Source organism: Azospirillum himalayense, from assembly GCF_042657465.1.
GTDB lineage: Bacteria > Pseudomonadota > Alphaproteobacteria > Azospirillales > Azospirillaceae > Azospirillum > Azospirillum himalayense.
On the sequence record NZ_JBHSLC010000041.1, the window covers coordinates 1 to 56,001 of the forward strand.

Annotated in this window: 54 protein-coding genes and 1 pseudogene (1 of these 55 only partly in view); 39 read left to right on the forward strand and 16 right to left on the reverse strand. The window is 67.8% G+C overall.

Annotated elements, in window-relative coordinates:
• Positions 1-37 precede the first annotated feature (37 nt).
• Positions 38-214, forward strand: a complete 177-nt coding sequence (locus ACFPMG_RS19490) for a hypothetical protein (RefSeq protein ID WP_376996841.1) — start codon at positions 38-40, stop codon at positions 212-214.
• A gap of 97 nt (positions 215-311) precedes the next feature.
• Here ACFPMG_RS19490 and cysE read toward each other — a convergent pair whose 3' ends face one another.
• From cysE to ACFPMG_RS19505, 3 genes are read right to left on the reverse strand one after another with little or no spacing between them, the layout of a single operon-like run.
• On the reverse strand, positions 312-1,184 hold the full coding sequence (gene cysE / locus ACFPMG_RS19495) for a serine O-acetyltransferase (protein WP_376996723.1): 873 nt from the start codon (positions 1,182-1,184) through the stop codon (positions 312-314).
• A 17-nt stretch (positions 1,185-1,201) separates the two neighbouring features.
• Positions 1,202-3,085: a family 2A encapsulin nanocompartment cargo protein cysteine desulfurase gene (locus ACFPMG_RS19500; RefSeq protein WP_376996724.1), complete on the reverse strand. Its 1,884-nt coding sequence runs from the start codon at positions 3,083-3,085 to the stop codon at positions 1,202-1,204.
• Entirely contained in the window at positions 3,072-4,001 is a 930-nt protein-coding gene (locus ACFPMG_RS19505; RefSeq protein ID WP_014242416.1) for a family 2A encapsulin nanocompartment shell protein, read from the reverse strand. The genes ACFPMG_RS19500 and ACFPMG_RS19505 overlap by 14 nt, the downstream gene beginning before the upstream one ends.
• A 635-nt stretch (positions 4,002-4,636) precedes the next feature.
• Here ACFPMG_RS19505 and ACFPMG_RS19510 point away from each other — a divergent pair.
• The 7 genes from ACFPMG_RS19510 to ACFPMG_RS19540 all read left to right on the forward strand — a co-directional run bounded on the left by ACFPMG_RS19510 (position 4,637) and on the right by ACFPMG_RS19540 (position 11,081).
• A complete protein-coding gene (locus ACFPMG_RS19510) occupies positions 4,637-5,236 on the forward strand; it encodes a helix-turn-helix domain-containing protein (protein WP_376996725.1) in 600 nt (199 codons plus the stop codon).
• Positions 5,237-5,396: 160 nt separating this feature from the next.
• On the forward strand, positions 5,397-6,401 hold the full coding sequence (locus tag ACFPMG_RS19515) for a thiamine pyrophosphate-dependent dehydrogenase E1 component subunit alpha (RefSeq protein ID WP_376996726.1): 1,005 nt from the start codon (positions 5,397-5,399) through the stop codon (positions 6,399-6,401).
• Entirely contained in the window at positions 6,398-7,381 is a 984-nt protein-coding gene (locus ACFPMG_RS19520) for an alpha-ketoacid dehydrogenase subunit beta (protein ID WP_200475728.1), read from the forward strand. The genes ACFPMG_RS19515 and ACFPMG_RS19520 overlap by 4 nt, the downstream gene beginning before the upstream one ends.
• 29 nt (positions 7,382-7,410) lie before the next feature.
• The gene (locus ACFPMG_RS19525) at positions 7,411-8,448 is read left to right on the forward strand and encodes a DctP family TRAP transporter solute-binding subunit (RefSeq protein WP_376996727.1); all 1,038 of its coding nucleotides are present in this window, start codon (positions 7,411-7,413) and stop codon (positions 8,446-8,448) included.
• Positions 8,449-8,456: 8 nt separating this feature from the next.
• Positions 8,457-8,981 (forward strand): TRAP transporter small permease, encoded by a 525-nt coding sequence (locus ACFPMG_RS19530; protein ID WP_376996728.1) that lies wholly within the window; start codon positions 8,457-8,459, stop codon positions 8,979-8,981.
• The gene (locus ACFPMG_RS19535; protein ID WP_376996730.1) at positions 8,978-10,267 is read left to right on the forward strand and encodes a TRAP transporter large permease; all 1,290 of its coding nucleotides are present in this window, start codon (positions 8,978-8,980) and stop codon (positions 10,265-10,267) included. Before ACFPMG_RS19530 ends, ACFPMG_RS19535 begins: the two co-directional genes overlap by 4 nt.
• 10 nt (positions 10,268-10,277) lie before the next feature.
• Positions 10,278-11,081, forward strand: a complete 804-nt coding sequence (locus ACFPMG_RS19540) for an SDR family NAD(P)-dependent oxidoreductase (RefSeq protein ID WP_376996731.1) — start codon at positions 10,278-10,280, stop codon at positions 11,079-11,081.
• Positions 11,082-11,095: 14 nt separating this feature from the next.
• On the opposite strand, the gene ACFPMG_RS19545 is transcribed toward ACFPMG_RS19540, so the two are convergent.
• Positions 11,096-11,302 carry a MetQ/NlpA family ABC transporter substrate-binding protein gene (locus tag ACFPMG_RS19545; RefSeq protein ID WP_376996732.1) on the reverse strand — a complete coding sequence of 69 codons (207 nt, stop codon included), beginning with the start codon at positions 11,300-11,302 and terminating at the stop codon, positions 11,096-11,098.
• Positions 11,303-11,453: 151 nt separating this feature from the next.
• Entirely contained in the window at positions 11,454-11,831 is a 378-nt protein-coding gene (locus ACFPMG_RS19550) for a hypothetical protein (RefSeq protein WP_376996733.1), read from the reverse strand.
• Positions 11,832-12,030: 199 nt separating this feature from the next.
• On the opposite strand from ACFPMG_RS19550, the gene ACFPMG_RS19555 reads away from it, so the two are divergent.
• The 3 genes from ACFPMG_RS19555 to ACFPMG_RS19565 all read left to right on the forward strand — a co-directional run bounded on the left by ACFPMG_RS19555 (position 12,031) and on the right by ACFPMG_RS19565 (position 13,485).
• Positions 12,031-12,399, forward strand: coding sequence for a hypothetical protein (locus tag ACFPMG_RS19555; protein WP_376996734.1), 369 nt, complete (start codon positions 12,031-12,033; stop codon positions 12,397-12,399).
• A 103-nt stretch (positions 12,400-12,502) separates the two neighbouring features.
• Complete coding sequence (gene parS / locus ACFPMG_RS19560) at positions 12,503-12,982, forward strand: type II RES/Xre toxin-antitoxin system antitoxin (protein ID WP_376996735.1); 480 nt, start codon at positions 12,503-12,505, stop codon at positions 12,980-12,982.
• On the forward strand, positions 12,979-13,485 hold the full coding sequence (locus tag ACFPMG_RS19565; RefSeq protein WP_376996737.1) for an RES family NAD+ phosphorylase: 507 nt from the start codon (positions 12,979-12,981) through the stop codon (positions 13,483-13,485). The genes parS and ACFPMG_RS19565 overlap by 4 nt, the downstream gene beginning before the upstream one ends.
• 44 nt (positions 13,486-13,529) lie before the next feature.
• Here ACFPMG_RS19565 and ACFPMG_RS19570 read toward each other — a convergent pair whose 3' ends face one another.
• Positions 13,530-13,694, reverse strand: a complete 165-nt coding sequence (locus ACFPMG_RS19570) for an SDR family oxidoreductase (protein WP_376996739.1) — start codon at positions 13,692-13,694, stop codon at positions 13,530-13,532.
• Positions 13,695-13,983: 289 nt separating this feature from the next.
• Between ACFPMG_RS19570 and ACFPMG_RS19575 the strand changes: the two genes are divergently transcribed.
• The 9 genes from ACFPMG_RS19575 to ACFPMG_RS19615 all read left to right on the forward strand — a co-directional run bounded on the left by ACFPMG_RS19575 (position 13,984) and on the right by ACFPMG_RS19615 (position 26,014).
• Positions 13,984-15,105: an efflux RND transporter periplasmic adaptor subunit gene (locus ACFPMG_RS19575; protein WP_465252028.1), complete on the forward strand. Its 1,122-nt coding sequence runs from the start codon at positions 13,984-13,986 to the stop codon at positions 15,103-15,105.
• Between the two features lie 14 nt (positions 15,106-15,119).
• Positions 15,120-18,380, forward strand: a complete 3,261-nt coding sequence (locus ACFPMG_RS19580) for an efflux RND transporter permease subunit (protein WP_376996742.1) — start codon at positions 15,120-15,122, stop codon at positions 18,378-18,380.
• A 381-nt stretch (positions 18,381-18,761) separates the two neighbouring features.
• Positions 18,762-19,238 (forward strand): (2Fe-2S)-binding protein, encoded by a 477-nt coding sequence (locus ACFPMG_RS19585; protein ID WP_376996744.1) that lies wholly within the window; start codon positions 18,762-18,764, stop codon positions 19,236-19,238.
• 1 nt (position 19,239) lies between these two features.
• Positions 19,240-21,396 (forward strand): xanthine dehydrogenase family protein molybdopterin-binding subunit, encoded by a 2,157-nt coding sequence (locus ACFPMG_RS19590; RefSeq protein ID WP_376996746.1) that lies wholly within the window; start codon positions 19,240-19,242, stop codon positions 21,394-21,396.
• Entirely contained in the window at positions 21,396-22,025 is a 630-nt protein-coding gene (locus tag ACFPMG_RS19595) for a hypothetical protein (RefSeq protein WP_376996747.1), read from the forward strand. Before ACFPMG_RS19590 ends, ACFPMG_RS19595 begins: the two co-directional genes overlap by 1 nt.
• Positions 22,026-22,060: 35 nt before the next feature.
• On the forward strand, positions 22,061-22,369 hold the full coding sequence (locus ACFPMG_RS19600) for a putative quinol monooxygenase (RefSeq protein WP_376996749.1): 309 nt from the start codon (positions 22,061-22,063) through the stop codon (positions 22,367-22,369).
• An 80-nt stretch (positions 22,370-22,449) separates the two neighbouring features.
• Positions 22,450-24,108 (forward strand): FAD-dependent oxidoreductase, encoded by a 1,659-nt coding sequence (locus tag ACFPMG_RS19605; protein WP_376996751.1) that lies wholly within the window; start codon positions 22,450-22,452, stop codon positions 24,106-24,108.
• A gap of 344 nt (positions 24,109-24,452) precedes the next feature.
• A complete protein-coding gene (locus ACFPMG_RS19610; protein WP_376996752.1) occupies positions 24,453-25,256 on the forward strand; it encodes a type 1 glutamine amidotransferase domain-containing protein in 804 nt (267 codons plus the stop codon).
• Positions 25,253-26,014, forward strand: coding sequence for an alpha/beta fold hydrolase (locus ACFPMG_RS19615; RefSeq protein WP_376996754.1), 762 nt, complete (start codon positions 25,253-25,255; stop codon positions 26,012-26,014). The genes ACFPMG_RS19610 and ACFPMG_RS19615 overlap by 4 nt, the downstream gene beginning before the upstream one ends.
• A 143-nt stretch (positions 26,015-26,157) precedes the next feature.
• Here the strand turns inward: ACFPMG_RS19615 and ACFPMG_RS19620 are convergent, their stop codons facing one another.
• Positions 26,158-29,037 carry an ATP-binding protein gene (locus ACFPMG_RS19620; protein WP_376996755.1) on the reverse strand — a complete coding sequence of 960 codons (2,880 nt, stop codon included), beginning with the start codon at positions 29,035-29,037 and terminating at the stop codon, positions 26,158-26,160.
• A 307-nt stretch (positions 29,038-29,344) separates the two neighbouring features.
• On the opposite strand from ACFPMG_RS19620, the gene ACFPMG_RS19625 reads away from it, so the two are divergent.
• The 5 genes from ACFPMG_RS19625 to ACFPMG_RS19645 are packed head-to-tail and all read left to right on the forward strand — an operon-like array spanning position 29,345 to position 34,821.
• Positions 29,345-30,889 (forward strand): ABC transporter substrate-binding protein, encoded by a 1,545-nt coding sequence (locus tag ACFPMG_RS19625; RefSeq protein WP_376996757.1) that lies wholly within the window; start codon positions 29,345-29,347, stop codon positions 30,887-30,889.
• Between the two features lie 28 nt (positions 30,890-30,917).
• A complete protein-coding gene (locus tag ACFPMG_RS19630; RefSeq protein WP_376996759.1) occupies positions 30,918-31,922 on the forward strand; it encodes an ABC transporter permease in 1,005 nt (334 codons plus the stop codon).
• A complete protein-coding gene (locus ACFPMG_RS19635) occupies positions 31,919-32,761 on the forward strand; it encodes an ABC transporter permease (protein WP_376996760.1) in 843 nt (280 codons plus the stop codon). The genes ACFPMG_RS19630 and ACFPMG_RS19635 overlap by 4 nt, the downstream gene beginning before the upstream one ends.
• A gap of 4 nt (positions 32,762-32,765) precedes the next feature.
• The gene (locus ACFPMG_RS19640) at positions 32,766-33,764 is read left to right on the forward strand and encodes an ABC transporter ATP-binding protein (protein ID WP_376996762.1); all 999 of its coding nucleotides are present in this window, start codon (positions 32,766-32,768) and stop codon (positions 33,762-33,764) included.
• Complete coding sequence (locus tag ACFPMG_RS19645) at positions 33,757-34,821, forward strand: oligopeptide/dipeptide ABC transporter ATP-binding protein (RefSeq protein ID WP_376996763.1); 1,065 nt, start codon at positions 33,757-33,759, stop codon at positions 34,819-34,821. Before ACFPMG_RS19640 ends, ACFPMG_RS19645 begins: the two co-directional genes overlap by 8 nt.
• Here the strand turns inward: ACFPMG_RS19645 and ACFPMG_RS19650 are convergent.
• On the reverse strand, positions 34,787-35,800 hold the full coding sequence (locus ACFPMG_RS19650; protein ID WP_376996765.1) for an aldo/keto reductase: 1,014 nt from the start codon (positions 35,798-35,800) through the stop codon (positions 34,787-34,789). The genes ACFPMG_RS19645 and ACFPMG_RS19650 overlap by 35 nt on opposite strands.
• Positions 35,801-36,108: 308 nt before the next feature.
• Between ACFPMG_RS19650 and ACFPMG_RS19655 the strand changes: the two genes are divergently transcribed.
• The 4 genes and pseudogenes from ACFPMG_RS19655 to ACFPMG_RS19670 all read left to right on the forward strand — a co-directional run bounded on the left by ACFPMG_RS19655 (position 36,109) and on the right by ACFPMG_RS19670 (position 38,707).
• The gene (locus ACFPMG_RS19655) at positions 36,109-36,963 is read left to right on the forward strand and encodes a VOC family protein (protein ID WP_376996766.1); all 855 of its coding nucleotides are present in this window, start codon (positions 36,109-36,111) and stop codon (positions 36,961-36,963) included.
• A gap of 25 nt (positions 36,964-36,988) precedes the next feature.
• Entirely contained in the window at positions 36,989-37,414 is a 426-nt protein-coding gene (locus ACFPMG_RS19660) for a putative quinol monooxygenase (RefSeq protein WP_376996768.1), read from the forward strand.
• 67 nt (positions 37,415-37,481) lie between these two features.
• Positions 37,482-37,714: pseudogene (locus ACFPMG_RS19665) on the forward strand (IS6 family transposase); the annotation flags it as partial.
• 168 nt (positions 37,715-37,882) lie between these two features.
• Positions 37,883-38,707: a 3'-5' exonuclease gene (locus ACFPMG_RS19670; RefSeq protein WP_376996842.1), complete on the forward strand. Its 825-nt coding sequence runs from the start codon at positions 37,883-37,885 to the stop codon at positions 38,705-38,707.
• 69 nt (positions 38,708-38,776) lie between these two features.
• Here ACFPMG_RS19670 and ACFPMG_RS19675 read toward each other — a convergent pair whose 3' ends face one another.
• On the reverse strand, positions 38,777-39,427 hold the full coding sequence (locus tag ACFPMG_RS19675) for a dioxygenase family protein (RefSeq protein ID WP_376996769.1): 651 nt from the start codon (positions 39,425-39,427) through the stop codon (positions 38,777-38,779).
• Between the two features lie 261 nt (positions 39,428-39,688).
• Here ACFPMG_RS19675 and ACFPMG_RS19680 point away from each other — a divergent pair, with 261 nt between their 5' ends.
• The 3 genes from ACFPMG_RS19680 (at position 39,689) to ACFPMG_RS19690 (ending at position 42,427) form a co-directional block, all read left to right on the forward strand.
• Positions 39,689-40,339, forward strand: coding sequence for a hypothetical protein (locus ACFPMG_RS19680; protein ID WP_376996771.1), 651 nt, complete (start codon positions 39,689-39,691; stop codon positions 40,337-40,339).
• A 251-nt stretch (positions 40,340-40,590) separates the two neighbouring features.
• On the forward strand, positions 40,591-41,028 hold the full coding sequence (locus ACFPMG_RS19685) for a hypothetical protein (protein ID WP_376996773.1): 438 nt from the start codon (positions 40,591-40,593) through the stop codon (positions 41,026-41,028).
• A 601-nt stretch (positions 41,029-41,629) separates the two neighbouring features.
• Positions 41,630-42,427: a DUF3891 family protein gene (locus ACFPMG_RS19690; protein WP_376996775.1), complete on the forward strand. Its 798-nt coding sequence runs from the start codon at positions 41,630-41,632 to the stop codon at positions 42,425-42,427.
• 350 nt (positions 42,428-42,777) lie between these two features.
• On the opposite strand, the gene ACFPMG_RS19695 is transcribed toward ACFPMG_RS19690, so the two are convergent.
• A complete protein-coding gene (locus ACFPMG_RS19695; protein ID WP_376996776.1) occupies positions 42,778-42,933 on the reverse strand; it encodes a hypothetical protein in 156 nt (51 codons plus the stop codon).
• A 56-nt stretch (positions 42,934-42,989) separates the two neighbouring features.
• Here ACFPMG_RS19695 and ACFPMG_RS19700 point away from each other — a divergent pair, with 56 nt between their 5' ends.
• The 7 genes from ACFPMG_RS19700 to ACFPMG_RS19730 all read left to right on the forward strand — a co-directional run bounded on the left by ACFPMG_RS19700 (position 42,990) and on the right by ACFPMG_RS19730 (position 50,274).
• Positions 42,990-43,280, forward strand: coding sequence for a hypothetical protein (locus tag ACFPMG_RS19700; protein ID WP_376996778.1), 291 nt, complete (start codon positions 42,990-42,992; stop codon positions 43,278-43,280).
• Between the two features lie 179 nt (positions 43,281-43,459).
• Complete coding sequence (locus ACFPMG_RS19705) at positions 43,460-44,434, forward strand: alpha/beta hydrolase (RefSeq protein WP_376996780.1); 975 nt, start codon at positions 43,460-43,462, stop codon at positions 44,432-44,434.
• A 521-nt stretch (positions 44,435-44,955) separates the two neighbouring features.
• Positions 44,956-45,903 carry a TauD/TfdA dioxygenase family protein gene (locus ACFPMG_RS19710; protein WP_376996781.1) on the forward strand — a complete coding sequence of 316 codons (948 nt, stop codon included), beginning with the start codon at positions 44,956-44,958 and terminating at the stop codon, positions 45,901-45,903.
• A 92-nt stretch (positions 45,904-45,995) separates the two neighbouring features.
• Entirely contained in the window at positions 45,996-47,342 is a 1,347-nt protein-coding gene (locus ACFPMG_RS19715; protein ID WP_376996783.1) for an ABC transporter substrate-binding protein, read from the forward strand.
• 28 nt (positions 47,343-47,370) lie between these two features.
• Entirely contained in the window at positions 47,371-48,303 is a 933-nt protein-coding gene (locus tag ACFPMG_RS19720; protein WP_376996785.1) for a carbohydrate ABC transporter permease, read from the forward strand.
• On the forward strand, positions 48,296-49,183 hold the full coding sequence (locus ACFPMG_RS19725) for a carbohydrate ABC transporter permease (RefSeq protein WP_237906851.1): 888 nt from the start codon (positions 48,296-48,298) through the stop codon (positions 49,181-49,183). The genes ACFPMG_RS19720 and ACFPMG_RS19725 overlap by 8 nt, the downstream gene beginning before the upstream one ends.
• A 14-nt stretch (positions 49,184-49,197) precedes the next feature.
• Positions 49,198-50,274, forward strand: a complete 1,077-nt coding sequence (locus tag ACFPMG_RS19730) for an ABC transporter ATP-binding protein (protein WP_376996787.1) — start codon at positions 49,198-49,200, stop codon at positions 50,272-50,274.
• A gap of 21 nt (positions 50,275-50,295) precedes the next feature.
• Here ACFPMG_RS19730 and ACFPMG_RS19735 read toward each other — a convergent pair whose 3' ends face one another.
• The 6 genes in view from ACFPMG_RS19735 to ACFPMG_RS19760 are tightly spaced (at most 46 nt apart) and all read right to left on the reverse strand, a layout consistent with a single transcriptional unit that may run on beyond the window.
• Complete coding sequence (locus ACFPMG_RS19735; RefSeq protein WP_376996788.1) at positions 50,296-51,069, reverse strand: ABC transporter ATP-binding protein; 774 nt, start codon at positions 51,067-51,069, stop codon at positions 50,296-50,298.
• 4 nt (positions 51,070-51,073) lie between these two features.
• The gene (locus ACFPMG_RS19740) at positions 51,074-51,922 is read right to left on the reverse strand and encodes an ABC transporter permease (protein ID WP_376996789.1); all 849 of its coding nucleotides are present in this window, start codon (positions 51,920-51,922) and stop codon (positions 51,074-51,076) included.
• Positions 51,923-51,935: 13 nt separating this feature from the next.
• A complete protein-coding gene (locus ACFPMG_RS19745) occupies positions 51,936-52,922 on the reverse strand; it encodes an aliphatic sulfonate ABC transporter substrate-binding protein (protein ID WP_376996791.1) in 987 nt (328 codons plus the stop codon).
• Positions 52,923-52,968: 46 nt separating this feature from the next.
• Positions 52,969-53,826, reverse strand: coding sequence for a taurine dioxygenase (gene tauD, locus ACFPMG_RS19750; RefSeq protein ID WP_376996793.1), 858 nt, complete (start codon positions 53,824-53,826; stop codon positions 52,969-52,971).
• Positions 53,827-53,863: 37 nt separating this feature from the next.
• The gene (gene betC / locus ACFPMG_RS19755) at positions 53,864-55,420 is read right to left on the reverse strand and encodes a choline-sulfatase (protein WP_376996794.1); all 1,557 of its coding nucleotides are present in this window, start codon (positions 55,418-55,420) and stop codon (positions 53,864-53,866) included.
• A 28-nt stretch (positions 55,421-55,448) separates the two neighbouring features.
• On the reverse strand, positions 55,449-56,001 hold the 3' portion of the coding sequence (locus ACFPMG_RS19760) for an ABC transporter permease subunit (protein ID WP_376996796.1). It continues 302 nt past the right edge of the window; 553 of the gene's 855 nt are visible here — the last part of the coding sequence; its start codon lies beyond the right edge, outside the window; its stop codon occupies positions 55,449-55,451.

Genomic DNA, 56,001 nt, shown 5'->3' on the forward strand with positions numbered 1-56,001 from the left:
GACAGCGACCCTGAATTGGGACGATCTGCGGATCTTCCTGGAGCTTGCCCGCACCGGCAGCCTGTCGGCGGCGGCGCGCGCGCTTCGGATCAGCCACGCGCCCGCCGGCGCCCGTCCTCCCATGCCTGAAACCGCCGCCCGCTGTCGGGTCCACGCTCCGACGGCAGGCGGCGGTCTTTTTTACGACGCTCCCCGTCATACGGTTGGAAAATGATCACTTCCATCGTTTTCCAACCGTGAAACCCGTCAGATCAACGCGTTAGCGTTGATTGAGAGGGTGATGCCAATGGCGCCTTCAGGTGCCGTTGGCATCAGATCGTGTATTCGGGTTCGGGCAGGCTCATGTCCATTTCCACCGCCGGGGCCTGACCGGAGGTGGACCAGCCGACGACGCGGGCGGGAACGCCGGCCACCGTCGCGCCAGGCGGCACCGGTTTCAGAACGACGCTGCCGGCGCCGACCTTGGCGTGGCGGCCCACCTCGATGTTGCCCAGCACCTTGGCCCCGGCAGCCAGAAGCACGCCGTCGCGCACCTTGGGATGGCGGTCACCATGCTCCTTGCCGGTGCCGCCCAACGTGACGCCCTGGAGGATCGACACGTCGTCGCCGACCACGGCGGTCTCGCCGATCACGACCCCCGTGCCGTGGTCGATCAGCACGCCGCGCCCGATGGAAACGGCGGGATGGATGTCCACCGCGAACACCTCCGACACCCGGCTTTGCAGGAAATGCGCGAGGTCGCGGCGCCCCTGTGCCCACAGCCAGTGGGCGACGCGGTGCCATTGCAGGGCGTGGAAGCCCTTGAAGTAAAGGAACGGCGTCAGAAGGCCGTCCGCGGCCGGATCGCGGGTCACGATGGCCGTCAGGTCGGCGACCGCCGCCGCGATGATGCCGGGATCGCCGGCATGGGCCTGTTCGGTGATGTCGGCCAGACGCTCGGCCGGGATGTACCAGTCGCCCAGCTTGCGCGCCAGATGCCCGCCGAGCGCGGAGGCGAAGCCGTCGTGCGACAGCACCGCGATGTGGATGAAGCTGCGCAGCAGCGGATCGCCGTCCGCCGCGGCCTCCGCCTCGGCGCGCAGACGCGCCCAGAGGGCCGCCCGCTCCCGGTCGGAGTCCGTCTCGAATCCAGCATGGTTGGCGGGGGCCTGGGCGAAGCGGGCGGGGGTGACGATGCGGCCCATGGGGCGTCTCCTTCCGGTCAGTGGCCGCGCCGGACCAGCGTGTGGCGGATGCGGTGCAGGGCGGCGGTCAGCGCGTCCAGGTCCTCGCAGGTGTTGTAGAAGGCCAGCGACGGACGCACCGTGCTCTCCACCCCGAAGCGCCGCAGGATCGGCTGCGCGCAATGATGGCCGGAGCGCACCGCGATGCCCTCCCGGTCCAGTGCGCGCCCAACATCCTCCGTCCGGCAGCCGTCGAGAACGAAGGAGAGGACGCCGGCCTTCTCGCGCGCCGTGCCGATCAGCCGCAGGCCGGGAACGGTCGACAGGCCGGCGGTGGCGTACTCCAGCAGGGAATGCTCGTAGGCGGCGATGACCGGCATGCCGATGCGCTCGAGATAGTCGATGGCAGCACCCAGCCCCACCGCATCGGCGATGTTGCCGGTCCCGGCTTCGAACCGCATGGGGGCGGGCTGGTAGACGGTCTTCTCGAAGGTCACGTCGGCGATCATGTTGCCGCCGCCCTGCCAGGGCTGCATGCCCTCCAACACCTCCCGCCGGCCGTAGAGCAGGCCGATGCCGGTCGGGCCGAACATCTTGTGGCCGGACAGCACGAAGAAGTCGCAGCCCAGCGCCTGCACGTTCACCGGCATGTGCGACACCGCCTGCGCGCCGTCGACCAGCGTGGCCGCCCCGGCGGAGCGTGCCATCGCCACCATCTCCGCCGCCGGGGTCACCGTGCCGAGCGCGTTGGACACCAGCGTGAGCGACACCAGACGGGTGCGCGGGTTCAGCAGCCGGGCGTACTCGTCCAGCCGGATCTGTCCATCCTCGTCCACCGGAACCACCCGCAGCCGCGCCCCGGTCTCGGCGCAGAGCTGCTGCCAGGGCACGATGTTGGCGTGATGCTCCAGCCAGGTGACGACGATCTCGTCGCCTTCGCGGATGTGCTGGCGGCCCCACGCCTTGGCGACGAGGTTGATCGCCTCGGTCGCGCCGCGGACGAAGACGATCTCGCCCGTGTCGGCGGCCCCGACGAAGCGGCGGGCCTTCTCGCGCGCCTCCTCATAGGCGTCGGTGGCGCGGGCGGCCAGCGCGTGGGCGGCGCGGTGGATGTTGGAATTCTCCTCCGCGTAGAAGCGGGCGAGCCGGTCGATCACCGCCTGCGGCTTCTGCGTGGTGGCGGCGTTGTCCAGCCAGATCAGCGGCTTGCCGTGCACCGTCTGGTTCAGGATCGGGAAGTCGCGGCGCGCGGCGCGCGGGTCGAAACCCGGGCTGGCGGGCAGCGGCAGGTCCGGCACCTGTTCGGCGCGCAACTGCACCGACAGGGCGCCGACCTCCACCAGAAGGCCGGGGGCCGCGGGAACGGCGGAAGGGGCGGCGGAGGGCGCAGCGGCAGAGGGCGGTGTGGCAGAGGGCCGTGTGGCGCCGTGACCGGCCGCCGTGTCGCGCCCGCCGTCGAGGAAATAGGGCGCGCCGGAGGGCAGGGGCGGAGCGCCCGAGACCGGCGTGGAGGGAACCGTGGCAGCACCCGGCAGCGGTGGGACCAGCGACAGGGCGCCGCCCAGAGAATGCAGGATCGTTCCCAGCCCGCCGTCACCGATCGCCGATGGCACAGCGGGCGCCGTGGGCCGGGGCGAAGGGACGGGGGAGATGGACGGGTTGGCCGCCGGACCCGGCTGCGGCGCCGCGGGCAGCGGTCCCGGCGCCTGCGCCGCCGACAGCCCGGACGGCGGGGCCACGGCGGGCGCCGGGCCGGAGGGAAGGGCCTGGAAGAACTGGTTCGCGAGACGGGCGATCAGGGCGACATCCGGCCCGGCATCCGGCCCGATGTCCAGCCCGATGTCCGGCAAGCCGGACTCCGGCCCGCCGAACCCCGCCGCTGAGGGCGGCAGGGTCGGGGCGGCGGCGTCAGGCGTAGTCATAGTAATTGCCGACATGGACATCCTCCAGCACGCCGATGGCATCCTCGGTCAGGATCGCGGCCGAGCAGTAGAGCGAGATCAGGTACGAGGCGATGGCCTTGCGGTTGATCCCCATGAAGCGGACCGACAGGCTGGGCGCCACCTCCCCGGGGACGCCCGGCTGGAACAGGCCGATCACGCCCTGCTTCGCCTCACCGGTGCGCAGCAGAAGGATGCTGGTGCGGCCTTCGGGCGTGACGTGCAGCTTGTCGCTGGGGATCAGCGGCAGGCCGCGCCAGGTCAGGAAGGGCGAGCCGTGCAGGGTGACCGTGGGCGGCGGAACGCCGCGGCGGGTGCATTCGCGCCCGAAGGCGGCGATGGCGCGCGGGTGGGCCAGGAAGAAGGCCGGCTCCTTCCACACCTTGGCGATCAGCTCGTCCAGGTCGTCGGGTGTGGGCTGGCCCTTGCGCGTCTTGATGCGCTGGCCGGGTGCGGCGTTGGTCAGCAGGCCGTATTCGGCGTTGTTGATCAGCTCGCTCTCCTGGCGCTCCTTCACCTTTTCGATCAGCAGGCGGAGCTGCTCCTGGATCTGGTCGATCGGGTGGCTGTAGAGGTCGGAGACGCGGGTCTGCACGTCGAGAACGGTGGTGACCGCGTTCAGCGAATATTCCCGCGGGTTCTCGTCATAGGGGACGAAGGTTTCCGGCAGATCGGCGTCGTTGCGCGGGCTGCACTCCACCTCGGTCCGCACCTGCCCCTGGGGATCGACGACCCGGTTCAGGCGGTAAATGCCGGCCTCCACCGGGGTCCAGGGCAGGAAGGACACGAGCCAGCGCGGCGTGATGCCCGACCACTGCGCCCGTGTCTTCGTGGCGTTGGCGAGCTGGCGGGCCGCCTGCTCGTTCAATGTTCGACGCAGCTCGGTGTCTTCGGACATGAAATCGGCTCCTTCAGAAAGGCGGCTTGAATAAGGCGGTGGGAAGAAAACGGCAGCGGGCGGCCGGCGCCATGCGCCGACTCCGGGGAGTCGGCGGCTTGCGGACGCGGGGATGAAAGATCGATGGGCGGGAACGGAAAGCCCGGCTCGGCGAAACGGCCTATGGGATGGCACCGGCCCGCCGAAGGTGGATATGACCATGCATGGCTTTCGCCCCAGCCTCAAGCATTGGTAGCGGCGCGGGCGTCGATTGGTCCGCTATAACAGACAAGCCTCCGTTGGATTGGGCAAAGAACCGACGAGTGGAGTTCCGGCGGATCATAGGGTGGGTCGGATGTTTGTTTCCTATTTTATCAATAGATATTTCGGGCGGCCATCACCGTTTCCGACCGCGAACCGTCGCATCATCTCCGTGAGTTCTTCGGACAATTGGTTTGAAACCCTCACGCGATCCGCTGCATTCTTCACGAGTGGCATCTCACAGATGGGGCATTCGTCCTCCGGTAAGCACGCATGAGGTATGTTGTACGTTTAGGCGTTGCGCATAGGTTCTGTTAAATCTATTTGAAGAGTAGGCAATTCGCGTTATTCTCCCCTTGCCGCAGGGACTATCCTGCGCAATGAGGGAACGAGCCGTGAGCGCCGCGAACGACGACTGCGCCCCCAGCACACCGGAATCGGCGATCCCCGCCGCGCTTGGCCGCAATCTGAGACGGTTGCGCACGCGCCAGGGGCTGTCCTTGGAGCGGTTGGCCCGGCTGTCCGGCGTCAGCCGGGCGATGCTCGGACAGATCGAACTGGGACGGAGCGCCCCCACCATCACCGTGCTGTGGAAGATCGCCCGCGCCCTGGACGTGACGCTGACGGCGCTGACCCGGCTGGACGGGCAGGGCGATGTGCTTCTGATGCGGGAGGATCAGGCGCGCAGCTTCGTCTCGCCCGACGGGCTGGTGCGGTCGCGGTCCCTCGCGCCGCCGGGGGAGGGGCGGGGGACCGACTTCCTTGAAATCCGTCTGCGGCCGGGGGGCTGCGAAACCGGCGGCGGCGTCTCCTCCGGCGCCAGCATCAATCTGGTGGTGGCGGAGGGGGCCGTGGAACTGTGCGTCGGCAAGGGATCGCACCGTCTCGCGGCTGGCGACGCCGTCCTGTTCGAGGCGGAACGGACCTTCCAGTGCCGCAACGCCGACGATGTGGACGCCCGGCTGTTTCTGGTCCTTTCGCACGGAGAAGGTTGAGGGCGGACGCCCGGGCCGTGGGAACCTGCTCGCGCACATTTTACATATTCATGAACGGGATCTGAGATTTTTCCCAAAAATCTTCTGGAAATGCATATGCGGGTGTGAATAAACTTAATTTACCTAGTAGAGAAATAGATAATTAAGGCACGGACATCCCATGGCACTACCGAGTTCGCCCTCGGGCGCCGCTGCACCCGATGCAGAGCGGCTCCTGGGGCTGTACGCCACGATGCAGCGGATTCGCGTCTTCGAAACGCTGGCCGACGAGGCCCACAAGGCCGGGCAGGTGGCGGGCTACATCCATCTGTCCATCGGGCAGGAGGCCATCGCCGCCGCGGTCGGGGCGAATCTGCGCGAGGACGACGTGCTGACCAGCACGCACCGCGGCCACGGCCACACCATCGCCAAGGGCGCCGACCCGCTGGCCATGTTCCGCGAACTGTGCGGGCGGGCCGGGGGCACCTGCGGCGGCAAGGGCGGATCGATGCACATCGCCGACTTCGCGGTCGGCATGCTGGGCGCCAACGGTGTCGTGGCCGCCGGCCTGCCCATCGCGGTCGGCGCCGCCCACGCCATCGCGCTGAAGGGCGAGGACCGTATCGCCGTCTGCTTCTTCGGCGACGGCGCCACCAACCGCGGCCCCTTCCTGGAGGCGTTGAACTGGGCCGCCGCCTTTCGGCTGCCGGTGCTGTTCGTCTGCGAGGACAACGGCTATGGCGCCACCACCCGCACCGGCAGCGTGTCGGCGGGCGGCGGCCCCGGCGCGCGGGCGGAAAGCCTGGGCATCCCGGTCACCGTGGTGGACGGCAACGACCTGGCGGCGGTGGACGCAGCGGCGGCGGCCCTCGTCCGCGCCGTGCGCGAGGGCGGCGGGCCGCAATTCCTGCACGCCCGCACCTACCGTTTCCGCGGCCACACCTCCAGCGATCCGGCCACCTACCGCGACGCGGCGGAGGTGCGGGCGCAGCTCGATGGCAACGACCCGATCCGCCGCGCCGCCGCCACGCTGGCCGAACTCGGCGTGACGCCGGACGCGCTGGAGCGTGTGGAGCGCCATGAGCGCGAGGCGCTGGCCGCCGCCCTCGCCACGGCTCTGGACAGCCCCTGGCCGGACCTCCGCACCGCCTTCACCGACGTACAGGACATCGGAGCGCCGCAATGAGCCGCCTGACCTACCGCGAGGCGGCGCGCCTCGCCCTCGCTCACGAGCTGGCCGCCGATCCCGCCGTCTGGACGCTCGGCGAGGACATCGGCCGGGGCGGCGTGTTCGGCCAGTACCAGGGGCTGCAGGCCGAATTCGGGCCGAACCGCGTCGTCGACACGCCGATCTCCGAGGCCGCCATCATGGGCGGCGCGGTCGGTGCCGCCCTGCTCGGCACCCGTCCGGTGGTGGAGATGCGCTTCTCGGACTTCGCGCTCTGCGCGGTGGACGAGCTGGTCAATCAGGCGGCCAAGGCGCGCTACATGTTCGGCGGGCAGGCCCGCGTGCCGCTGGTGGTGCGCCAGCCGGTCGGGCTGTGGAGCAACTCCGCTGCCCAGCATTCGCAGTCGCTGGAGTCCTGGTACATCCACATCCCCGGTCTGGTCGTGCTGGCCCCGGCGACCCCCGCCGACAATTACGGACTGCTGCGCGCCGCCATCCGCTCCGACGACCCGGTGGTTCATCTGGAGCACAAGGACCTGTGGCCCGCGGAGGGCGAGGTGCCGCTGGACGGTGACTGGGAGGTGCCGATCGGCGTCGCCCGCCGCGTGCGCGAGGGCCGCGACGTGACCGTCGTCACTTGGTCCGGCGGCGTCCGCATCGCCGAGGAAGCCGCCACCCTGGCCGAGGCGCAGGGCGTGTCGCTCGACATCCTCGACCTGCGCAGCTTGTGGCCGTGGGACCGCGGCGCGGTGCTGGACTCCGTCACCCGCACCGGGCGGCTGCTGGTGGTGCACGAGGCGGTCGAGGTGGCCGGCTTCGGCGCGGAGATCGCCGCGACCGTGGCCGACGCGCTGTTCGGCGCGCTGAAGGCGCCGGTGCGCCGGCTGGGCGCCCCGCGCATCCCCGTCCCCTATTCCCCGGCGCTGGAGCCGGCGAGCCGGATCACCGCCCCGGCGGTCGCCGCCGCGGCCGCCGGCCTGGTCTCCTGGCGCTCCTGACCCCATTCCCCTCTTCGGAGTTCCTGTTCATGCTGACGAGAACGCGCCCCCTGCTGGCCGCCGCGCTGACCCTGCTCGGCGCGCTGGCCGTCCTTTCCGCACCCGCTGACGCCGCCGAGTACAAGAGCGAATACAAGCTGTCGGTGGTCGGCAGCCGCCCGATCCCCATCGCGGAGGGCGCCTACCGCTGGGCCGATCTGGTCACCGAGAAGACGGGGGGGCGCATCACCGTGAAGGTCTATCCCGGCTCCAGCCTCGTCGGCGGCGACAACACGCGGGAGTTCACCGGGCTGCGCCAGGGCTCCATCGACCTGCTGGTCAACTCCACCATCAACCTGTCGCCGACGGTGAAGGAAGCCAACCTCTTCTCCTTGCCCTTCCTGTTCCCGGACAGCAAGGCGTTCGACGCGGTGGCCCAGGGCGAGCCGGGCAAGGCGCTGTTCGGCATCCTGGAATCCAAGCAGGTCGTGCCGCTGGCCGTGGGCGAGAACGGCTTCCGCGCCCTGTCCAACTCGAAAAAGCCGGTGCGCACGCCGGACGACCTGAAGGGGCTCAAGGTCCGCGTCGTCGGCTCGCCCATCTTCAACGACATCTTCACCGCGTTGGGCGCCAACCCGACCCAGATGACCTTCGCCGATCTGCAACCCGCCCTGTCCACCGGCGCCGTGGACGGGCAGGAGAATCCGGTCAGCCTGTTCCTCGCCGCCAAGCTCTACGGCCTGAACCAGAAGCATCTGACGCTGTGGAACTACATCGCGGACGCCGGGCTGTTCATCGCCAACAAGGAGGTGTGGGAGAGCTGGACGCCGGAGGACCGGGCGCTCGTCCGCGAGGCGGCGTTGCAGGCCGCCGCCGAATTCACCGCCCTGTCGCGCCAGGGGCTGACCGCCGAGGACCGCTCCGCCCTGACCGCTCTGGCCGCCCACGGGGTGCAGGTGGTGACGACGGAGCAGACGGACGTGGAGGCCTTCCGCAAGGCGACCCGCCCGGTCTACGAGAAATGGACGCAGACGGTCGGCGCCGATCTCGTGCGCAAGGCCGAGGAGGCCGTGGCGAAGAGCCGCTGAGAACCGCCATGGCCGAACCCAACGCCGATTCCGGGCCGGACAAGCCCCGCGTTCCCCTCGCCATCGAGGAGGCGCTGGCCGCCGCCGCCATCGCGGTGATGGGGCTGATCACCTTCGCCAACGTGGTGACGCGCTACACCACCAACGTCTCGCTGGCCTTCACGGAGGAATACGCCATCGTCCTGATGGTGGCGATGACCCTGCTGGGCGCCTCGGTGGCGGTGGCGCGCGACCATCACATCCGCATCGGCTTCCTGATCGACCGGCTCGGGCCGCGCGGGCGGTTGCGGGCGGAGCTGCTGGCGCTCGGCGTCACGGCGCTGGTGTTCGGGGCGCTGGTCGTGCTGGGCACGTTGATGACCATCGACGAGTACCGGTTCGAGATTTCCTCGCCCGGTCTCGGCGTGCCGCAATGGCTCTACACGCTGTGGCTTCCGCTGCTGTCGGCGGTGGTTGCGCTGCGGGCGCTCGGGCGGGCGGTGCGGGTGATCCGGCGGCCGGAGATCCTGATACCGGGGGTCGGCGAGCCATGATCCCACTGCTGCTGTTCGCCGGCTTCTTCCTGCTGCTGTTCCTCGGCGTGCCCATCGGGGCGGGGCTGGCGTTCGCCGGGGCCGCGGCCATCGCGCTGGAGGGATCGGGGTTCTTGTCACTGTCCACCACGGTCTACACCGGGGTGGCGAAATACCCGTTGCTCGCCATTCCGATGTTCGTCCTGACCGGGCTGATCTTCGAACGGTCGGGGGTGGCGGCGCGGCTGGTCGCCTTCGCGCTGGCGGTGGTCGGCAAGCGACAGGGGGCGCTGCCGGCGGTCGCCATCGTCGTCGCGATGTTCATGGGCGGCATCTCCGGTTCCGGCCCGGCGACCTCCGCCGCGGTCGGTGCGGTGATGACCGCGGCCATGCTGAAGGAGGGCTATCCCCGCGCCTTCACGGCCAGCGTCATCGGCGCCGCGGCGGCGACCGACATCCTGATCCCGCCCTCCATTGCCTTCATCGTCTACAGCATCCTGGTGCCGCAGGCGTCGGTTCCGGCCCTGTTCGCCGCCGGAATCGTCCCGGGCATCCTGGCCGGTCTGGCGCTGATCGTGCCGGCGGTCTGGCTGTCGCGCCGCCACGGCTTCGGCGAGGTCGCGCGGGACGGCGAGACGCGCCCACCGCTCTGGCCCGCCTTCCGCGAGGCGGTGTGGGGGCTGATGGCGCCGGTGGTCATCCTCGGCGGCCTGCGCGGCGGGCTGTTCACCCCGACCGAGGCGGCGGTGGTGGCGGCGGCCTACGGCCTGTTCGTCGGATTCTTCGTCTACCGCACCCTGACCCTGCGCGACCTCTACGGCCTGCTGGTGGAGGCGGCGGAGGTGTCGGGGGTGATCCTGACGGTGGTGGCGCTGGCCGGCGTCTTCGCCTGGGCGACCGCGACGCTCGGCATCATCGACCCGGTGGCGCGGGGCATCCTGGCGTTGGGGATCGGCGAATACGGCGTGCTGGTGCTGCTGATTGCGGTGCTGGTGGTGATCGGGATGTTCCTGGACGGGGTGTCCACCTTCCTGATCCTGCTGCCGATCCTGGTGCCCATCGCCAACCACTTCCATTGGGATCTGGTGTGGTTCGGGGTGATCCTGACCATGAAGCTGGCCATCGGCCAGTTCACGCCGCCGATGGCCGTCAACCTGATGGTCACCTGCAAGATCGCCGGAACCACCATGGAGGCGACGGTGCGCTGGGTCGGCTGGCTGATCGTCGCAATGTTCGTGGCGCTGGCCCTGGTTGCCGCCCTGCCGCAGCTCGCCCTGTGGATTCCCCACACGCTGGGCTACGAGTGAGACGCGCATCATGAGCGAAGCAAAGGCCGGGCGTCTGGCCGGCAAGATGGCGCTGGTCTTTGGCGCGGGGTCCTCCGCCCCCGGCTGGGGCAACGGCAAGGCGACGGCGATCGCCTATGCCCGCGAGGGCGCCCGCGTGGTCGCCGTGGACAAGGTGGCGGAGGCCGCGGAGGAGACCGCCGCCCTGATCGCCGCCGAAGGCTTCGCGGCGCTGGCCGTCACCGCCGACGTGACGAGAGGGCCGGAGGTGGCGGCTGCGGTCGAGCGCACGCTCGCCGCCCACGGGCGCATCGACATCCTGCACAACAACGTCGGCATCACCGAGCCCGGCGGGCCGGTGGAAACCAGCGAGGAGAGCTGGCGCCGGGTGCTCGACACCGATCTGACCGGCGTCTTCCTGACCTGCAAGCACGTGCTGCCGGTGATGGTGGCGCAGCGGTCGGGGGCGATCGTCCACATCTCCTCCATCGCCGCGATCCGCTGGGCCTATCCCTACATCGGCTACGCGGCGGCGAAGGCCGGGGTCAACCAGTTCACCGTCGCGGTGGCCCGACAGCACGCCCGCGACGGCATCCGCGCCAACGCCGTCATGCCCGGCCTGATCGACACGCCGATGGCGCGCAGCCAGATCGCCGCCCATTGCAAGGACGCCGAGGAGATGCGCCGGGCGCGCGACGCGCTGTGCCCGCTGGGCTTCCAGGGCACGGCCTGGGACATCGCCGCGGCGTCGGTCTTCCTGGCCTCGGACGAGGCGCGCTACATCACCGGCGTGTGCCTGCCGGTGGACGGCGGGCTCAGCCTCGGCATCGGCTGAGCCCGTTTCCGCGGTTACCAGCAGGGGACGGCGGCGCCGTTGAACGTGGTCTGGATGAACTTCTTGACCACCGGCGACTGATAGGCGGCGACCAGCTTGTTCACCCAGGGCTGGTCGGCGTCCTTCTTGCGCACGACGATCTCGCAGGTGTACTGCGACTGCGGGCTCTCCAGGATCAGTGAATCCTTGATCGGGTTCAGCTTCGAAGGACAGATGACCACCCGGCGCTGGCTGAGTAGGACGCTGAGCGTGGCGTCCGCGGTTCGTGTGCGTGACGACGCAGCCGCCGAGCTCGCCTCGCTCTCCCGGCGGGAGCCGGGCTCTGCCCGCGTGTCGTGGCGTGCGTGTGTTCCCCCGGAGGCACAGCAATGATCAGAACGAGCGGTTGGCGCCAAACCCGGACAGGAAGACCTGACGATGTCCTTCCGCGAGCGCCACCGACTCCCAGCGCCCGCTCAGCCTCTCGGCGTGGCTTTTCACGAGCGGGAGGTTGGGCAGCAAGCCGGGCCATTCGTCGGCCGCCCGTTCCACCGTGCGCTTCGCCTCATCCGCCAGCAGGCGGGGATCCAGGCTGAGCAGCATGCCGGGCCTGCGGAAGGTCTCCAACGTCACGTCGGCCATCGTCTTGGCGCGCCCGAGGGGGATGGCCAGCGTGTCGTCTCCGTCCAGGCAGAATGTCGGAACGATGTCGTACGCCGGGCTCAAGTGGGCCGTGCGTCCGTCGGGATAGATCAGGCTGGCGGCGGCCATCCGCCGCAAGGCACGGAACGCCGATGTACCGCATCAGCGGATACCGCGGCTAGGCGGATGCCGCGTTGAAGGGAGGTCAGGTCGGCGCGAAGCCTCTCGAGCGCGCGAAGCACCTCGGTTTCAGCATGGAGCCATGGCAAGTCCAGCATGGATGGGTCCTTGTTTCGGACGCTCTTCCTGAGAGCAGCGTGCCGAGCGCATGCCGACGAGGTCCAGGCCGCACTCTCTGACCTGTCCGGGATCGGGGCGATACGAGGCGCTGTGCGCCATTGTCGGCGATTTCGACAGGGATTGGATTACGAATTACGACCCCGAGGATGTTCCGGGCAGCGAGCGTGGCGCGCCCGACTACGATGGCGGCGGCTTCTACAACAACACCGGGGTTGAAGTCTGGCGTGACCAGGTGACGGTGACGACTTGGCCGACGAACGGTGGTGTCGAGCGGACGATCGTCGAGATCGATGCGGCGACCTTTGCCGAGATAGAGACGATTATGGAGCGGCACAGCTTCGGCGATGCCAACCGTGTTGTCGAGGTGCTGCGGGCCATCGGGCACAGGCCTTCCTGACCAGCCGGTGACGAACGCGGGATGGTCGGCCGCAGGCAACGTAGTTGCTTGAATCCCGCCGCGTCACGTGTCACATCTAATACGACAGATGACGGAGGACGCCATGCCCGCGGTCAGGCCCGACACTGGACGGGGTGAGACGGGTCGCTATCAGCGGGTCACCGACCTGCTCGGTGGCCCGCGGGTGTTCAAGCGCCCGGTGATGACGCAACTCGATGCCCACAACGCCATCAAGACCGGCTTGCCGGGCGGCGCCCTGCACCATCTCGTGACCCATCTGCGGGTCCTCAAGCCGGCGAGCATCGAGCGCGCCGTGGGGATGAGCGTGCGCACCTATCAGCGCCGCAAGGGGGCGCCGGACAAGCCGCTCAGCCCCGAGCAGGGTGGCCGGACCTGGAAGCTGGCCGAGATCTTGGCCCAGGCCTCCGCGGTCTTGGGCTCGCAGGAGGAGGCCGAGCAGTGGCTGGAGCGTCCGGCCATCGGGCTGGACAACAACCGTCCGCTGGACCTGCTGGAGACCCCCACCGGGGTCGAGATGGTCGAGGATTACCTGGGGCGGATGGCTTCCGGGGTTTACACGTGACACCCTTGCCGGCGGCGCTGGGCGGCACCGAGCTGGTCGCGTGGCGTCTCGACCCGGAGCCTTTCCGCACGACCTGGGACAGCGGCGAAGGGGCCTACCGCTTCGGCGGCCGCTGGAACAGCAAAGGGGTTCGCGCCGTCTACTGCTCTCTCGACCCGGCGACCGCGATCATCGAGGTCGCGGTCCACAAGGGCTTCAAGGCGTTGGACACCGTGCCGCACGCGCTGACGGCGCTGACCATCACCAAGCCTGCCGACGTCCATGTGGTCACCCCGGCGGACGTGCCCAACCCCAACTGGCTCCGTCCCGGCATCCCCAGCGTCGGTCAGCAGCAGTTCGGCGATGCTGTGCTGAGCGCGCACACATTCGTCCTGATCCCGAGCGCCGTGTCCTCGCACAGCTGGAACCTTCTGTTCGCCGCATCTCTGGCGGCGGGGGCGTACACGATGCGCTCCCAGGAACGGTTTGCCCTGGACACGCGGCTGCACCCGCCGCCCCCCTGACGAGAGCGCTGTGGCCCGAGCCACCGACCGGCGACGGCCCTGGTTCAAGCGCTTCTCATCCCACCGTATAGCCGCCCCACCGTATAGCCGCCGTCGACCACCAGCTCCTGGCCGTAAATGTTCTTTGCCTGGTCGGAGGCGAGGAGCAGCGCCGCGTCGGCGGTGCTCTCCGGGGCGCCGAACGCGCCGGGGAACAAGGGCCGGGCCATTTATCGGCCAACCGCCGGAATCTCAGGCCACGTAGCATCCAGTGATGCCAACCGCCATCATTGCGCGTCCACATGAAAAGTTTGCACCACCTCCTCTTTATAGAGGCTGATGGCTGCAACCTTCGCGTACTGTGGAACTCCGCCGATCCATGCAACCATCCGTCCGCCGGCAACCGGAGTGGAGACGGTCATGACAGGGGCAAGGACAGGCGGGACCGCACCCCCCAGCCGAATGAAAGCCGCTCTGCCGGCACTTCTTGCCGCAATCGCATCGATCGGCGGCCTATGGATGGCCGGTCCATCCGGTGACGGCGCCCGTGCCGCCGAGAACGCGCAGAACGCTCCGCCGCCGGTGACCGTCAGCCCACCGCTGCGCAAGGAGATCGTCGAATGGGACGAGTTCACCGGCCAGTTCCAGGCCGTGGACTTCGTGGAAATCCGGGCGCGGGTCAGCGGCTATCTCGATTCCATCGCCTTCCAGGACGGCCAGCTCGTCAGGCAGGGCGATCCGCTGTTCGTCATCGATCCGCGCCCGTTCGAAGCGGCGCTGGCCTCGGCACGGGCGGAGCAGCAGCAGGCCGAAGCCAAGCTGGATTTGTCGAACCGCCAGCTCGCCCGCGCGTCGGAGCTGCGGCGCAGCGACAACGTCGCGGCCAGCGTGTTCGACGAGCGCCAGCAGCAGGTCCGCGTCGACGCCGCCGGGGTCGAGGTGGCGAAGGCCGCCGTCCGGACGGCGGAGCTGAACCTGAACTTCACCCGCATCACCGCCCCGATCGCCGGTCGCATCAGCCGGCGCGAGGTCAGCGTCGGCAACCTCATCGTCGGTGGCGACACCAGCACGACGACCCTGCTGACCACCATCGTTTCGCTCGACCCGATCTACTTCATCTTCGACATGAGCGAAGCCGACTACCTCGCCTACCAGCGGGCGGCGGCGCGCGGCGCCTTGAAGTCGCAACGCGACGGCGGCATCGAGGTCGAGGGCCGCCTGTTCGACGAGCAGAGCTGGCCCCTGAAAGGCACGCTCAACTTCATCGACAATCAGGTGAGCCCCGGCGCCGGCACCATCCGCGCCCGCGCCGTCTTTCCCAACCCGTCGCTGCTGCTGACACCCGGTCAGTTCGGGCGGCTGCGCCTGCCGGGGTCCGACCGCTACACCGCCACGCTGATCCCCGATCAGGCTGTGGTCAGCGATCAGGCCACCAAGATCGTCCTGACGGTCGGCAATGACGGGACGGTGGTGCCGAAGCCGGTGCGCCTCGGCCCCATCGAGGACGGGTTGCGCGTCGTGCGCTCCGGGCTGGAGGAGACGGACAAGGTCATCATCAACGGGCTCGTCCGGGCCCGGCCGGGCGCCAAGGTGACCCCGCAGGACGGACGGATCGAGCCACCGAAGCCGCCGGCCGGTTGAGCGGAGCCGGCGCCATGAACATTTCGCACTTCTTCATCAACCGGCCGATCTTCGCGGCGGTCCTGTCCATCTTCATCACGCTGATCGGGGTCTTCGCCTATCTGACCCTGCCGGTCGCGCAGTATCCGGAGATCGCGCCGCCGACCATCGTGGTCAACGCGACCTACCCCGGCGCGTCGGCGCAGGTGGTCGCCGACACCGTGTCCGCCCCCATCGAGCAGGAGGTCAACGGCGTCGAGGACATGCTCTACATGGCCTCGCAGGCGACCAGCGACGGGCGGCTCCAGCTCACCATCACCTTCAAGCTGGGCACCGACCTGGACACCGCGCAGGTGCTGGTGCAGAACCGCCTCGCCGTGGCCGAGCCCCGCCTGCCGGAGGACGTGCGGCGCATCGGGGTGACCGTGCGCAAGAACTCGCCCGACATGCTGATGGTGATCCATCTGAACTCGCCGGACGGAACGCGCGACCAGCTCTACATGTCCAACTACGCGCTGCTGCAGATCAAGGACGTGCTGGCGCGCCTGGATGGGGTGGGCGACATCCAGGTGTTCGGCGCCCGCGACTACGCCATGCGCGTCTGGCTCGACCCCGACCGGGTGGCGGCGCGCGGCCTGACCGCCGGAGACGTGGTGCGGGCGATCCAGGCGCAGAACGTCCAGGTGTCGGGCGGCGTCATCAACCAGCCGCCGGTGCCGGCCCCCGGCGCCTTCCAGCTCAACGTCGAGACGCTGGGCCGCCTGACCGACCCGCGCGAATTCGGCAACATCATCGTCAAGACCGACGGCGCCGCGGTCACCCGCCTGCGCGACGTGGGGCGCGTCGAGCTGGGGGCGCAGGACTACAACCTGAACGCCTATCTGGACCGCCAGCAGGCGGTGCCGCTGGTCATCTTCCAGCGGCCGGGCTCCAACGCGCTGGAAACCGCCGACCGCATCCTGGCGACCATGGCGGACCTGTCCAAGGGCTTCCCCAGCGGGATGCGCTACGACGTGGTCTACAACCCGACGGAGTTCATCGCGCAGTCGGTGGAGGAGGTCTACAAGACGATCTTCGAGGCCGTGGCGCTGGTCGTCGTCGTCGTCATCCTGTTCCTGCAGACGTGGCGCGCCTCCATCGTGCCGATCGCCGCGATCCCGGTCTCGCTGATCGGCACCTTCACGGTGCTGGCGGCGCTGGGCTATTCGCTGAACACGCTGTCGCTGTTCGGGCTGGTGCTGGCGATCGGCATCGTCGTGGACGACGCCATCGTCGTGGTGGAGAATGTGGAGCGGTTCATCCGCCAGGGCATGAAGCCCAAGGACGCCGCGCACGAGACGATGAACGAGGTCGGCGGCGCGCTGATCGCCATCGCCCTCGTGCTCACCGCCGTGTTCATCCCGGCGGCCCTGGTCAGCGGCATCTCCGGCCAGTTCTTCCGCCAGTTCGCCGTGACCATCGCGACCGCCACGGTGATTTCCTGCCTGGTGTCGCTGACCCTCAGCCCGGCGCTGTGCGCGCTTCTGTTCAAGCCGCACGAGGCGCACCCGGCCAAGCCGTCGCCGCTGATGCGCCCGGTCAACGCCTTCTTCGGCGGCTTCAACCGCGGCTTCGACCGGCTGTCCAACGGCTATGCCGGGCTGACCGGGCGGCTGGTGCGGCTGCCGGTGATCGTGCTGGCGGTCTACGGCGTGCTGCTCGCCATGACGGCGTGGCAGTTCAGCCGGGCGCCGACGGGATTCATCCCGAACCAGGACCAGGGCTATCTCATCACGGTGGTGCAGTTGCCGCCCGGCTCGTCGCTGGCCCGCACCGACGAGGTGGTGCGCACCGCGGTGGACACGCTGCTGAAGACGCCGGGGGTGATCCACGCCGTGCCCTTCGCGGGCTTCGACGGCGCCACCTTCACCAACGCGCCGAACGCCGGGGCGATCTTCGTGACGCTCGCCCCCTTCGCGGACCGCATCCCGAAGGGCCAGACCGCGGAGTCCGTGCTGGGCGACCTGAGGACCCGGCTGGGCGCCATCGAGGACGCCTTCATCATCACCATCCCGCCGCCGCCGGTGCGCGGCATCGGCAACTCCGGCGGCTTCAAGATGATGGTCGAGGACAAGCGGGGCCGCGGCCTGCCCGCCCTGGAGGAGGCGGTGAACGAACTGTCCGCCGCAGCGAACCGCATCCCGGGCCTCGTCGGCGTGTTCTCGCTGTTCAACACCAAGACGCCGAAGGTCTTCGCCGACATCGACCGCCAGCGCGCGGAGATGCTGGGCGTCACCGCCGATCAGGTGTTCGAGGCGCTGCAGATCTATGTCGGCTCGTCCTTCGTCAACGAGTTCAATCTGCTGGGCCGCACCTACCGGGTGACCGCGCAGGCCGACGGGCGGTTCCGCCAGACCCCGCGCGACATCGCCAACCTGAAGACCCGCAACGCGCAGGGCGACATGGTCCCGATCGGTGCGGTGGCGGAGTTCCAGAACATCACCGGCCCCTACCGCGTCGCCCGCTACAACCTCTATCCGGCGGCGGAGCTGCAGGGGAACACGCTGCCGGGATTCTCCACCGGCTACGCGCTGGCGGCGATGGAGAAGGCGGCGGCCGACACCCTGCCGGACGGCTTCGGCTTCGAATGGACCGAACTGGCCTACCAGGAGAAGGCGGCGGGAAACACCGGACTGCTGGTGTTCGGGCTGTCCGTCGTCTTCGTCTTCCTGGTGCTGGCGGCGCAGTACGAGAGCTGGGCGATGCCGCTGTCGGTCATCCTGATCGTGCCGATGTGCCTGCTGGCCTCGGTGACCGGCCTGCTGATGCGCGGGCTGGCGGTGGACATCCTGGCGCAGGTGGGGTTCGTCGTGCTGGTCGGGCTGGCCGCCAAGAACGCCATCCTCATCGTCGAGTTCGCGCGCCAGAACGAGCTGTTCGAGGGCAAGGACCGCTTCGAGGCGGCGGTCGCGGCGGCGCGCACCCGGCTCCGCCCGATCCTGATGACGTCCTTCGCCTTCATTCTGGGCGTCGTGCCGCTGATGATCGCGCAAGGGGCGGGGGCAGAGATGCGCCAGTCGCTGGGCACCGCGGTGTTCATGGGAATGCTGGGGGTCACGCTGTTCGGGCTGATCTTCACCCCGGTGTTCTACACGGTGATCCGCGGCCTGTTCAGCGGGCCGCTGGCCGTCAACCAGCATCCCAACCCGAACGCCGAGGCGTCCGACCGAGCCCCGGCCGGAGCGGGCGCCGCGGCTTTCGGAGAATACAATCCAGCAGCCCGTGAACTTCCGGGAACCTCCGCCCCCGAGCGTTGATCAAGGGTGATCTTGCCCCGGTTCGGTGGTTCTCCCACAGTTTGCGTGGATCGGGCTGCGAGGAACATCCCGGCAGCTCAAGGTGAACTGCATACAGAGCCAGCTCGCGTGCTGGATGACGGCGGGCGGGAACCTGGTGGCGGGCATACGAGAGCGGCGTCATCGGATCAGCGTAGCCTCACCGTCCGGCCACCGCCAAGCTTGGCGTGACAATCCCTGCGGGTCTTCTGCAAGAACACGTTCCGAAGTCATTGTCAAAGCGTCGCGCGGCTTGACCCTGTTTTACCGGTTTTTACTCACGGCGGGCAGGAGCCGCCGTCAAGATGATTTGATGGCGTGCGCACCGACAATTGGATGTGGCGTTCACAAGGGAGAAGCCGCGTGCTCTATGACCTCTCCATTAACGGCAAGAACCACTCGGTCGACCTTGACGGCGACACCCCTTTGCTTTGGGTTCTGCGCGACGTCGTCGGCCTGACCGGAACGAAATTCGGCTGTGGGATCGCCATGTGCGGCGCCTGCACCGTGCATCTCGACGGGATGGCCGTCCGGTCCTGCGTTACGCCCGTGGCCGACGTGGGATCGGCGAAGATCACGACGGTGGAGGCCATCGGCGCGACCGATGTGGGCGCTCGCCTGCAGCGCGCCTGGCTGGACATCGACGTCGTCCAGTGCGGCTACTGCCAATCGGGGCAGATCATGTCCGCCGCCGCCCTGCTGGCGGCCAATCCCAGGCCGTCCGACGCCGATATCGACTCCGTCATGGCCGGAAACATCTGCCGTTGCGGCACCTACCAGCGGATCCGCGCCGCCATCAAGCGTGCCGCCGGATCGACCGCCCAGGTCAGGGGAGGCTGAGATGACCCTCCGGTCGCGATCACGCCTCGCGGTCTCCCGGCGTGGCTTCCTTATCGGAGCGGCCCTTGTCGGCGCTGGGCTCGAGATCGGCTTCAGCAAGACAGGCTCGGCGGAGGCGGCGGGCACGTTCGTCCCGAATGCGTTCATCCGCATTCCGCCCGAGGGCAAGATCGCCCTGGTGATGCCGTCGGTCGAGATGGGCCAGGGCATCTACACCGCGGTGGCCATGCTCATCGCCGAGGAACTCGAGGTGCCGCTCGACGATGTGGTGCTGGAGCACGCGCCGGCCGACCCCTCGCGTTACGCCAATCCAGTCATCGGTGAGCAGGTGACCGGCGGCTCCTTCGCGATCCGCGGCGTGTACGAGCCGATGCGCCGGGCGGGTGCCGCGGCCCGCATCATGCTGATCAACGCGGCGGCGCGGGAATGGGGCGTCAATCCTGCGGGGTGCCGGGCGGAAGCCGGAGTTGTCCTGCATGGGGCAAGCGGGCGCCGGGCCACTTATGGATCCCTCATCAGGTCCGCGGCCGCCGAGGACGTGCCGCAGGCACCCCAGCTCAAGGCGGCCACCGCCTTCACGGTGATCGGGAAGCCGCTGCACCGGCTGGACAGCGCCGAGAAAGTCAACGGCGTGGCGATGTTCGGCATCGACGCGCGTCCCGATGGCCTGTCCTACGCCGTCATTGCAATCTGTCCAACCTTCGGCGGCCGGCTCGGCTCCGTCGATGATGCCGAGGCGCTCAAGGTCAAAGGCGTGACACGGGTCGTCAGGACCGAGAATTCGGTTGCGGTGGTCGCCCAGCACACCGGGGCCGCGCACAAAGGGCTCGCCGCTCTGAAAATCGACTGGGTCGCCGGCCCGGATGGAACCCTTAGCACCGCGGATCTGGAGCGTCGCATGGAGGCGGCAATCGGCGCCGAAGGCCTCACCCACATCCAGGTGGGCGATGTGGCGACCGCCGAGGCGGCGCGCGACCGGGTGCATGAATTCGTCTATCGCCTGCCCATCCTGGCCCACAGCGCCATGGAGCCGATGAACTGCACGGTCCATGTCCGCCGGGACGGCTGCGAGGTGTGGACCGGCACCCAAGTGATGGGCCGCGCGCGGCAGGCGGTCGCCGACGCGACCGGGCTCCCGGTCGAGACGGTGGTGGTCCACAACCACTTGCTGGGCGGCGGCTTCGGTCGGCGGCTCGATGTCGATGGGATCATCGCCGCGGCGATGATCGCGCGGCAGGTCGAGGGGCCGGTGAAGGTCACCTGGAGCCGGGAAGAGGACATCCGTCACGACTGCTACCGCTACCTGAACTCCAGCAAGGTGGTGGCGACGCTCGGGCCGGACGGCATGCCGGTCTCCTGGCGGCACCGGGTGATCGGCCCGTCGGTGATGGCGCGCTGGCTGCCGGCCTTCACCAAGGACGGCATCGATCTCGACATCATGGACGGCGCGGACAGCCCCTACGCGATTCCGAACAAGCGCACGGAGTTCGTGCGCCACGAGGCGCCGGACGGCATGCTCACCGGCAATTGGCGCGGAGTCGGTCCGACCCGCAACCTGCCGGCCGTCGAAGGCGCCATCGACGAGCTCGCGCATGTGGCCGGCATCGATCCGGTCGATTACCGGCGGCGCCTGCTGGGTGAGAATCCGAGGCTGAGGCGCGTCCTCGACGTCGCCGCCGAGAAGGCCGGCTGGTCGTCCGCCCTGCTGCCCGGCCAGGGCCGTGGCGTTGCTCTGTTGGAGGCGTTCGGGAGCTTTGCGGCCATGGTGACGGAGGTCACCGTCGCGCCGTCCGGCGCCGTGCGTGTGGACCGGGTCGTCTGCGCGGTCGATTGCGGCCAGGTCATCAACCCGGACACCGTCGACGCACAGATCCAAAGCGGCATCGTCTATGGGCTGAGCGCCGCGCTTTACGGGCGCATCACCATCGAGAAAGGCGGCGTGGTCGAAGGCAATTTCGACGACTCACCGGTGCTGCGCATGCACGAGATGCCGCAGGTCGAGACCCACATCGTCGCCAGCACCGAGGCGCCGGGCGGCATCGGCGAGGTCGGCACGCCCGGCGTCGCACCGTCCCTGCTGAACGCGATCTTCATGGCGACCGGCAAGCGGTTGCGGACACTGCCGCTCGACACCACCCCCCTGCGGAGGGCGACGTGATGGCACCGAACACCGTGGTTGCGGCGACCTTCGCCGGCATGGTCATGGCCGGTGCCGGCGTGGTGTTCGGCGACTCGCCGACCACCCCGGTCGAAAGCCTGCGTCCGGCTTCGGCGTTTGACTCGATCACGAACGAGACCGCGCGCTCGCAGGCGTTGTTCGAAGAGGCGGCGCGCGTCATCACCCACCCGCGCTGCATGAACTGTCATCCGGTAACGCGAACACCCGCCCAGGGCGACGACCGGCATCCGCATATTCCGTTCATCGACGCGAGCGCCAGCGACCATGGGCCCGACGGCTTGCGGTGTGCGGCCTGCCACGGACCCGACAACCGGACGATCCTGGGCAGCCGGCTCACATCGATCCCGGGCAATCCCCACTGGTCGCTGGCACCGCAGAGCATGGGTTGGCAGGGGCTGAGCCCGGGCGACATCTGCAAGCAGTTGAAGGACCCGGCTCGGAACGGCGGCCGGTCGCTCACCGACCTGATCCGTCACGCGAACGAGGACCACCTCGTCGCATGGGCCTGGCATCCCGGTCAGGGGCGGACACCCGCCCCGGGCGATCAGGCGACCTTCGGTGCGCTGGTGGCCGCCTGGATCGGGACCGGGGCCGTGTGCCCGGAGTGATCGACATCGTTCCATCTCCTCGAAGGGACCGAGCCATGGCGTCGCCTGTCAAGATCACCGCAATCCTGACCGCTCGGGCGGGCAAGGCCGCGGAACTGGCCGCGCTCCTGGATCGGATGGTCCCGCACTGCCGCGCCGAACCCGGCAACCTGCGCTGGGATGTCTGGCAGGACCAGGCGGAAGACGGGCGTTTCGTCCTGGACGAACTCTATCGGGACGATGCCGCCGTGGAGGAGCACCGTGAGACGCCGCACTACAAGGATTATCGCGATCGTGTTCCGGAGCTGGCCGAACGCACCGCCTTTGTTCTTCGGCCCAAGCACGTGCTGCCCGACGGTCGCTGAATGGTGTTTTGCCCTGCGAGGCCCGCCGAGCATCGGCCTCACCATTCTGCCAAATGAATCATCGATCGAGGAGCATGGCGATGGGGATCGGCGAGACTCGCAAGGAACAGCTCTATCCGACAATGACCGCGTCCCAGTTGAACGCCGCGCGGCGCTTCGCTGGCGGACCCGAGCGAAGCTTCGCGCCGCACGAGCGGGTGTACGACGTCGGGCAGCGCGACGTCCCGGCGTGGCTGGTGCTGACGGGCTCCATCGAAAGCGGTCGGCAGGGTGGGATCGGCAACGAGACCCTCATCGTGGTGCACGGGCCGGGCCAGATGAGCGGAGAGATCAGTCAACTGAGCGGTCGCGCCACCCTGGCGTCCGGGCGTGCGGGAGCGGATGGGGCTGTTGCGCTCCCCTATGACGCCGCGCACCTGCGTGCCCTCATCGTCGGGTCGGCGGACGTGGGCGAGACGATCATGCGCGCCTTCATCCTGCGTCGTGTCGCGTTGATCGAGGCCGGGCTGACGGGGGGCGCCGGATCGGTGCTGCTTGGAGCGCGCAATGCGCCGGATCTCGTCCGCCTCTCCGGTTTCCTGACCCGCAACGGCTATCCGCACATGGTGGTGCCGGCCTGCGAGCCGGAGGGTAGGGAGCTGGTGGAGCGCCTTGGCGTGCTCGACGGCGAGCTGCCGCTGATGATCTGCCCCGACGGCACGATCCTGAAGCGGCCCAGCGACCAGGAGGCGGCCGCCTGTCTCGGCATGGGGCCCTCGCTGACACCCGGCAAACGGTATGACGTGGCTGTGGTCGGCGCCGGACCGGCAGGTCTGGCGACCGCGGTCTACGCCGCGTCGGAAGGCCTGTCGGTGCTCGTGTGCGACGCACGCGCATACGGAGGCCAAGCGGGCGCCTCGGCGCGGATCGAGAATTATCTGGGTTTCCCCACCGGCATCTCGGGACAGGCCCTGGCGGGCCGTGCTTTCAGTCAGGCCATGAAGTTCGGGGCGGAACTCGCGATACCGCTGTCCGTCGAGCGCCTCGAATGTCCGTTCGAGCGGGGCACGCGACCGTTCATCCTGCATCTCGGCAACGGACAGAGTGTGCTGGCCCGCGCGGTCGTCATCGCGTCGGGCGCGCGCTACCGGCGTCCCGACGTGGCCAATCTGGGCGAGTTGGAGGGTGCCGGCGTCTCCTACTGGGCGTCGCCGATTGAAGCGAAGCTGTGCGAGGGCGAGGAGGTGGCGCTGGTCGGTGGCGGAAACTCCGCGGGACAGGCGGTCGTCTCGCTCGCGCCATTCGTTTCGCGGCTCCACCTGTTCGCCCGGCGCTCGCTCGAGGAGACGATGTCCCGCTACCTGGTCGACCGTATCGGTGCCCTTGCCAACATCGAACTGCACATCGGAAGCGAGGTGGTCGGGGTGGAAGGCGACCGGACGGGCGGCCTGACCGGCGCACGGTTCCGCAACCGGGATACCGGCGCGACGGAGCACCGTGCCTTGCGGCACCTGTTCCTCTTCGTCGGTGCCGATCCGAACACGGACTGGCTGAACGGCTGCGTATCCCTCGATGACAAGGGCTACGTGTTGACGGGGAACGCCATCGGCTTCGGGAGCCGTCTGCCGCTGGAGACCAGCCAGCTCGGGATCTTCGCGGTCGGAGATGTCCGATCCGGTTCGACGAAGCGCGTGGCGGCCGCGGTCGGGGAAGGTGCCGCGGTCGTCGCCCAACTTCATGGGGTTCTCACGCAGCGATAGGGCCGAAGCGACAGCTTGCGGTCGCGTTTCAGCCGCGCCGACCAAGGTCCTGAACGTCGATCGTGACCGATCGGCACGAAACGGCATCCATGCCAGAAAAATTTATGTCGTCTGGTCGAGTATTATAAGAATTTCATGAAGTAGAAGATTCGGCGCTCATTGTTTCGTCGATGTTCTGATCGGGTTTTATCCCGGTCTCACTGGAAGTTGGACCGTCAATTGATTGGATGCGGGACGTCCGCGCGCGCCGTCGACAATGCCAAAACTACAGCTTGGCCAGAACGGCAGCTTTGTTTCAGTGGCGTCGGTTCGGCGACGCAACATTCAATCGAGGAGAAGGCATCATGAGCAAGGGAAAGTTGCTGGTCATCGGATCGAACGCCACCCGGATCGAGGTGAAGGGTGGAATGGGGCGGACCGGTCAATACCTGAACGAGACCGTTGTGCCGGCGATGGCCTTTCTGGACGCCGGCTACGAGGTGGTGCTCGCAACCCCGAACGGGACGCAGCCGCACATCGACGAAGCCTCCGACGCGCCGGCGCATTTCGACAATGACGAGGACGCCTATCGTCGGGCACGCGCCTTCTACGACACGCATCCGTCCATGACCCGGGTCCGCACAATCCGCTCCGTGATCGAGGAAGGGCTCGACGGCTACGTTGCGGTGTTCGTGCCGGGCGGCCAGGCTCCGGTCGTCGACCTCATGCAGGATCCGGATCTCGGCGTGATCCTCAGGCATTTCCACGAAGCGGGGAAGCTCACGGCCTTTCTCTGCCATGGTCCGATGGCCGCCGCCGCCGCCATGCCGAAGGCGAAGGAGTTCCGCGCCGCGCTGATCGCCGGTGACCGCGCGAGGGCGGCCGTGCTGGCCGACGGGTGGCAGTATGCCGGCTACCGGATGACCGTCTTCTCAGCGACGGAGGAAGCGGTCGTCGAAGACCAGATCCTTCACGCCAAGATGCACTTCACCATGCCCGAGGCCTTGAGGGCTGCGGGGGCCGAGGTCATCACGACATCGGTCGACTTCGAACCCTACGTCGTCGTCGACCGCGAGCTGATCACCGGTCAGAATCCGCGCTCCGACCACCCGATCGCGGCAAAGCTGATCGAAATGCTCGACCACCCAAGGGCGGACGGAAACTCATGAAACAGCATCACGACATCATCGGCCTTTCCCTGGTGCTGGGAACCATCGCGATGGTCGGATCTCATGCATCGGCAGCCGAATTGAAGGCCAGGACGGCCGTGCTCGTCCATGGCGCCTTCGCCGACGGCTCATCCTGGCACAAGGTCATTCCGCACCTCGAAAAGGCCGGCCTGAAGGTCATAGCGGTCCAGAACCCGCTTGACTCGCTGAAGAGCGACGTTGCCGCGACCAGCCGGGCGATCCGGAACGCGGAGGGACCCGTCGTCCTGGTCGGACATTCATGGGCCGGTGTGGTCATCACGGAAGCCGGACACGACGAAAAGGTCAAATCGCTCGTCTATGTCGCCGCCTACGCGCCTGACAAGGGTGAGTCGGCGCAGAGTGTGGCGTCGAAATACCCGGCCCTGGAGGGCCGGCAGACCTTCGTCAAGGATGCGGACGGCTATCTCAGGATCAGCGACGAGGGCATCAGGAAATACTTCGCTCCGGATCTCCCGCCGGACGAGCAGGCGGTCGTGGCGGCAACCCAGGGCCCGTTCCATGTCAGCACGGTCACGACCCCGGTAAGCCGCGCCGCTTGGCGTGAAAAGCCGACCTTCATGGTCGTCGCGACGAAGGACGCGATCATTCCACCACAATTGGAAAGGGATCAGGCCGAAGCGGCCAAGGCCACGACCGTGGAGGTGCCGTCCAGTCATGTCGCGATGCTGTCCCACCCGAAGGAGGTCGCCGAGTTGATCCTCAAGGCGGCGGAGTAGCGAATCCGTCGCGTCGCGAACCCGATCGAGACCTGCGGGCCTTCAGCGAGTGTCGACGGTGAGGGCTCGCGAGCTGGCAAGGCACAACGCGGCCGGTCTTGCGCACGTGCGCAAGCGCGGGTCCCTCCTTCCAAACTCCAGCCTTACCCCCAGGCCAACCTGCCGCATCGGCGGAGCCGTCGGAGGCGGTCGCGCGCCGCCGCAAGCTGAGCGTAGTCGGTGGTGTCGCTGAACTTTGCGCAGCAGGCCGCGAGCAGATCGGACGCCTCGCTGTGGCGACGATTCGCCTCGAGGATCTCCGATAGGGCCGTGGCCGCGCGAAGCTCGAGCGTCAGCGCACCGATTTCTTCGGCCTTGTCGACGGCGCGCTTCAACAATCGTTCGGCTTCATCAGCGTTGTCGGCAGCGGTCGCGATCATGCCGCCGACCCGCAGGATCTCAGGCATGCACCAGTTGGCGACCTGGTCCTGAGCAAGCCGGCCGGCTTCCTTGATCGTCTCTCGCGCCTCATCGACGGCGCCCGCGTCGAGCAGCGCCTCGGCGACCATGCTGTAGTGCATCGGCGCGCGCAGAAGATTCCGCGCGGCGATCAGATCCTGAAGCCGGGCCTTCATGTCGGCCGCCGCGCCGATCTTCCGCTGTTTGGCGCTCAGCGCGCTCTTGAAGAAGCGGCACACCTCCCGCCAGATGCCGATATCCTCGTGCCGGCCGTTGGCTTCGAGCATGGCGAGGAACGTCGCGGCGCTGGCGAGGTCGTCGGTCCACAGCGATATGGGAATGGCGCAAACGGCGAGAACGTTGGATTGGGAGACGACATGTCCCGTCGCCTCGGCGCGCGCGACCGCCGACCTGGCGACCTGCATGGCCCGGTCCGGTTCCCCGGAAATCCAGAAGGCGATGGCGAGCGAACACTGGACATGGGCGCCGCGCTCCGCCTGGAAGCGCGCGAAACGAACCGGATCCGTGGAGCGCGGCTGTCCGGCAGCCAGCGCCTCCAGCCGTCGCCGTGCGCTCGCGATCTTGCCGATGTAGATCTCGGCCATGCCCATCATGCGGTTTCCTTCCGCAAGGGCTGGCCCATCGCCCGCCGCTTCGGCGATCGCCAGGAACCGGTGGAGCGTGTCGATGCCCTCCAGCGGCCGGCCGACATAGATCAGATAGGCGGCCAACCCCCAGAGACCGTGAAGCTGGTACTCCACGTTCCCTGTCTCGCAGCCAAGCAGATGGCATTCCTGCCAGACCCCCTCGATGGAGGGAGCGAGGTGATGGGCGAAGCTCATGCCCGAGGCGCGGGCGGCGACCAGCTTCATGACGAGGTCGGCGGGGCAGTCCTTCATGTCGTTAACCACCTGCCAGGCATGTTCGATCCTCGACTGCATCTCACCGAGGGCGGACATCTCCATCCAGAGCGGGATGGCCGCGACCGTCAGTCTGATGCCGAGAAGCCGGTCGCCGGTTGGCCCGAACGCCCACGTCAGCGCGTTTCGAAGATCATCGACGCGGCAAATGTAGTCGGACATCCAATCGCGCTTGGCGCGCCACCCACGTTCCTCCGCCGCTCTTTCATAGAGGGTGAGAATGTGCCGGGCATGATGTTCCAGAGCACCGTCGCGCTCGCCCGCATCCATCTGCCGTTCCAGCACATAGGCACGCGTGGTCTCGAGAAGCCGGTAGCTCAGCGCCCCGTCCTTGTAATCGGCGCTCACCATCGACTTCTGGGTCAGGCGCTCCAGCGTGTCCACGGTCGCCAACGCATCGAAGCCGGGGGCCTTCGCCATGGCGACCACATCCTCGATCCGGAACGTGCCGGTGAACACGGAGAGGAAGCGGAGGAGAGAGGCCTCGTCGTCCGACAGCAGCCGGTAGCTCCAGTCGAGTGTCGCCAAAAGGGTCTGCTGGCGGAACGGAGCGGTGCGGGCATCGTTGCTCAGCAGCAGAAATCGTTGTTCGAGCATGCTCAGCAGCGCCGGCACGCCGAAGGTGGCAGCCTTGCTGGCCGTCAATTCGATCGCCAGCGCGATGCCGTCCAGCCGGTGGCAGATGGCCGATACCAGTGGCGCGTCCGCATCGCTCAAAACATAGACGCCGCGCTCCTGCGCGCGGGCGACGAACAACTGCACGGCCGCGAAGGTCAGCGCGTGCTCCGCCGTCTTCACGCCCCCAACGGCCGGCACATCCAGCGGCGGCAGCCGGTACACCCGCTCCAGGCCGGTCCGCAACGGTTCGCGGCTGGTTGCTAAGATCCTGATTGTCGGAATGGCGTCGAGGAGGCGATCGACGACCGTCGCCGCGGCCGACAGAAGATGCTCGCAGTTGTCGAGCACGATGAGAACCCGCTTGCCGCGCAGGGCTTCGGCCATGTCCGCCAGCGTGTTCGCCGAATGCGGTCTCACCAGGACGCCCGCCGCAACCGCGGATGGCACGTATTGCGGATCGCCGACACAGGACAGATCGATGAAATAGACCCCGTCGGCATAGTTGGGCACCTCTTGATGGGCGACCGCGATGGCGACGGTCGTCTTTCCCACGCCGCCCGGACCGACGATGGACACATGGTGCCGGTCGGCCAGGGCCGACGCGATGCGTGCGATCTCCCGATCCCGGCCCAGGGCAAGGGGGCGGGTTGGAAGTCCCTTCGACGGTGCGGGAGACGCCGGAGTGGCCGGCGGTTGGGCGCGGTCGATGTCGACGGAGGCAACGAAGCGGTAGCCGCGACCCGCTACGGTGGCGATGTACGGCTCGTCGGAATCGGAACCGAGCGACCGGCGCAGCGATGCGATGTTCACCTTGAGGTTGTCTTCGTGGACGAAGGTGTCCGGCCAGCAGAAGTCGATGAGTTCCTTCTTGCCGACGACCTCCCCGGGCCGACTGACCAGCAGGGTGAGAATGTCGAGAGCCCGGCCACCGATCCGGACGGCAGCACCGTCGCGCAGCAGCAGTTGACGGTTCGGCAGAAGCCGGAACGGTCCGAACACATAGGCGAGGCAATTGGCGTTTGGAGGTTCAGCGTGCATGTCTGCCATCGCCCCCTATCAGGACAGGTTCGGTCACCTGGGACCGCGTCGCTTGTCAGATTTGATTATTGGTACACCATGCACTTTTAATCGTTCAAGATCGACGATTCAGCGACATAATGCAAAAGCGGGACGAAGGGAGTGCCGACTTGTCGATGGCGAGCATTTATCCGTCACTTTTACAGGATTTTACTATCGTTCACCGTGGACATCACGCCGCCGACATGAGATTTGGACTCCAATGGGTTGGGAGAGGGGGCGACCATGTCGGCGGCGGGGCGATGATGTGCGGATGAGGACAACGCGCAGAGCGGTCTTGAAGGGTGCGCTCGGCGCCGCGGCGCTGGGCCTGTCGGACGGTAAGCCCGCGGCCGCACAGTCGGGGGGGAGGTTTGTCTTCGCCAACAATTCCCCATACGACAACCTCGACCCGCACACGATCTTCGACGTCTCGCGCGCCGCCACCCGCCTCAATCTCTACGACGGGCTCTACCGCTGGGTGGACAACCCCCCCACGATGATCCCCTGGCTGGCGGAGAGCCACACCGTCTCCGACGACGGCAGGGTCTACAGCTTCAAACTCCGAAGCGACGCGGTGTTCCATGACGGCACTCCCGTCACGTCGGCCGATGTCGTCTACTCCATCGAACGGATCATCGCTCTGCGGAAGGGACCGGCGAGCCACTACCTCGATGTCATCAAGCCCGGATCGACACAGGCTCCGGACCCAACGACCGTCGTGTTCAACCTCACCCAACCCTACGCCATCTTCCTGGCGACAGTCCCCGACCTGTTGATCGTCAACAGCGCGCTGGTGAAGGCCAACGAGACGGACGGCGATTGGGCCGAAGCCTGGCTTGCGCGGAACGACGCCGGGTCCGGCTCCTACGCGTTGCGCCGCCATGACCCGGCCGTGGGCTGGATCGCGCGCCGCTTCACCGGGCACTTCGCCGGCTGGACGGGCGAGCCGATCGACGAGATCGAATTCCGGACCGTGCTCGACACCAGCACCCGTGTCCTGGGCCTCATCCGTGGCGAATTCCACGGGGCAGACGGCTTCATGCCATACGACCAGATTGAACGCCTGCACTGGTCGCCGAATGTGCAGATCATCGAGCAGGAGGCGATGCGGGTCTTCGGGCTTGCGTTGAACAACCAGAAACCATTGATGAACAACGTCCATTTCCGGCGCGCGCTCGCCTACGCCTTCGATTATGACGGCTTCATCACGAGCATCCTGAAAAACTCCGTCTCGCGCAACCCAGGCCCCAACCCGAACACGATATGGGGCACACCGGCCGATCTGAGAGGATACGACTACGATCTCGACAGGGCGCGTGCGGAACTGGCGAAAGTTGCTGAGCCGCTGCGGGTGATCAGCATCAACGCGCTCGCCGGCTTCAGTGACTCCGAGCAGGCGGCGTTCCTGTTCCAGAATGCCTTGCGGCAAATCGGCGTCGAAGCCGTGGTGGAGGTGTCTCCATGGACCGTCATCCTGAGCCGCATGAGCACACCCGAGACGCGGGCCGACATCATTCCCGTCTGGAGAAGCAGTTTCTATATCGACCCCAACAACTGGGTGGGTGAGTTGTTCGGCACGCGTTACCACGGCGCACGCAGCTTCTCCTATTACAGCAATCCGGAGTTCGACAAACGCCTCGATCGGGCACTCATTTCGCGCGACCACGAGGAGCGCCGAAAGCTCTACGAGGAAATGACCCAGATGGTGGTGGATGACGCGGCCGGAATCTTCATCTACAATACGCGCTGGTATGGGCCTTATTCCCGAAAGGTCAAAGATATCCGCTACTCGCCCGTAAATCATGGTCAGGACATGCGCTGGGTCTCGATGAGCCGATAGCGCGCGGACCGGAGTGGGAGACAGCGTCGTGAACTGGCTCTCTATTGTTGCGAACAGGCTGCTCTGGTTTGTCCCGACACTCTTCGGGCTGTTGGCAATCGTGTTCGTGCTCTCACGCGTGGTCCCGGTCGATCCCGCGCGCTTGGCGGCGGGGGAGCAGGCATCGGCCGAGCAGGTCCAGCAGGTCCGGGAGCGGTTCGGTCTGGACAATCCATTGCCCGTCCAGTTCGTCAGTTACCTGCGCGACGTGGTGACTGGCAATTTGGGAACGAGCCTATACACACAGCGACCAATCGTGGACGACCTCGCCTCGCGGTTGCCGGCGACGTTGGAGTTGATCCTGACGGCGTTGCTGCTGGCCGCGCTGATCGGCATCCCGCTCGGCGTGCTCTGCGGACTGCACAGCCATTCATGGCTCGACCATGGCCTGCGCGTGATCTCGGTTTCCGGACTTGCCGTCGCGTCCTTCTGGCTCGCGATGCAGTTGCAACTGCTGTTCTCGATGCGGCTCGGCTGGCTGCCGCTTGCCGGACGGATCGAGGGCTTCCCGCCGGACATGGTGACCGGATTTATGCTTCTCGACACCTCGATCCGCGGGGAGTTCGATCTGTTCGCCTCGGCCATCCGGCATCTTGCGCTGCCGTCCCTGACACTCGCCCTGCCAGCCGCGGCGTCCGTGGTTCGCTTCATGCGCAATGGCGTCATCGGCGCTGTTCACTCGCCCTCGGTCGCCTATCAGACGGCGATGGGCTTTCCGCGCCGGCTGATCGTCTGGAAATACATTCTGCGGCTGGCCTTGAGCACGACGGTGACGCAGTTCGGCCTCATCTTCGGGTTCCTGCTCGCCGGCACCGTGGTCGTGGAGACCGTGTTCGACTGGCCCGGTCTCGGCGGTTATGCCGTACGCTCGATCCTCCAGTCCGACTACAACGCGGTCATGGGTTTCACGCTCTGCGCCGGCGCCTTCGTCCTCGTCATCAACCTGTTCGTCGACCTGTTCCAGATGGCGATCGATCCACGCGGTTCGGCATGAGGGGCACGCTCAGGCGCTTCGCGCGCGATCGCGCCGCTCTGCTCGGTCTCTGCATCGTCGGTCCGCTGCTGCTGGCGGCCGTGTTCGCACCGGTCCTGGCGCCCCATCCGAACGACATCGTCGTCTTCCATCTGGAGCGGCGGCTGCTCCCCCCATCCGCCGATGCACTGCTCGGCACGGATCGCATGGGCAGCGACATCCTCAGCCGCCTGCTGTTCGGGGCGCGCACGACCCTGATGCTGGCGGGCGTGACGGTGGGTGCGGCATTGCTGATCGGCGTGCCCGTCGGGTTGGTTGCCGGCTACCACAGCAACTGGATGAGCGAGGCGCTGATGCGCCTTGCGGAGATCTTCCTGGCGGTGCCGCAGATTGTGCTCGCCATAGCCATCGCGCAGACGCTCGGCCCCTCGCTTGACAACGCCGTTCTCGCCCTCACGCTGACTTACTGGCCGTTCTGGGCGCGGCTCGTCTACGCTGAGACGCGATCGATCCGGAACGAGGTGTTCATCGAATCCGCGATCGCGCTGGGCGCGTCGGCTTGGCGGGTCATCCTGCTGCACATTCTCCCGGCCATCGCCTCACCGATCATCGTGCGCACCTCGATCGGCATCGGCGCGACGATCCTGACCGCCGCGACGTTGGGGTTCCTTGGGCTGGGGCCGCCGGCCACCACGCCGGAATGGGGCCGCATGATCGCCGAAAGCCGCGAGTATCTGCCCGAGGCGTGGTGGTATGCGCTGGCACCGGGTGTAGCGATCTTTCTGACCGTTCTCGGCTTCAATCTTGTCGGCGACGGATTGCGCGACATTCTCGATCCCAAAACGCGCAACGATGCATAAGCGGATGACGGCGATCTTGGACATCGGCGGGTTCTCGCTCTCCTTCCGGACGGCCAAGGGCATCGCCCGTGTGCTCGACCGCGTGGATCTCACCGTCCGACCGGGCGAGATCGTCGGGCTGGTCGGCGAATCCGGCTGCGGCAAGACCACGCTGGTCCGCGCCATCCTCGGCGCCCTGCCGGAACCCGTGGCGAAGCGCGGCGGCGGCCACATCCTCCTTGATGGCGTCGACACGCTGAGCGGCGGCAAGGCGGCGCAGTCCATGCGCGGCCGTGACGTGACGTTCGTGCCGCAGGATCCGTTCGCGAGTTTCAACCCGCTCTTCCGCGTCGGCACGCAAATCCGCGACCTGATGCGCTGGCGGGGGCCGGGGCCGGAGGGGTCGCGGCGCGATCACTCGCGGCAGACCGGGGAGGCGGCAGTCCACGCCATGCTTGACGCCGTGCAGCTGCCCGCGGGCGTCCTTGTGAAATACCCTCACGAGCTCTCCGGCGGACAGCGCCAGCGCGTGTTGATCGCGATGGCGCTGTTGCCGCAGCCCCGGATCATCATCGCCGATGAACCGACGACGGCGCTCGACTCCATCCTCCAGGCACAGATTCTCAGCCTGCTGCGGCGGGTCGCCGTCGAGCGCGGCGTCGCCGTGCTGTTCGCGACCCACGATCTCGGGGCGGCGTGGGAGATCTGTGACCGTGTAACGGTGTTGTACGCCGGCCAGACGGTGGAGATCGGGCCGCGCGAGCCCTTCTTCCGTGCGCCAAGGCATCCTTACACGCGCATGTTGCTCGAGAGCATGCCCGAACCGGATCGTGCTCTGCGGGTGATCCCCGGCGGCGTGCCGAATCCGCTCGCGCCGCCCGAGGGATGCCGGTTCAACCCCCGCTGCCCCAGGGCGACGGCCGTCTGTGGCGAAACCCGGCCACCTCTGTCCAGCGCGGCGCACGACCATCTGGTCGCTTGTCATCATCCTTGGACCGATGCGGAGCAGGTCGCCCGTGGTTGAGACGTCTCCCCCGCCATTGCTGCGGGTCGATCGTCTGGCCCGACATTTCCCGGTGCGCGGTTTCCTGAACCGCCGCGTCGGGACGCTGCGGGCGCTGGACGACGTCTCCTTCACCATGACCAGAGGGGAGGTGCTCGGCATCGTCGGCGAAACCGGCTCCGGCAAGTCGACTCTCGGCAAGACCCTCATGGGCATCCATGAGCCGACCCTGGGGGAAGTCTGGCTCGACGGAACGCGTATCGCGTCGTCCGGCCAGAAACGGGCGGCGTCCATCCGGACGCGGTTGCAATATGTCTACCAGGATCCGGGCGCGTCGCTCGATCCGCGCTGGACGCTCCGCCGCTCGTTGCACGAGCCGTTGATCATCCACACCCGCTGGCCGCGCGACCGCCGCGAGGCGAAGGTGCGGGAGATCGTTGCCGCTGTGGACCTGCCGCCGTCGCACCTCGACCTCTACCCGCACGAGATCAGCGGCGGACAATTGCGTCGCGCGGGGCTGGCCCGGATCCTTGTGCTGCACCCGCAGCTGATCATCCTGGACGAGCCGACCGCCGGGCTCGACGTGTCGGTGCAGGCCGCGGTCCTGACTCTCCTCCAGGACCTCAGGCGCGACTTCACGCTGACCTACATGGTGATCAGCCACGATCTTGCCGTGGTGCGTTCCGTCAGCGACCGGGTGGCGGTGATGTATCTGGGGCGCATCGTCGAGATCGGCCCGACCGCCGACGTCTTCGCCGCGCCGCGCCATCCCTACACCCGCGCGCTGCTGGCGACCGCGCCGCGCATCGGCGGGCCGCGGGTGACGGATAGCTTCCCGCTGCTGGGGGGGCCGCCCGATCCGCTGCAACTGCCGTGGGGATGCCGCTTCCGGACCCGATGCCGCTTGGCGATGCCGGAGTGCGCGGGGTTGGCCGTGCAGCTTGATTACGAGGGTGAACGCGGCGTCGCCTGCCCGCGATGGCGTCACGGGGACATGCCGCGGCCGGTCGCACCCCCCGGCACGGGCTCCTCCGCACCGGCGATCATGCCCCGCCCGGCAGAGGAGCCGCGGCGTTGACGAGCCCCGCCTGTCGCAGCTCGTGCCAGAAGGCCGCGGGCACCACCTCGCTCAGGGCGGCACGGTCCTCGGCGATCCGCTCCGGCCGGCTGGCTCCCGGAATCACGGCGGTGACGGCGGGATGGGCGAGGGCGAACTGCAAGCCAGCCGCCTTCATGCTGACATGGTGACGGTCGGCGATGGCCTTGATCGCGGCAACCTTGCCCAGGATCCGCGGCGTGGCGGGGGCATACTCGAAATTCGGACCGCCAACGAGCGCGCCTGAGCTGTAGGGACCGCCGACCACGATGCCAAGGTTGCGTTCGGCAACCATCGGCATGACGCGTTGCAGCGCACGGTCGTGGTCGAGCAGGCTGTAGCGGCCCGCGAGCAGGAAGCCATCGGGAGACGGCCCCTGCAACGCCAGCACCAGTTCGATCGGCTCGACGCGATTGACGCCAAGCCCCCAGGCCATGATCACGCCCTCATCCCGAAGGCGATCGAGCGCGATGAAGGCGCCCTTGCGGGCGCTTTCGAACACACCCAGCCACTCATCGCCGTAGAAGTCCTGGGCGACGTCGTGCACCCAGACGATTTCGATGCGGTCGGTCTTCAGGCGCTTCAGACTGTCCTCGATCGAGCGCAGCGTGGCATCTCGGGAGTAATCGTTCACCACCCTGTTCGGGAGGCCGTGCCGGAAGACGTCCCCCTTCTCGCCAAGATCGCGCGACGAGGGGTCGTCGATCTCGTCAAGGATGATCCGACCGACCTTCGTGCTGATGACGTATTCGCTCCGCGGCTTCGAGGACAGGGCCTCGCCCAGGCGCAACTCAGCCAGTCCCGCGCCGTACAAAGGCGCCGTGTCGAAGAAGCGGATACCGTCGGCCCAGGCGGCCTCAACCGTGGCGAGGGCCTCGGCCTCAGGAATGTCGCGGAACATGTTTCCCAGCGGCGCCGTACCGAAACCCAGCCGCCCCGGCAGTATGCCCTTGAGAGCCATCGAAATGATCCTTTCGAGAGTTGGTTCGCCGCGGCCGGGCTCTCAGGGTAAGCCCGCATCGGGTGTGTTCGCGCTCCGCGGCGGGCTTGGCCGACGCCGTGACGCCATGGTGGCGCGGGGGCGGATCTGCTGCACGTAAAGCCGGGTAAAATCCGGTTGCCGGCCCGCGGCCAGCCAGCCGCGCCTTGGAGCGGCGACCGCCTCTACAGGACAGGATGGTTCACCAGACTTTACAAGCCTTAACGAACTGCCGATCCGCAATGGCGTCAGTATCGGGTCCATCGATCCCGTCAACGGCAGGAAACCCGATGTCCGATCAGCCCGACACTGTCCACCAGCACGATGATCCAGACCGCCGCTCCGTCCTGCGCGCCGCCGGAGGCGCTGCGGTTGGCGGAGTCGCCGCCTCCCTCGCCGCCGGCTCGGCCATCCCCGCGCTGGCCGCCTCCACCGGAGCCCGTGATCCGGGGTCGCTCGGCGCCCGCCTGCGGGGTGTGCAGCACTTCGGCCTCACCGTGCAGAACATGGACCGCGCCTTCACGTTCTACACCGAAGTGATCGGCGGAACCGAGGTGATGCGCGACGGCGACTTCCAGGGTGAGCACATTCATAACACACTGCTGACCGATCAGGAGATCGAGGCACGCGCGCGCCGGGTCAACCCGCGCACCATCGGCGTTCCGGACCTCAAGGGCGGTGCGCAGCGTCTGGACGTGCGGTTCATCCAGTTCGACAACGTGGTGCTCGAACTGCTACAGTACCGCGACGCCAGGCAGCCTGCCGGCAGCGGCGACGCCTTCGCCGAACCGCTCGACCACATGAGCCCCGCCTTCCCGCGGATGATGCACATCTGCTTCCACATCCGCGACGAGGTTGACTTCAACACCTTCATCCGCGACCTGGAGGCGGAATCGGCCCGCCGCGGAATGACGCAGGTCAGGGCCAACCGCGTGGTCACGGTGACGACCGAGCAGGAACGGCTCGCCGCACCCGTGGAAGCGAACAGCAACGGCATCACCGAGGGCAAGTCGGCCGGATGGCGGCTGATCTACTGCAAGGGCCCGGAGGGTGAACAGCTCGAATTCGTCCAGGCTCTCGGACCGGTGAAGAAGACGTTCGACGACGCGTTGGCGGCACGCCGGCGCCTGGTCGGCGCTACGTGAGGTCGGCGGATCAAGGAGAAACGGAATGACCGGAATCAAACGGCTGTGCACGGCAGCCATGCTGCTTGCCGGACTTGCGTGCCATTGGAGCGCCGCCCCGGCGGTCGCTCAGGATGGGCCGGGAAAGGGCTATGCGCAAATCCCCGCCGGAGCCTACTCGATCGTCGCCGAAGTCCGGGCGAAGCCGGGCAAGGAGAAGGAACTGCGTGCCGCGACGCTGTCCCTGATCGATCTCGTCCGCGGCGATCCGAAGAACCTCGTCTACTTCCTCCAGGAAGACCGGGAGGCTCCCGGCCATTTCATCTTCTACGAGATTTTTGCCAACAAAGTCGATTTCGAAGCCCATAACGCGATGCCCTACGTGCAGGATTGGTTCACCAAGCTGCCGGAACTCGCCGACGGTGGTGTGAGGGTGATGCGAATGGAAATTCTCGCGCCTTCCGGAAACTGATTTCGATGACGACGGCATCGTCACATCAACCGTGGCGGCCCGTCGGTCGTGACGGTAACCCCGCAGGATGTCGCTCTTCTCGTATGCCCGCCACCAATTCCCGCCCGCGATCATCCAGCATGCGATCTGGCTGTATCTGCGGTTCACGTTGAGCCACCGGGATGTTGAGGAACTGCTGGCGAAGCGCGGCGTGAACGTGTCTACGAGACGGCGCGGCGCTGGGTCGTGAAGCTTGGCCCGGCCATCACCGACAACCTGTGGCGGCTCCGGCCGAAGCCCGGCCCGCGCTGGCACTTGGACCGCCGGCCGACGATCCGGCGGGCGAAGGTATCGATGGCGATGGCCACGTGGACGAAGCCTTGCGCCGTCCATGCGGCTGTGTTCCTGCAGCGCCGCGGAATGGTCATTTCTCCGTTGTGCTTTCCCAGGCGTTTGGGGAGCATGGCGCCGCCGCACCCCGGAGGCCCCATGCACCACGACACGCTGCTCTGCCTCGACATCGAGACGATGCCGGACCGCCAGATCCTTCCGACGGACTGGCCGGCGGAGAAGTTTCCGCCGCCGCACTGCCACCAGATCGTGGCGATCAGCTTCGTCGAAGCGGCCATTGACCGGTCCTCCGGGGCGGAGCGCTACCGCGTCACCGAGTGCCGCTCCGGCGGCGACCTTGACTACGACGAGGAGCGGCTGATCCGCGGCTTCTGGAAGCACTTCGCCCGGACGCTGCCGCGCGTGGTCACTTGGAACGGGCGCGGCTTCGACCTGCCGGTGCTGCGCCTGCGCGCGATGGTCTACGGCGTGCCGGTGCCGGCGTGGTTCCAAACCGGCGACAGATGGAACGGCTACACCCAGCGCTACCAGCCCGACTTCAACTGCGACCTCATGGAGCAGGTCGCCGACTACGGCGCCTCACCGCGCATCGGCCTGCAGGACATCGCCGACCTGATCGGCCTGCCCGGCAAGATCGGCGGCCACGGCCGCGAGGTGGCCGACATGATGGCGCGCGGCGAGTTGGAGAAGGTGCAGGCCTGCTGCGAGTCGGACGTGCTGACCCTCTACGCCGCCTATGTCCGCTGGGCGCTGCTGACCGGACGGACCGACCCGGCTGGGCACAACGCCAGCGTCGACAGCTTGGTTGAGTGCCTCGTGCGCGAGCGCGCCAACCGACCCCATCTCGGGACATTCCTCGACCGGTGGCAGGCCTCGACACGGCCCGCCCCGATGCATGTGCCCGTGCCGCGCCCCGCGCTGGTTGCCGAACCGCCGCATCTGCCGAGCGAGCACGTACTCTGACGTGGGGTCGGCTTGGTGGATCGGACCGCTCGCCGGTGTGGAGAGCGGAGACCGATCCTCCACGGAGGGTCAGAGGTCGAGGACGATGTCGAAGGTGCCCTGGACGGCGCCCGCCTCGAGGTCGACCGCCGTGGTCAACGGAATGATCACGCTGCGGCGCGCCTGCGGGTCGCGGATGGCGTTCAGCAGGCCGTCGCGGGCGTTCAGCGGTTCTCCCTCGACGTACATCTGCGTCACGAACCGCCCGGTGCCGGGCACGATCACCGCGTAATGGATGTGCGGCGTGCGGCCGGGATAGGGCACCGGCTTGATCGTCCGGAACCGGTAGACTCCGTCCGAGGCGACCGCCACCCGCCCATAGCCCTGGAAGTTTCCGTCGAACCGGTCGTGACCGGGTGCCCGCGGATGCCGGTAGATCCCCTGGGCGTCGCACTGCCAGATTTCGACCACCGCGCCGGAGACCGGCCGCCCGGCGCGGTCGAGGATCCGCCCTCCGATGTGGGCGACGGTGCCCAGTGCCTGGGCGGCGGCCCCGTGAACCCGGACGAGGTCGTGGTCGATGTCCGCGGGCAGGCTGGTCGGGTAGAAGGGGCCTTCCGTCTGGCCGGGCGTCGGGACGAGGGTCGCAGGGCGGGCCGGCCTGGAGAGCAGGACTGTGGTGCTCAGCGTGGCCATGCCCGCCATCAGGGTGCGGCGGCTGACGCTGCGGTGTTCCGGCATGGCCGCCTCCCGTTCTGCGTTCCGGATGCACGCCGACGGCGGGCAATCCTGTCCACGTCATATGGGACGCGAACGCGTTGCCGGTGAGAGGGGATCCAAGGCGGATTCCAGCGGCGATGGGCGGGAATGCGAACGCATTGAGAACATCCGGCCAGTGCCGTATCGTCGCTCTCCTGGTGCGCTGCCTCCTCCAGGTTCTCGAAGGGGTCAGCCGACAGCTGGAGAATGGGAACCGCGGGCGCGTGCGGAGTGGAGCGAAATATGGCGATGAAGGTGTTCGTGTGGTCGCGTGCCGAAATCGAGGACGGGGCCGCGGAAGGCGCCGATGCCGTGATCTCGGTGCGGATGCATTGCGATCGCGGATCGTTCGAAACCCTCGACACCGCGATGGCGCAGGCTGTCCTGGGCGATGTGGGTGCCATGCTGGTCCTGCGCTCCGACGACATCGGCGTGCCGCGGCTGGGGGCGCAGCGCGGGCCAACGGACGAGCAGATCACCACCGTGATCGATTTCGCGCGGGCGATCCGCGCCGGCCAACCCGATGCCACGCTGGCCATCCACTGTGAACACGGGCGAAGCCTGTCCCCGGCGTTGGCCCTGACGGTTCTCGCCGACGAGTTCGGCGCCGGCCGCGAAGCCGAGGCGGCGCAGCGGCTGCTCCGGCTGGACCGCGATGGGATCATCGCGCCCAATCCCCTGGCGGTGCGGCAGGCCGACGATCGGTTGTGGCGTTACGGCGCCTTGGACGCGGCGTTGGTGGCGCTCTCCCCACGCTATTTGGCCGTCCGAGAGCATTGGGGCCGGGTGGCGGCTGATCCCGCCGGCGCGCGGGCCGCACCGCGTCCTCGCGGTGGCCGGTCGAAGAAGCGCTTCCGGGAGATCGGCCACGACACTCCGGATGTCTGGGAGTAGCGCCATCCTTCGCCGATGACGGCTTACCGCTCCAATTCGTGCCTTCCTTCGAACCCAGTCGCCGGGGCAAAGCAGCTGAACACGGGGGGCGATGGCTGTCGGCGAACACTGAGGCGCCCTGACCACACGGTGCGGATGACGCGCGAGGAACGGCTCCGGTCGGTCAATGCTTGTCGCGCACATCCATCGCGCGCGGTCCGTTGTTTCCTGTTCAGGGCGTGGATTCACACATCCAACCATCAGGAGCAGCCATGGCCATTGCCGAAGGGCGGACGACGACGGTGCGGCGTCGCGGATTTCTGACGGCCGTTGCCGTCCTGGCGGGGTCCTGCGCCAACCCGCAGGCGGAGCTGGCGTTGCGCGCGCCAACGGCCATGGTCGGCATGAGCAAGGGGGATCTCATGGCGTGCGCCGGCGTACCGGAGCGCATGACCACCGCCGGCGACGCTGAGTTCATGGTCTACACCCGGCAACAGACCCTCATCGACCGCGATGTCGATTGGGAGCCCAATCCATGGCTGGGACCGCGGGGACCGCTCCTCTGGGAGCCCGACGTGACGACCTATGTCCGGACCTACCGGTGCGAGGCCACGGTCGTGCTTCGTGAGGACCGCATCGTCGAGGTCCGCTACAACCAGAACCGCGACGCCACCCTCTGTTACCAGATCGTCGGCAACTGCGTGCGGTAAACGCGCGAAATCAGCGGTGCCGGATTGGGCCGCGCTTCATCCGGCCAAGCCAAAGGTCGTCTCGGTCCGCATGCGCACGTCCCTCAACATTTGGTATCCCAAGACGCCTGACAACATTTAGGTTTTCAGCATTTCCCCGTGACGAGGCCGCTTGGGCCGTGTTCTGGCATGAGGAGAGGAGGCATCATGAAGTCTCACCGGCCCGCACCCCGGACCTTGTCACCATTCGCCCGCCCTGATGGGTCCTGCCTTGGCCGCCCTCCGGAGGAGGACGATGAGGAGCCCGTCCCCACCGCGCCAGCGGAACCCGAGGACGCTGCCGTCCAGCCTGCCGAACCGATGAACCCGGCTTGACCCAAAGCCGGGCTTTCGCGCGGGGGTTGAAGGTGCGCCTCATGCCGTCCGGGCAGCAGGGGCTTTTTGAACCAAGCCAGGGGGAACGCGGAAAAGTCCATGACCGATTTGGGGTCATCGGGTAAGCGGGACGAGCGTTCCATCCATTCGGCCGACCGGAACGCCTGCATCCAAAGAGACGATCCCCGGCAGCATCCGTTTACAGGGCGCAGGTCGCCGGCTCCGGGCCCAACCAAGAGTTGGAGGAATGACCATGCTGTTTCGCGATGTCGGCAAAGATGTGATCGCCATCCCGCAGCCGAGCCATGCCTGGCTGTCGGGCCAGTTGCTCCGCGCCTGGGGCAATGGGATCTTCGCTCCGCCCGTGCCCTACGAGGAGGTCTGCCTCGGGGCGGAACTGCACGACATCGGCTGGCTGTCCTGGGAAGGCGAACCGACGCTGAACCCCCAGACCGCCCGCCCGCACAGCTTCCAGGAACTCGGCGCGGCCACTCATACCAGCCTTTGGACGAACGGTGTGCGCCGCGCGCTCGCGTTCGGGCGCTATCCGGCTCTCCTCGTCTCGCTGCACGCCGATACGATCTACGGCAGCTTTTTCGATTTCGCCAAGGCGTCGCCGGAGGATGCCGCGATGGTTCGCCGCTTCCTGGACGACCAGCACCGCTTCCAACGCGCCTGCATCGAGGCGCTGTCGGGCAACCCGCGTTACACCCCAGCTCTCTCCCCGCAAGCGATCGAGCGCAACCGATTGCTTGTCGCCGCTGTGGACCGCATGTCGTTGCAAATCGGATGGGGTCTCACCGGCGAAGCGTGCATTCCCAATGTCCCGACCATCGGCGAGGCCCGGACGGAGATCCGCCTCCGCTCACCGTCTGGCGATCCGGCGGAACTGGTTGCCGATCCCTGGCCCTTCACTGCCGACCATGTCGAGGTGGTCTGCGAGGGACGGTTCCTGCGCGGTCGTTTCACCGACGAGCGGGCGATGCGTCAGGCGCTGAACGACGCGGAGCCCGTCACCATCTCAACTGTGTTGAAGCATCCGTAATGTCGGTTACCCGCTCGGATTTCCCGGAGGCGGCATACAACGCGCTGCGCAAGGCCGCCATGAAGCAGGGCCGGCGCATCGCCGATGTCGCTCCCACATAAGAATTTTCCCTACCTCTAATGGAATTTATGCCGACTTTTCATAGCCTTTCGCGCAAAGTTCTCTTGCAGCCGAAAGCGTTTCCGAAAGGACCCAGGCGCCATGGGCTGGGCCCGTCGAGGCGCACCAAATCGAGCGTGACCGCGGTGGCGACGAGCGGCGCCTTGTCGGCGGGCCACTGCAGTTCCTGGCGTCCGGGGACCGGGACGATCACGGGCAGGCCGATGGTTCGTTCGGCGGCGTCACCGTTCTCATCGGGCGATTCGGCCTCCGGGGTAAGGCAGCCGCAACCGGCTGGCCTCCTGCGTCTCCTTCGCCGTCCCGATCAGCGCGTCATCGTAATAGGCGATGATGTTTTCCTGCATGACGAACAGCGGCTTCTCCCAGAAGGCGAAGTCCAGAAGCATGCTCCTGAGCAGGAAGCCCTGATCGTCCAACTTGGAGGCGTTGATGATCCGTTTCGATGGTCGATGTGGTGCTGTCCCTGGAGAGCCAGGGGCACCGTGGTCCGATCCTGGCGCTGTCGCGTCGCGGGCTGCTGCCCACCACCCATCTGGAGACGCGGCCCTTCAAAAGCTTGGTCCATCCCCAGACAATGCCCGGAACGGTGTTGGACGTGCTAATCGCGCTCGCCCTCTGGCCGGTCGGCCGCGCGCCCTTCTGGGAGATGACCGCGGTGCCCGAGTTGCGCATCCAATGCGCCAACGCCGCGCTGACTCTCGTCTGCCGGAGCGTGACGGACAATCTCGCGTAAATGACTTTGATGCGCTGTCATTTGTTAATAGAAAACCTATTTACATACAAGAGTTTTGGCATCTATCATGCTGCCCAGTGTTGGTTCCCGCCCGGTAGCCGGAGGCGTCTCCGCCGGGCCGGCACTGCTCCCGGTCCGCGCGGTGGTTTGCCAGCGCTTCGGTTGAGAAGGAGGATGTCATGCCGGACACGATCTTGCTTCCCGCGGCGGAACGCCTGGACCCGCACGTGATTGCCATGAACGAGGCGGCGGTCCGCCTGGGTGCTGCCCCTGCCGATCCTTTGAATTTCCCTCTCGCTCAAGCCCGCGCCGCGGCGGAACGCTATCACGCCTTTTTGAACGGACCCACTCCGCCACCGGCGGCTGTTATGGAGATCACCCCCGCTTCCGCCGGCTGTCCGCCGTTGCGGCTTTACCGCCCGATGGGGGGCGAGGCGGAGCGGTTGCCCGTCTTGATCTATTTCCACGGTGGCGGTTTCGTCGTGAACAGCGTGGATACCCACGACCGGCTGTTGCGGCTGCTCGCTGTTCACAGTGGCGCCGTGGTCTGCGCGGTGCGCTACAGCTTGGCACCGGAGCGACGCTTCCCACACCAGCATGACGAGGCGCTTGCCGCCTTGCGCTGGGTCGCCGCAGAGGGCGAGACACATGGGATCGACCCGGAGCGGATCGCCGTGGGCGGCGATTCCGCCGGGGCCAACCTCGCGCTTGGTCTCGCACTCGTCGCCCGTGCTCCGGAGGAGCCGCGCGTGACCTTCGGGCTGCTGTTCTACGGCATGTTCGCCCATGATTTCGACACCGCGTCGCACCGCCGGTTCGGCGACGGGCGGTACGGGCTGACCACGGCGCGGATGCGTTGGTATTGGCAGCAGTATCTCGGCAGCACCGCCACGCCCGACGATCCCCGAGCCTCGCCGCTTTTGGCCGATCTGCATGGTCTGCCGCCTCTGTATCTTCTGGCGGCGGATCTCGATTGCCTGCGCGACGACACCCTCCGTCTCGCGGAGCGGCTCGCCGAAGCGGGGGTTCCGCACCGGCTCGCCGTTTATGACGGGCTTCCTCATTCCTTTGCCACCATGACCCGTCAGGTCGATCTTGCGGGCCGCGCCGTGCTCCACGCCGCCCAGGCGGTGCGCCGTCACCTGAACCCGTGAAGCGGCTCCGACGCACGGCAGCAAGTTGGCGCAACCTAATATAACATGAAATTATAGGTAAAATAATTTTTTTACATATTTTCTCATCAAGATGTTGACTCATAGAATATTTGATAAGTAGACTTATAAGGTCGGTTCTCATCATCCGCCCGCGGCAATTTGAATCGCAGCTTGCGCCGCGTCATCAACCGCTAAAGCGCCACGATCCAGGTCGTGGGTCCTCAATGGAGTGACCGCACATGCCAGCCGTTGCTGATCCCTGTACCGCCTCCGCCCTCGGGCCTCTTTCCGTTACGCGGGCGCAAGTGGCGGCCTGAACGGCTGTCGGCGCGGCTGACCGCCGCATCGTTTTCAACGACATCCCCGGAGCGCCCAGGCGGCGGTGACGGAAGGCAGCGCCTTGCCCGCTCGTTCGCCCATGGCTCTGCCGGGACATCCGCCGCGCAAATGCGGAGCAAGGAAAACGGCCAGGACGCGAAGACAAGAACGCGGCGGCCGGAATCTCAAGAAGGGATGAAACAATGACCCAGTTCGTATCCGCCGATGCCACTGGCGCCTCCACCGCCCGTCTCGACATTCGTCCCGTCGCGGGCCGCATCGGGGCGGAGGTCCACGGCGTCCGGCTGTCCGGTGACCTTCAGCCGGAGGTTCTGCGGACCATCCGGCAGGCCCTGGGCCGCCATAAGGTCCTGTTCTTTCGCGGGCAGACTCATCTGGATGAGGCCGGGCAGGAGGCGTTCGGCCGCTTGTTCGGCAGCCTCGTGCCTCACCCGACGGTGCCGTCGCTGGCGGGAACCGCCAACATCCTGGATGTGGACGGCAGCCGGGGCGAGCGCGCCAGTTCCTGGCACACCGACGTGACCTTCGTTCCCGGCTATCCCGCCATTTCCATTCTGCGCAGCGTCACCGCGCCGGAACGCGGCGGCGACACGCTGTGGGCCAACACGGCCACCGCCTATGCCGAGCTGTCGCCGGCCCTGCGCGATCTGGCGGACCGGCTGTGGGCGCTGCACTCCAATGTCTATGATTATGTCGGCGACCGCCAGAGCGCGTCGGAACAGGGTTTGCACCGCTACCAGACCGTCTTCACCTCCACCCGCTACGAGACGGAGCACCCGCTGGTTCATGTCCATGCGGAAACCGGGGAGCGGTCACTGATCCTCGGCCATTTCGTGCAGCGGATCGTCGGGCTGCCCAGCACCGACTCCCGCCTGCTGCTGGAGTTGTTCCAGAACCATGTCGTCCGCCCGGAGAATGTGGTGCGCTGGCGCTGGTCCGCCGGGGACGTCGCCGTCTGGGACAACCGGGCGACCCAGCACCGGGCCGTGGACGATTACGACGAGCAGCCGCGCATCGTCCGCCGCGTCACCGTGGCCGGGGAGCCGCCGGTCGCCGTGGACGGCCGGCGGAGCTTCCTGCGCTCGGTCACGCCGCCGCAGTCCACCTCTCCCGCCATCGCCGCTGAATGACCGCTTCGTGAAACGATCCCAGTGCCGGGGCTTCGGAGCGGCGCCGGGTCCCGCAGCCATCCTTCAGTCAGCCTTCGATACGGAGCATCCCCATGGCCCTGACGCATGAATTTTCCCGCCGCCGCCTGCTGACGGGGGCTGCGGCGCTCGGTGGCGGCCTGCTGCTTCCGGGCAAGGCGCCGGCCTACGGCGGGGCCAGGCCTTTTGCCGGAGTGACGCTCAATGTCTCCACCTTCAACGCGCCCTTTGCCCGCATTCTGACCAAATGGCTGCCGGAGTTCGAGGAGACGACGGGCGCCAAGGTCGTCTACGACACGCCGGCCTTTCCGGTCTACAACCAGCGCGCGGACCTGGAACTGTCGACCGGTGGTGCCGCCTACGACGTGCTGAACATCACCTTCATCTATTCCAGCCGATGGATCGGAGCCGGCTGGTTCACGCCGCTCGACGACTATATCCGCGATGCGAACCGCACGCCCGCCGATTGGGACGTGGAGGATTTCCTGCCGGGCCTGCGGGCGCCGGAAAGCGACAAGGCCGGGCGGCTCTACGGCATTCCCTGGACCGTGGACACCTTCATCTCCGGGGCCTCGCGCTTCGACCTGTTCAAGAACGCCGGGCTCGGCCTGCCCAACACGACGGATGAGCTGATCACCGCGCTGAAGGCCGTGCACGGGAAGGAGAAGGTGGCGGGGTTCGTCACCGACAACCATTACGGCTGGACCTTCGTGCCGTTCCTCCAGGCCTTCGGCGGCAACGTCTTCCGCAACCCGCCGGACGACCTGACGCCGGTGCTCGACACTCCGGACGTCGTCGCCGCCGCGGAATATTTCGCGCGCATTCTGAAGGAATTCGGCCCCAACGGCGTGCTGTCCTACACGGAGGACCAAGCGCTCCAGGCGTTGCAGAACGGGCGCGCCAACTATTCGGCGATCGGGCAGACCTACCTGTCGCAGGTCGGCGGTCCGAACAGCAAGACGGCCTCGACCGTCGCCTACAGCCCGGTGGTGCGCGGCCCCGCCGGACGCTTCCCCGGCGTCGCCACCCACGGGCTGGGCATTCCGGCGGCCTCGAAGAACAAGGACGCTGCCTGGGCCTTCATCCAATGGGCGCTGTCCAAGAAGAACACCCGCCGCGCCATCGTGGAGGAGCGCTACGCCTCGCCCACCCGCCGCTCGGACTTCGAATCCGCGGAGTTCAAGCGGATCGCCACGGTGAACGGCTACGACCTGTCGGAGATCATCGCCTCCGCCGTCGATCTGGCGGCCCGGCAGGGGCACATGAAGTACCGCACGGTGCCGGTCTATCCGCAGGTGGACCAGCAGTTGAACAAGGCCATCGCCAACATCGTCTCCGGCCAGCTGTCGCCGAAGCAGGCCATCGAGCAGGCGCAGGCCGGGTCGATCACCGACCTGCGGCGCGCCGGCGTCGCCATCTGACGGGCGGGATGCGGGAGAGGGCACGGCCATGGCTTTTCTGAATCCGGCGCGGCCGAAGGCGGACCGCCGGTTGGACGGCTGGGAGCGCAGCCGCCGCCGCGCCTATCTGGCGGGGTTGCTGCCGGCACTGGTCGTGCTGGGAGTCATCACACTGCTGCCGGGGCTGTTCCTGCTCGGGGTCAGTCTGACCCCGCTGAGCCTCGTGAACCCCAGCACGGTGTTCGACTTCTCCGACCCGCTCGGCAACTACCGGGAACTGCTGCGGGACGGGCGGTTCCACAATTCGGTCCTGCTGCAGTTGCATCTGTCGGCGACCAGCGTCGGGCTGCAACTGGCGGTGGGGCTGGGAGTGGCCCTGCTGCTGAACGTCCGCGCCCGCTTCTTCGAGGCGATCCGCACCGCCTTCCTGGTTCCCATGGTGCTGCCGCCCATCGTCGTCGCCCTGATCTGGAAGATCCTCTACACGCCGGACGTCAGCCCGCTGCACCGGCTGCTGGAGGAGGTGGGGCTGCCGGTCGACTCCCTGATCACTGATCCGGGCCTGGCGATCTGGGCCATCGCGGTGGCGGAGACGTGGCAGTGGTTCCCCTTCACCATGCTGATGGTGCTGGCGACGCTGCAACTGATCCCGGACGAGCCGCTGGAGGCGGCGCGCATCGACGGGGCGACCCGCTGGCAGGTGTTCCGCCACATCACCCTGGCCTACCTGCGCCCGGCGCTGGTCGTCTGCGGCCTGTTCCGGCTGATCGACAGCCTGAAGGCCTTTCCGCTGATCTACGTCCTGACCAACGGCGGGCCGGGCACCGCGACGGAGGTCACCAACTATTACGGCTTCATCGAGGCGTTCAACTTCTCCTACTGGGGCTACGCCAGCGCCATTGCCGTCCTGATGCTGGGCGGCGTCTTCGTGGTGAGCTGGCTGGTGGGCCGCCTGGGATGGAACGAGGTGCATCATGACTGACGCGACGCGGGCCGCCGCGCCTTCCCATCCCCCCCGGATCGCGGCATGGCCCGGACGGGTGCGGCCGCTGCGCTGGCGGCGGCACCGCATCGGCCTGCACGCGGCGGCGCTGGCGCTGCTGCTGCTGGTTCTGTTCCCCTTCGCCTGGATGGTCCAGATGGCGTTGCGCCCCGCCGACGCGGTGCTGGGCGACGCGGTCCTCTTCCTGCCGACGCTGGAGAATTTCATGGCGCTCTGGCAGGGGCATTTCCCGAAATCCTTCCTGAACAGCGTCCTGGTCAGCAGCCTGTCCACCGCGGCGTCGCTGGCCTTGGGCGTGCCGGCGGCCTATGTGCTGACCCGCTGGCGTTTCCGGGCGCGGCGGCGGGTGGCGCTGTGGATTCTGGCCACGCGCATGGCTCCGCCCATCGCCCTGACGATTCCCTTCTTCCTGGCCTACCGCTGGGTGGGTTTGCAGGATTCGGTCGTGGGGCTGGCGCTGATCCACATGACCTTCAACATCTCCATCGTCGTCTGGTTCATGCAGACCTTCTTCGCGGCCATTCCCCGCTCGCTGGAGGAGGCCGCCTGGATCGACGGCTGCGGGGTGTGGCAGGCCTTCCGGCGGGTTACGCTGCCGCTGGCGGCGCCCGGCCTGGCGGCGACGGCGGTGTTCTGCTTCATCTTTTCCTGGAACGACTTCTTCTTCGCGCTGATTTTGACACGCACCAACGCCGTCACTGCTCCGGTCGCCATCACCAACTTCCTCCAGTACGAGGGTTGGGAATGGGGCAAGATCGCCGCCGCCGGCACGCTGGTGATGCTGCCGGTGCTGGCTTTCACGCTGCTGGTCCGCAAATATCTCGTCCGCGGGCTGACCGCGGGCGGCCTGAAGGATTGAGGGAGGAAACCGCCATGGCGTCCGTGACCATCCGGGACCTCCGCAAGTCCTACGGCGGCACGCCGGTGCTCCACGGCGTGTCGATCGACATCGCCGACGGGGAATTCGTGGCGCTGGTCGGGCCGAGCGGCTGCGGCAAGTCCACGCTGCTGCGCATGATCGCCGGGCTGGAGGAGGCCGGGGAGGGCGAGATCCGCATCGGCGGACGCCTCGTCAACGACGTGCCGCCGAAGGACCGGGACATTGCGATGGTGTTCCAGAACTACGCGCTTTACCCGCACATGACGGTGGCGCAGAATCTCGGCTTCGCGCTGACCCTGAAGGGCGTGGACCGGGTGGAGATCGCCGCCCGGGTGGCGCGCGCGGCGGAGGTGCTGGGGCTGTCGGCGCTGCTCGATCGCCGGCCCGGCCAGCTGTCGGGTGGACAGCGGCAGCGCGTCGCCATGGGGCGGGCCATCGTGCGCGATCCCCGGCTCTTCCTGTTCGACGAGCCGCTGTCCAATCTGGACGCCAAGCTGCGCGTGCAGATGCGGGCGGAGATCAAGGCCCTTCACCAGCGCCTGCGGACCAGCGCCATCTACGTCACCCACGACCAGATCGAGGCGATGACCATGGCCGACCGCATCGTCGTGATGCGCGACGGGCGGGTGGAGCAGGCGGGGGCGCCACTGGACCTCTACGACCGCCCGGACAACCGCTTCGTCGCCGGTTTCATCGGGTCACCAGCCATGAATTTCCTTACGGGGCGGATCGCGGTGAACGGCCGGGCCTCCTTCCGGCTGGACGGCGGGCCGGACCTGCCGCTGTCCGCGGTTCCGCCGGAGGCGGACGGGCGCCCGGCGGTGTTGGGTCTGCGCCCGGAGCACGCCCACATCGACCCGGAAGAGGGCGTCCCGCTTCACGTCGCGGTGGTCGAGCCGACCGGTTCCGAAACGCAGGTGGTGGGGCAGCTTGCCGGGCAACCCTTCGTTGGTGTCTTCCGTGAGCGCGTGGCCGCGCGGCCCGGCGACGTCCTGCCGCTGCGCCTGCCGGCCGCCTCCACCCATCTGTTCGATGCCGGCGAGGGGCGGAGGCTGACGTGGGCACGTTGATCGGTTGATTCGGAAACGCGGTCAGATGGCGGCGGCGGGGAACGCCTCCTCGCCGCTGATGCGATGGCGGAACGCCCGGCTGAGGTCGGCGAGCAGCCGGTGCTTCCAAACCTCGAACAGCGGGTCGGCGCGATCGCGCGGGCGCGGCAGCGGCGGTGTCGCGATGGTCAGCACGCGGCCCGGACGAGGCAGCATCACCACGACGCGGTCGGCCAGGACAAGCGCCTCCTCGATGTCGTGGGTGACCAGGATCAGCGTCGGGCGGTCGTAGGCCCACAGGCTCAGCAGATGGTCCTGCAGGTCGTAGCGGGTGAGCGCGTCCAGCGCCGAGAAGGGCTCGTCGAGCAGCAGGACCGAGGGCCGCCCGACCAGCGCGCGGGCCAGCGCCGCGCGCTGGGCCATGCCGCCGGACAGTTCGCGCGGCCATGCCCCGGCGAAGTCGGCGAGGCCGACGCGCGCCAGCGCCTGCACCGTGCGGGCCTCGCGCTCCGCCTTCGGCAGGTGGCGGATGCCGAAGGCGACGTTGTCGCGGATGCGCAGCCAGGGCATCAGCCGCGGTTCCTGGAAGACGAAACCGATCTCGTCGCGCGGGCCGCGGACCGGCCGGCCGTTCAGCACGACCTTCCCGGCGGTCGGCGCCTCCAGCCCGGCGATCAGGCGCAGCAGCGTGCTCTTGCCGCAGCCGGAGCCGCCGACGACGCCGAGGATTTCCCCCGGCGCCACCTCCAGCCCGATTCCCTCCAGCGCCAAATGGCCGTTGGGGTAGCGCTTGCTCAATCCGTCGATGCGCAGCATCGGTTCACCCTTCCGGCTTGAAGGAATCCTGCCAGCGCAGGAGCGGGCGGGACAGGGCGGCCAGCAGCCCGTCGGTCAGCTTGCCCAGCACCGCGAAGGCGACGATGGAGGCGAGGATGGTCGCCGGCTGGCCGGTCATCTGCCCGTCGGTCAGCAGGAAGCCCAGCCCCTCGCTGGCCCCCATGAACTCCGCCGCCACCACGAACATCCAGCCGAGCCCCAGCCCGGCGCGCAGCGCCAGCGCATAGGCGGGCAGGGTCGCCGGCAGCAGGATGCGCCACACCAGCGCCGGCCCCGACAGGCGGAAGATGCGCCCGACCTCCACCAGCTTGCGGTCCACGTCCAGGATGGCGCCGGACAGGGCCAGATAGATGGGGAAGAAGACTCCGACCGCGATCAGGATGACCTTCGAGGTCTCGAAGATGCCGAACCACAGGATGAACAGCGGCACCCAGGCGATCGACGGGATGGAGCGCAGCGCCTGCAGGGTGGGGTCGAGCAGGCGGCGCGCCCAGCTCAGATAGCCGGTGAGCGCCCCCAGCACCGTCCCCGCCAGCACCCCGAACAGGAAGCCCAGCCCGACCCGGCCCAGCGTCGCCAGGACATGGGTGATCAGGTCGCCGGACCGCCACAGGCTCCACAGGGTGGACAGGATGCGGCTGGGCGGCGGCAGCAGACGCCCATTGGCCCAGCCCTGCGCCACCGCGACCTCCCAGCCGAGCGCCAGGGCCAGCGGGACGATCAGGCCGGCCAGCCAGTCCAGCCAGCGGCGGCGCGGCGCTGCACCGGGTGCCTCCGGAAGGGAAACGGCGCCAGACTCTTGCCGGTCCAGCGCCGGTTCGATGACGGCCACGGAACCGCCCCCTTTACTGGGTCAGCGCCTTGGAGAAGGATGGCTCGATCAGCGCCGCGACCGCGCCCTTCACATCCACCTCGGCGCCCACAACACCGCTTTCCTGAAGGGCGAGGCCGGCCTGGAGGATGGTGTCGGCCTGCTCCGCGCCAATGGCGCTGTGGCTGAGGTCGGTGCGCTCCAACTGGCGCGCGGCCACCGGCTCCGACAGCTTGGCGGCGGTGGCGATGGTCGTCTTCAGCTCCGCCGGGTTGGCGAGCGCGTGGGCGCGGGCCTTCTCATAGGCGCGCAGCACGCGGGCGACCAGCTCCGGCTGCTGTTTGGCGAACTCCTCCCGCACGTTCAGCACGCCCCAGCTGTTGGCGGCGGCGTTGCGGTAGAACAGCGTGGCGCCGTTGTCGATCTCCGCCTGGGCCATCAGCGGGTCGAGCCCCGCCCAGGCGTCCACATCGCCCTTCTCCAGTGCCAGTCGGCCGTCCTGATGCTGCAGCAGGATCAGTTTGATGTCCTTGTCGGTCAGCTTGTGCCGGGCGAGCGTGCGGACCAGGAAGATATGCGGGTCGGTGCCGCGGGTGACGGCGACGCGCTTGCCCTTCAGGTCCTCGACCTTCGTGATGGCGCTGTTCGGGCCGGTGACCAGGGCGGTCCATTCCGGCTTGGAATAGACGTAGACCGATTTGATGGGATTGCCGTTGATCCGCGCGATCAGCGCCGCCGCCCCGGCGGTCGAGCCGAAATCCAGGCTGCCGGCGTTCAGGAACTCCAGCGCCTTGTTGGAACCGAGGCTGAGCACCCAGCGCACGGCGATCCCGTCCTTCTTCAGATCCTCCTCCAGCCAGCCCTTTTCCTTCAGCACGAGGCTGACCGGGTTGTAGTAGGCGTAGTCGAGGCGGATCTCCGTCACTTTGTCGGCGGCGCGGGCGGCGCCCGGCAGAAGGCTGGACAGGGCGGCGGCGAACAGGGCGCCGAGCACGGCGCGGCGCGGGAACAGGCTCGTCACGGTCAGATTTCTCCCTAGGGATTTGATGTTGTTATGAGAGGTTTGCTCAGGGGCCGACGGGCCGGTCGCCCAGCACGGTGGCGCGGTGCATCAGGCGGCTGTGCGGCAGATAATCGTTCACCGCGTAATGCTGGGTGGAGCGGTTGTCCCACAGCACGAGGTCGTCGGCCTTCCACCGCCAGCGCACGGTGAATTCCGGGCGGCTGATGTGGTCGAACAGCAGGTCGAGGATGGCCGCGCTCTCGCGGTCGCTCAGCCCGACGATGCGCGCGGTGAAGTTCTCGTTCACGAACAGCGCCTTGGCGCCGCTCACCGGATGGACGCGGACCACCGGGTGGGTCACCGGCGGGTGGCGGTCGCGGGCCGCGCGCCAGCGGGCGTGCGTCTCCGGATCGCCGTTGTGCCGCCATTCGGGGAAGGATTTGGTGAAGTCGTGCAGCGCGGTCAGCGGGTCGAGCAGGCGGCGCAGCGGTTCCGACAGGCCGTTGTAGGCGGCGATGTTGCTGGCCCACACGGTGTCGCCGCCGTTGGGCGGGATCCGCTTGCCCGACAGCGCCACGATGGCCGGCGGCGTCTCGATGCAGGTCACATCGGTGTGCCAGACGTCGTTGTCCGTCACGTTGTGCGGCCCGGTGTCGAGAACCATGATCTCCGGTTGCTCGGGCACGTTGGGGTAGACGGGGTGGACGTGCAGGCTGCCGAAGCGGGCGGCGAAGGCGCGCTGGGCCGCAGGCGTCAGGGGCTGCTTCTCGAAGAATAGCACCTGATGGGTGACCAGAGCGCGCTCCAGCGCGGCGGCCTCCGCGTCGCTCAGCGGGTTGGCGAGGTCCAGCCCCTCCACCCGCGCGCCGATGGCCGGGCTGACGGGGGTGAAGGACAGGCTGGGCAGTGACATGTCGGGCATGGCGGTTCCCCGGATGGCAAAGATGGGAGAGGAGGAATCAGGCGTCGGGCGGCACCGGCTCCACCGCCGGCAGGCGGGCCAGCGCCTTCAGCGTGTCCTCGGCGACCCCGAAATTGCGGACGTAGGAGGTGGCGGCGCTGCGGTGGGGTTGGAAATCCCAGGGCGTGTGCCGTCCGGTCAGCAGCACCTTGTGGACGAACAGCCGCCGGTTCTGGCTCTCGATCACCGCCCTGCGCAGGGTCGGCGCGTTCCAGCGCCGTGCGACGGATGCGGACAGATCGGCCTCGATGGCGGCGAGATCGCGCGCGCCGGCGCGGTTGACCAGCTCCTTGGGGTCGGCCTCCAGATCGTAGAGCTGCGGCGGGTCGCCGTCGCAGGCGATGTATTTGTAGCGGCCGCGCCGCACCATGAAGGCGGGGTTCAGCGTCCCTTCCCCCAGATACTCCGCGAAGATGGTGCGGCCGGCGCCGCGCGCCGAACCGGCCAGCAGGGGCAGCAGGCTTTCGCCGTCGAATGGGTCCACCGGCAGCGGCGCCCGGCCGTCGAGCAGGTCGAGGATGGTGGGGAACAGATCGACGTGCGACACCGGGGCCGACACCCGCCGCGCCGCCCAGCGTCCCGGAGCATGCACCAGCAGCGGCACGCGGGACGACCATTCGAAGAAGGTCATCTTGTACCACATGCCCCGCTCGCCCAGCATCTCGCCATGGTCGCCGGTGAAGACGATGATGGTGTCTTCGGCCAGCCCGGCCCGCTCCAGCGCGGTCAGCAGGCGCCCGACCAGCTCGTCCACATAGCTGATGGAGCCGTAATAGGCGTGGCGGGCGGTGCGCACCCGCTCCTCCGTCAGGTCGTAGCGGTGCAGCCCGTCCATGTAATGGAGCCGCCGGCTGTGCGGATCGAGCCGCTCCGGCGGGATGGGCGGCACCGAGGGCAGGTCGATTTCCGCGTGGTCGTAGAGGTCCCAATGCTCGGGCAGGCAGTTGAAGGGGTCGTGCGGGTGGGTGAAGGACACCGCCAGGAGGAAGGGGGCCCTGTCCGCCGTGTTGGCCGCGGTGCGGCCGTAATCGTAGATCTTCTGCACCGCCTGATGGGCGGTTTCCTCGTCGAAGTCGATTTGCAGGCTGCGGTGGCAGGGGCCGGCCTCGACCACGCTCGCCATGTGATGCGACCAGTCGTAGGCCAGCGCCCCGTTGCCCCAATCCGGGGTCCAGCCGAAATCGGCGGGATAGACGTCGGTGGTCAGCCGCTCCTCGAAGCCGTGGAGCTGGTCGGCGCCGACGAAGTGCATCTTGCCCGACAGGCAGGTGCGGTAGCCGGCGGCGCGGGCGTAATGCACGAAGGTCGGCACGGAGGAGGCGAACTCCGCCGCGTTGTCGAAGGCGCCAATGGCCGAGGGCAGCCGCCCCGACAGCAGCGCGAAGCGCGACGGCGCGCAGAGCGGGTAGTTGCAGTAGGCGTTGTCGAACACCACGCCTTCCGCGGCCAGCCGCGACAGGTTCGGCGTCTTGACGACCGGATGACCGTGGAAGGGCAGGGCGGGGGCCGCCATCTGGTCGGCCATGATGAACAGGATGTTGGGGGGCCGCGACACGGTTAAGGCACTCCGGTTTTGAAGGGCGTCAGGTCTTGCCCTTCCAGGGCACCAGCCAGGATTCCAGCAGGCGCATTCCGTAGGAGAAGGCGAAGGCCCAGGCGGCGATGATGCCGATGCCGACGAACACCACGTCGGTGGCCAGGAAATGCGAGGCGGACATGATCATGAAGCCGATGCCGCGCGTCGCCGCGATCAGCTCCGCCGCGACCAGCGTGCTCCAGCCGACGCCGATGGCGATGCGCAGCCCGGTCAGGATCTCCGGCAGGGCGCTGGGCAGCACGATGGCGCGGAAGAGCTGCCAGCGCGTGGCCCCCAGCGACAGCGCGGCGTTGACCCGCTCGATGGGCAGAGACCGCACGCCGGCCTGCGCCGACAGGCAGATCGGGGCGAACATCGCCAGCGTCAGCAGGGCGATCTTCGACACCTCCCCGATGCCCAGCCAGATGATCATCAGCGGCAGATAGGCCAGCGGCGGCAGCGGCCAGTAGAACTCGATGGGCGTGTCGAGAACGCCCTTGGCCCAGCGGTTCAGCCCCATCGCCAGCCCCAGCGGGATGCCCAGCGACGCCGCGATCAGG

Bases quoted from the DNA above. Each gene is read 5' to 3' on its own strand.
- ACFPMG_RS19640 (WP_376996762.1), top strand. From the start codon at position 32,766: ATGACGGCGATCTTGGACATCGGCGGGTTCTCGCTCTCCTTCCGGACG.
- ACFPMG_RS19695 (WP_376996776.1), bottom strand. From the start codon at position 42,933: ATGCTTCTGGACTTCGCCTTCTGGGAGAAGCCGCTGTTCGTCATGCAG.
- ACFPMG_RS19500 (WP_376996724.1), bottom strand. From the start codon at position 3,085: ATGACTACGCCTGACGCCGCCGCCCCGACCCTGCCGCCCTCAGCGGCG.
- ACFPMG_RS19605 (WP_376996751.1), top strand. From the start codon at position 22,450: ATGGGGATCGGCGAGACTCGCAAGGAACAGCTCTATCCGACAATGACC.
- tauD (WP_376996793.1), bottom strand. From the start codon at position 53,826: ATGCCCGACATGTCACTGCCCAGCCTGTCCTTCACCCCCGTCAGCCCG.
- ACFPMG_RS19505 (WP_014242416.1), bottom strand. From the start codon at position 4,001: ATGTCCGAAGACACCGAGCTGCGTCGAACATTGAACGAGCAGGCGGCC.
- ACFPMG_RS19675 (WP_376996769.1), bottom strand. From the start codon at position 39,427: ATGCCGGAACACCGCAGCGTCAGCCGCCGCACCCTGATGGCGGGCATG.
- ACFPMG_RS19530 (WP_376996728.1), top strand. From the start codon at position 8,457: ATGGCCGAACCCAACGCCGATTCCGGGCCGGACAAGCCCCGCGTTCCC.
- ACFPMG_RS19535 (WP_376996730.1), top strand. From the start codon at position 8,978: ATGATCCCACTGCTGCTGTTCGCCGGCTTCTTCCTGCTGCTGTTCCTC.
- ACFPMG_RS19580 (WP_376996742.1), top strand. From the start codon at position 15,120: ATGAACATTTCGCACTTCTTCATCAACCGGCCGATCTTCGCGGCGGTC.
- ACFPMG_RS19700 (WP_376996778.1), top strand. From the start codon at position 42,990: ATGGTCGATGTGGTGCTGTCCCTGGAGAGCCAGGGGCACCGTGGTCCG.
- ACFPMG_RS19655 (WP_376996766.1), top strand. From the start codon at position 36,109: ATGTCCGATCAGCCCGACACTGTCCACCAGCACGATGATCCAGACCGC.
- ACFPMG_RS19615 (WP_376996754.1), top strand. From the start codon at position 25,253: ATGAAACAGCATCACGACATCATCGGCCTTTCCCTGGTGCTGGGAACC.
- ACFPMG_RS19650 (WP_376996765.1), bottom strand. From the start codon at position 35,800: ATGGCTCTCAAGGGCATACTGCCGGGGCGGCTGGGTTTCGGTACGGCG.
- ACFPMG_RS19710 (WP_376996781.1), top strand. From the start codon at position 44,956: ATGACCCAGTTCGTATCCGCCGATGCCACTGGCGCCTCCACCGCCCGT.
- ACFPMG_RS19555 (WP_376996734.1), top strand. From the start codon at position 12,031: ATGCCGACGAGGTCCAGGCCGCACTCTCTGACCTGTCCGGGATCGGGG.
- ACFPMG_RS19600 (WP_376996749.1), top strand. From the start codon at position 22,061: ATGGCGTCGCCTGTCAAGATCACCGCAATCCTGACCGCTCGGGCGGGC.
- ACFPMG_RS19715 (WP_376996783.1), top strand. From the start codon at position 45,996: ATGGCCCTGACGCATGAATTTTCCCGCCGCCGCCTGCTGACGGGGGCT.
- ACFPMG_RS19570 (WP_376996739.1), bottom strand. From the start codon at position 13,694: ATGGCCCGGCCCTTGTTCCCCGGCGCGTTCGGCGCCCCGGAGAGCACC.
- cysE (WP_376996723.1), bottom strand. From the start codon at position 1,184: ATGGGCCGCATCGTCACCCCCGCCCGCTTCGCCCAGGCCCCCGCCAAC.
- ACFPMG_RS19660 (WP_376996768.1), top strand. From the start codon at position 36,989: ATGACCGGAATCAAACGGCTGTGCACGGCAGCCATGCTGCTTGCCGGA.
- ACFPMG_RS19520 (WP_200475728.1), top strand. From the start codon at position 6,398: ATGAGCCGCCTGACCTACCGCGAGGCGGCGCGCCTCGCCCTCGCTCAC.
- ACFPMG_RS19610 (WP_376996752.1), top strand. From the start codon at position 24,453: ATGAGCAAGGGAAAGTTGCTGGTCATCGGATCGAACGCCACCCGGATC.
- ACFPMG_RS19720 (WP_376996785.1), top strand. From the start codon at position 47,371: ATGGCTTTTCTGAATCCGGCGCGGCCGAAGGCGGACCGCCGGTTGGAC.
- ACFPMG_RS19730 (WP_376996787.1), top strand. From the start codon at position 49,198: ATGGCGTCCGTGACCATCCGGGACCTCCGCAAGTCCTACGGCGGCACG.
- ACFPMG_RS19575 (WP_465252028.1), top strand. From the start codon at position 13,984: ATGGCCGGTCCATCCGGTGACGGCGCCCGTGCCGCCGAGAACGCGCAG.
- ACFPMG_RS19670 (WP_376996842.1), top strand. From the start codon at position 37,883: ATGCACCACGACACGCTGCTCTGCCTCGACATCGAGACGATGCCGGAC.
- ACFPMG_RS19620 (WP_376996755.1), bottom strand. From the start codon at position 29,037: ATGGCAGACATGCACGCTGAACCTCCAAACGCCAATTGCCTCGCCTAT.
- ACFPMG_RS19635 (WP_376996760.1), top strand. From the start codon at position 31,919: ATGAGGGGCACGCTCAGGCGCTTCGCGCGCGATCGCGCCGCTCTGCTC.
- ACFPMG_RS19725 (WP_237906851.1), top strand. From the start codon at position 48,296: ATGACTGACGCGACGCGGGCCGCCGCGCCTTCCCATCCCCCCCGGATC.
- ACFPMG_RS19590 (WP_376996746.1), top strand. From the start codon at position 19,240: ATGACCCTCCGGTCGCGATCACGCCTCGCGGTCTCCCGGCGTGGCTTC.
- ACFPMG_RS19540 (WP_376996731.1), top strand. From the start codon at position 10,278: ATGAGCGAAGCAAAGGCCGGGCGTCTGGCCGGCAAGATGGCGCTGGTC.
- ACFPMG_RS19515 (WP_376996726.1), top strand. From the start codon at position 5,397: ATGGCACTACCGAGTTCGCCCTCGGGCGCCGCTGCACCCGATGCAGAG.
- ACFPMG_RS19735 (WP_376996788.1), bottom strand. From the start codon at position 51,069: ATGCTGCGCATCGACGGATTGAGCAAGCGCTACCCCAACGGCCATTTG.
- ACFPMG_RS19525 (WP_376996727.1), top strand. From the start codon at position 7,411: ATGCTGACGAGAACGCGCCCCCTGCTGGCCGCCGCGCTGACCCTGCTC.
- parS (WP_376996735.1), top strand. From the start codon at position 12,503: ATGCCCGCGGTCAGGCCCGACACTGGACGGGGTGAGACGGGTCGCTAT.
- ACFPMG_RS19550 (WP_376996733.1), bottom strand. From the start codon at position 11,831: ATGGCCGCCGCCAGCCTGATCTATCCCGACGGACGCACGGCCCACTTG.
- ACFPMG_RS19705 (WP_376996780.1), top strand. From the start codon at position 43,460: ATGCCGGACACGATCTTGCTTCCCGCGGCGGAACGCCTGGACCCGCAC.
- ACFPMG_RS19595 (WP_376996747.1), top strand. From the start codon at position 21,396: ATGGCACCGAACACCGTGGTTGCGGCGACCTTCGCCGGCATGGTCATG.
- ACFPMG_RS19680 (WP_376996771.1), top strand. From the start codon at position 39,689: ATGGCGATGAAGGTGTTCGTGTGGTCGCGTGCCGAAATCGAGGACGGG.
- ACFPMG_RS19685 (WP_376996773.1), top strand. From the start codon at position 40,591: ATGGCCATTGCCGAAGGGCGGACGACGACGGTGCGGCGTCGCGGATTT.
- ACFPMG_RS19690 (WP_376996775.1), top strand. From the start codon at position 41,630: ATGACCATGCTGTTTCGCGATGTCGGCAAAGATGTGATCGCCATCCCG.